The sequence below is a fragment of the Bradyrhizobium sp. Ghvi genome (assembly GCF_900115265.1).
In the GTDB taxonomy this organism is placed as follows: Bacteria; Pseudomonadota; Alphaproteobacteria; order Rhizobiales; family Xanthobacteraceae; genus Bradyrhizobium.
This window is the reverse complement of the sequence record NZ_FOVU01000020.1, coordinates 1-57,474: the sequence shown is the minus strand read 5'-3', so window position 1 is coordinate 57,474 and position 57,474 is coordinate 1. Positions and strand designations below refer to the sequence as shown.

46 protein-coding genes, 4 pseudogenes and 1 riboswitch are annotated in these 57,474 nt (G+C 58.1%); of the genes and pseudogenes, 34 read left to right on the top strand and 16 right to left on the bottom strand.

From position 1 onward, the window contains the following. The 4 genes and pseudogenes from groL to BM374_RS38240 form a co-directional block, all read right to left on the bottom strand. On the bottom strand, positions 1 to 1,233 hold a 1,233-nt coding region (gene groL / locus BM374_RS35640; RefSeq protein ID WP_092303381.1), incomplete at its 3' end, for a chaperonin GroEL. An 83-nt stretch (positions 1,234 to 1,316) separates the two neighbouring features. Next, positions 1,317 to 1,631 (bottom strand): co-chaperone GroES, encoded by a 315-nt coding sequence (locus BM374_RS35635; protein ID WP_092303379.1) that lies wholly within the window; start codon positions 1,629 to 1,631, stop codon positions 1,317 to 1,319. A 99-nt stretch (positions 1,632 to 1,730) separates the two neighbouring features. Further along, positions 1,731 to 1,835 (bottom strand): annotated as a pseudogene (locus BM374_RS39700) (co-chaperone GroES); the annotation flags it as partial. A 227-nt stretch (positions 1,836 to 2,062) separates the two neighbouring features. Next, the gene (locus tag BM374_RS38240; RefSeq protein ID WP_143270328.1) at positions 2,063 to 2,467 is read right to left on the bottom strand and encodes a hypothetical protein; all 405 of its coding nucleotides are present in this window, start codon (positions 2,465 to 2,467) and stop codon (positions 2,063 to 2,065) included. Between the two features lie 226 nt (positions 2,468 to 2,693). Between BM374_RS38240 and BM374_RS35625 the strand changes: the two genes are divergently transcribed. Beyond that, positions 2,694 to 3,353, top strand: coding sequence for an FkbM family methyltransferase (locus BM374_RS35625; protein ID WP_092303377.1), 660 nt, complete (start codon positions 2,694 to 2,696; stop codon positions 3,351 to 3,353). A gap of 373 nt (positions 3,354 to 3,726) precedes the next feature. On the opposite strand, the pseudogene BM374_RS40190 reads toward BM374_RS35625, so the two are convergent. After that, positions 3,727 to 4,079, bottom strand: a pseudogene (locus BM374_RS40190) (hypothetical protein). Between the two features lie 26 nt (positions 4,080 to 4,105). Continuing rightward, positions 4,106 to 4,567 carry a MarR family winged helix-turn-helix transcriptional regulator gene (locus BM374_RS35615; RefSeq protein ID WP_092303375.1) on the bottom strand — a complete coding sequence of 154 codons (462 nt, stop codon included), beginning with the start codon at positions 4,565 to 4,567 and terminating at the stop codon, positions 4,106 to 4,108. Between the two features lie 96 nt (positions 4,568 to 4,663). Here BM374_RS35615 and BM374_RS35610 point away from each other — a divergent pair, with 96 nt between their 5' ends. From BM374_RS35610 to BM374_RS39075, 8 genes and pseudogenes are all read left to right on the top strand, one after another. Next, positions 4,664 to 5,032: an antibiotic biosynthesis monooxygenase family protein gene (locus tag BM374_RS35610; protein WP_092303373.1), complete on the top strand. Its 369-nt coding sequence runs from the start codon at positions 4,664 to 4,666 to the stop codon at positions 5,030 to 5,032. Between the two features lie 33 nt (positions 5,033 to 5,065). Continuing rightward, positions 5,066 to 5,602, top strand: coding sequence for a cytochrome b (locus BM374_RS35605; RefSeq protein WP_092303371.1), 537 nt, complete (start codon positions 5,066 to 5,068; stop codon positions 5,600 to 5,602). Between the two features lie 214 nt (positions 5,603 to 5,816). Beyond that, complete coding sequence (locus tag BM374_RS35600; protein WP_143270327.1) at positions 5,817 to 6,113, top strand: MBL fold metallo-hydrolase; 297 nt, start codon at positions 5,817 to 5,819, stop codon at positions 6,111 to 6,113. A 154-nt stretch (positions 6,114 to 6,267) separates the two neighbouring features. Further along, positions 6,268 to 6,453 (top strand): annotated as a pseudogene (locus BM374_RS35595) (IS5/IS1182 family transposase); the annotation flags it as partial. 1,785 nt (positions 6,454 to 8,238) lie between these two features. Further along, positions 8,239 to 8,982, top strand: a complete 744-nt coding sequence (locus tag BM374_RS35590; RefSeq protein ID WP_244552822.1) for a thermonuclease family protein — start codon at positions 8,239 to 8,241, stop codon at positions 8,980 to 8,982. A 427-nt stretch (positions 8,983 to 9,409) separates the two neighbouring features. Beyond that, a complete protein-coding gene (locus BM374_RS39080; RefSeq protein WP_177248771.1) occupies positions 9,410 to 9,586 on the top strand; it encodes a hypothetical protein in 177 nt (58 codons plus the stop codon). A gap of 149 nt (positions 9,587 to 9,735) precedes the next feature. Continuing rightward, entirely contained in the window at positions 9,736 to 10,902 is a 1,167-nt protein-coding gene (locus BM374_RS35585) for an acyl-CoA dehydrogenase family protein (RefSeq protein WP_092303367.1), read from the top strand. Positions 10,903 to 12,022: 1,120 nt separating this feature from the next. Beyond that, complete coding sequence (locus tag BM374_RS39075) at positions 12,023 to 12,187, top strand: hypothetical protein (RefSeq protein WP_177248770.1); 165 nt, start codon at positions 12,023 to 12,025, stop codon at positions 12,185 to 12,187. Positions 12,188 to 12,216: 29 nt separating this feature from the next. Here BM374_RS39075 and BM374_RS35580 read toward each other — a convergent pair whose 3' ends face one another. Further along, the gene (locus BM374_RS35580) at positions 12,217 to 12,828 is read right to left on the bottom strand and encodes a nodulate formation efficiency C protein (protein WP_244552821.1); all 612 of its coding nucleotides are present in this window, start codon (positions 12,826 to 12,828) and stop codon (positions 12,217 to 12,219) included. 640 nt (positions 12,829 to 13,468) lie between these two features. Then, positions 13,469 to 13,671, top strand: a riboswitch (cobalamin riboswitch). Positions 13,672 to 13,774: 103 nt separating this feature from the next. Here BM374_RS35580 and metE point away from each other — a divergent pair. Continuing rightward, positions 13,775 to 16,120: a 5-methyltetrahydropteroyltriglutamate--homocysteine S-methyltransferase gene (gene metE, locus BM374_RS35575; protein WP_092303365.1), complete on the top strand. Its 2,346-nt coding sequence runs from the start codon at positions 13,775 to 13,777 to the stop codon at positions 16,118 to 16,120. Between the two features lie 662 nt (positions 16,121 to 16,782). Here metE and BM374_RS35570 read toward each other — a convergent pair. Then, positions 16,783 to 17,382 carry a hemerythrin domain-containing protein gene (locus BM374_RS35570; protein WP_092303364.1) on the bottom strand — a complete coding sequence of 200 codons (600 nt, stop codon included), beginning with the start codon at positions 17,380 to 17,382 and terminating at the stop codon, positions 16,783 to 16,785. Between the two features lie 887 nt (positions 17,383 to 18,269). Further along, on the bottom strand, positions 18,270 to 18,875 hold the full coding sequence (fixJ, locus tag BM374_RS35560) for a response regulator FixJ (protein WP_092303360.1): 606 nt from the start codon (positions 18,873 to 18,875) through the stop codon (positions 18,270 to 18,272). A 624-nt stretch (positions 18,876 to 19,499) separates the two neighbouring features. Between fixJ and BM374_RS39070 the strand changes: the two genes are divergently transcribed. From BM374_RS39070 to BM374_RS35530, 5 genes are all read left to right on the top strand, one after another. Next, the gene (locus tag BM374_RS39070) at positions 19,500 to 19,682 is read left to right on the top strand and encodes a hypothetical protein (RefSeq protein WP_177248769.1); all 183 of its coding nucleotides are present in this window, start codon (positions 19,500 to 19,502) and stop codon (positions 19,680 to 19,682) included. A gap of 1,930 nt (positions 19,683 to 21,612) precedes the next feature. Further along, positions 21,613 to 21,921: a hypothetical protein gene (locus tag BM374_RS35550; protein WP_244552820.1), complete on the top strand. Its 309-nt coding sequence runs from the start codon at positions 21,613 to 21,615 to the stop codon at positions 21,919 to 21,921. A 1,121-nt stretch (positions 21,922 to 23,042) separates the two neighbouring features. Continuing rightward, positions 23,043 to 23,354, top strand: a complete 312-nt coding sequence (locus tag BM374_RS35540) for a hypothetical protein (RefSeq protein ID WP_177248768.1) — start codon at positions 23,043 to 23,045, stop codon at positions 23,352 to 23,354. Between the two features lie 130 nt (positions 23,355 to 23,484). After that, positions 23,485 to 23,568: a cold shock domain-containing protein gene (locus BM374_RS40385; protein WP_092303356.1), complete on the top strand. Its 84-nt coding sequence runs from the start codon at positions 23,485 to 23,487 to the stop codon at positions 23,566 to 23,568. A gap of 721 nt (positions 23,569 to 24,289) precedes the next feature. After that, the gene (locus BM374_RS35530; protein WP_092303354.1) at positions 24,290 to 24,475 is read left to right on the top strand and encodes a hypothetical protein; all 186 of its coding nucleotides are present in this window, start codon (positions 24,290 to 24,292) and stop codon (positions 24,473 to 24,475) included. A gap of 691 nt (positions 24,476 to 25,166) precedes the next feature. Here the strand turns inward: BM374_RS35530 and BM374_RS35525 are convergent. Next, complete coding sequence (locus tag BM374_RS35525; RefSeq protein ID WP_092303352.1) at positions 25,167 to 25,478, bottom strand: hypothetical protein; 312 nt, start codon at positions 25,476 to 25,478, stop codon at positions 25,167 to 25,169. Between the two features lie 977 nt (positions 25,479 to 26,455). On the opposite strand from BM374_RS35525, the gene noeE reads away from it, so the two are divergent. From noeE to BM374_RS35465, 9 genes are all read left to right on the top strand, one after another. Then, positions 26,456 to 27,628, top strand: coding sequence for a nodulation protein NoeE (gene noeE / locus BM374_RS35520; RefSeq protein WP_283807107.1), 1,173 nt, complete (start codon positions 26,456 to 26,458; stop codon positions 27,626 to 27,628). A gap of 105 nt (positions 27,629 to 27,733) precedes the next feature. Further along, positions 27,734 to 28,777, top strand: a complete 1,044-nt coding sequence (cysD, locus tag BM374_RS35515; RefSeq protein ID WP_283807106.1) for a sulfate adenylyltransferase subunit CysD — start codon at positions 27,734 to 27,736, stop codon at positions 28,775 to 28,777. Continuing rightward, complete coding sequence (cysN, locus tag BM374_RS35510; RefSeq protein ID WP_092303346.1) at positions 28,777 to 30,660, top strand: sulfate adenylyltransferase subunit CysN; 1,884 nt, start codon at positions 28,777 to 28,779, stop codon at positions 30,658 to 30,660. The genes cysD and cysN overlap by 1 nt, the downstream gene beginning before the upstream one ends. A gap of 2,398 nt (positions 30,661 to 33,058) precedes the next feature. Further along, the gene (locus BM374_RS39240) at positions 33,059 to 35,470 is read left to right on the top strand and encodes a 2-aminoethylphosphonate--pyruvate transaminase (RefSeq protein ID WP_244552819.1); all 2,412 of its coding nucleotides are present in this window, start codon (positions 33,059 to 33,061) and stop codon (positions 35,468 to 35,470) included. Positions 35,471 to 35,499: 29 nt separating this feature from the next. Next, the gene (gene rtxC / locus BM374_RS35485) at positions 35,500 to 36,558 is read left to right on the top strand and encodes a dhydrorhizobitoxine desaturase (RefSeq protein ID WP_092303340.1); all 1,059 of its coding nucleotides are present in this window, start codon (positions 35,500 to 35,502) and stop codon (positions 36,556 to 36,558) included. Next, positions 36,555 to 37,373: a gamma-glutamyl-gamma-aminobutyrate hydrolase family protein gene (locus tag BM374_RS35480; protein ID WP_092303338.1), complete on the top strand. Its 819-nt coding sequence runs from the start codon at positions 36,555 to 36,557 to the stop codon at positions 37,371 to 37,373. The genes rtxC and BM374_RS35480 overlap by 4 nt, the downstream gene beginning before the upstream one ends. 129 nt (positions 37,374 to 37,502) lie before the next feature. Beyond that, positions 37,503 to 38,405, top strand: coding sequence for an EamA family transporter (locus BM374_RS35475; RefSeq protein WP_092303336.1), 903 nt, complete (start codon positions 37,503 to 37,505; stop codon positions 38,403 to 38,405). Then, positions 38,402 to 39,697: an ATP-grasp domain-containing protein gene (locus BM374_RS35470; protein WP_092303334.1), complete on the top strand. Its 1,296-nt coding sequence runs from the start codon at positions 38,402 to 38,404 to the stop codon at positions 39,695 to 39,697. The genes BM374_RS35475 and BM374_RS35470 overlap by 4 nt, the downstream gene beginning before the upstream one ends. After that, positions 39,687 to 41,024, top strand: a complete 1,338-nt coding sequence (locus tag BM374_RS35465; RefSeq protein ID WP_092303332.1) for a glutamine synthetase family protein — start codon at positions 39,687 to 39,689, stop codon at positions 41,022 to 41,024. The genes BM374_RS35470 and BM374_RS35465 overlap by 11 nt, the downstream gene beginning before the upstream one ends. 717 nt (positions 41,025 to 41,741) lie before the next feature. Here the strand turns inward: BM374_RS35465 and BM374_RS35460 are convergent. Then, a complete protein-coding gene (locus BM374_RS35460) occupies positions 41,742 to 42,647 on the bottom strand; it encodes a S1/P1 nuclease (RefSeq protein WP_177248767.1) in 906 nt (301 codons plus the stop codon). 1,181 nt (positions 42,648 to 43,828) lie between these two features. Here BM374_RS35460 and BM374_RS39050 point away from each other — a divergent pair. Continuing rightward, the gene (locus BM374_RS39050; protein WP_177248766.1) at positions 43,829 to 44,332 is read left to right on the top strand and encodes a hypothetical protein; all 504 of its coding nucleotides are present in this window, start codon (positions 43,829 to 43,831) and stop codon (positions 44,330 to 44,332) included. Between the two features lie 96 nt (positions 44,333 to 44,428). Here BM374_RS39050 and BM374_RS35450 read toward each other — a convergent pair whose 3' ends face one another. The 4 genes from BM374_RS35450 to BM374_RS35435 form a co-directional block, all read right to left on the bottom strand. Further along, positions 44,429 to 45,025 carry an anthranilate synthase component II gene (locus BM374_RS35450; RefSeq protein ID WP_177248765.1) on the bottom strand — a complete coding sequence of 199 codons (597 nt, stop codon included), beginning with the start codon at positions 45,023 to 45,025 and terminating at the stop codon, positions 44,429 to 44,431. A gap of 10 nt (positions 45,026 to 45,035) precedes the next feature. Beyond that, positions 45,036 to 46,415, bottom strand: a complete 1,380-nt coding sequence (pabB, locus tag BM374_RS35445) for an aminodeoxychorismate synthase component I (protein ID WP_177248772.1) — start codon at positions 46,413 to 46,415, stop codon at positions 45,036 to 45,038. A 95-nt stretch (positions 46,416 to 46,510) separates the two neighbouring features. Continuing rightward, positions 46,511 to 46,825, bottom strand: coding sequence for a Dabb family protein (locus BM374_RS35440; RefSeq protein ID WP_092303327.1), 315 nt, complete (start codon positions 46,823 to 46,825; stop codon positions 46,511 to 46,513). A 135-nt stretch (positions 46,826 to 46,960) separates the two neighbouring features. Then, positions 46,961 to 47,596 (bottom strand): GntR family transcriptional regulator, encoded by a 636-nt coding sequence (locus tag BM374_RS35435; RefSeq protein ID WP_092303325.1) that lies wholly within the window; start codon positions 47,594 to 47,596, stop codon positions 46,961 to 46,963. Positions 47,597 to 47,710: 114 nt separating this feature from the next. On the opposite strand from BM374_RS35435, the gene bioB reads away from it, so the two are divergent. From bioB to panC, 7 genes are all read left to right on the top strand, one after another. Further along, complete coding sequence (gene bioB, locus BM374_RS35430) at positions 47,711 to 48,754, top strand: biotin synthase BioB (protein ID WP_092303323.1); 1,044 nt, start codon at positions 47,711 to 47,713, stop codon at positions 48,752 to 48,754. Next, positions 48,745 to 49,098 carry an aspartate 1-decarboxylase gene (panD, locus tag BM374_RS35425; RefSeq protein WP_092303321.1) on the top strand — a complete coding sequence of 118 codons (354 nt, stop codon included), beginning with the start codon at positions 48,745 to 48,747 and terminating at the stop codon, positions 49,096 to 49,098. The genes bioB and panD overlap by 10 nt, the downstream gene beginning before the upstream one ends. 77 nt (positions 49,099 to 49,175) lie before the next feature. After that, positions 49,176 to 50,327, top strand: a complete 1,152-nt coding sequence (locus BM374_RS35420; protein ID WP_092303319.1) for an 8-amino-7-oxononanoate synthase — start codon at positions 49,176 to 49,178, stop codon at positions 50,325 to 50,327. Further along, on the top strand, positions 50,327 to 50,962 hold the full coding sequence (gene bioD, locus BM374_RS35415; protein WP_092303317.1) for a dethiobiotin synthase: 636 nt from the start codon (positions 50,327 to 50,329) through the stop codon (positions 50,960 to 50,962). The genes BM374_RS35420 and bioD overlap by 1 nt, the downstream gene beginning before the upstream one ends. After that, a complete protein-coding gene (locus BM374_RS35410) occupies positions 50,959 to 52,224 on the top strand; it encodes an adenosylmethionine--8-amino-7-oxononanoate transaminase (RefSeq protein ID WP_092303315.1) in 1,266 nt (421 codons plus the stop codon). Before bioD ends, BM374_RS35410 begins: the two co-directional genes overlap by 4 nt. Positions 52,225 to 53,493: 1,269 nt before the next feature. Further along, on the top strand, positions 53,494 to 54,366 hold the full coding sequence (gene panB / locus BM374_RS35400; RefSeq protein ID WP_092303311.1) for a 3-methyl-2-oxobutanoate hydroxymethyltransferase: 873 nt from the start codon (positions 53,494 to 53,496) through the stop codon (positions 54,364 to 54,366). A 13-nt stretch (positions 54,367 to 54,379) separates the two neighbouring features. After that, the gene (gene panC / locus BM374_RS35395) at positions 54,380 to 55,234 is read left to right on the top strand and encodes a pantoate--beta-alanine ligase (RefSeq protein WP_092303309.1); all 855 of its coding nucleotides are present in this window, start codon (positions 54,380 to 54,382) and stop codon (positions 55,232 to 55,234) included. A gap of 120 nt (positions 55,235 to 55,354) precedes the next feature. Here the strand turns inward: panC and BM374_RS35390 are convergent, their stop codons facing one another. Continuing rightward, the gene (locus BM374_RS35390; RefSeq protein WP_092303307.1) at positions 55,355 to 55,558 is read right to left on the bottom strand and encodes a hypothetical protein; all 204 of its coding nucleotides are present in this window, start codon (positions 55,556 to 55,558) and stop codon (positions 55,355 to 55,357) included. 1,151 nt (positions 55,559 to 56,709) lie between these two features. Here BM374_RS35390 and BM374_RS39045 point away from each other — a divergent pair. After that, positions 56,710 to 56,910 (top strand): hypothetical protein, encoded by a 201-nt coding sequence (locus tag BM374_RS39045; protein ID WP_177248764.1) that lies wholly within the window; start codon positions 56,710 to 56,712, stop codon positions 56,908 to 56,910. A gap of 410 nt (positions 56,911 to 57,320) precedes the next feature. Further along, positions 57,321 to 57,474: pseudogene (locus BM374_RS35380) on the top strand (IS21 family transposase); the annotation flags it as partial.

The window sequence follows — 57,474 nt, the reverse complement described above, 5'->3', positions numbered from 1 at the left end:
GATGCCTTCTTCCACAGCCGCGCGGGTCGCGTGCATCGCGTCATCAACGCGATCCTTGCGCTCCTTCACCTCGACCTCGGTCGCGCCGCCGACGCGGATCACCGCGACGCCGCCGGCGAGCTTGGCGAGACGCTCCTGGAGCTTCTCACGGTCGTAGTCCGAGGTGGTTTCCTCGATCTGCGCCTTGATCTGGGCCACGCGCGCCTCGATGTCGGCCTTCTTGCCGGCGCCGTTGACGATCGTGGTGTTCTCCTTGTCGATCATCACCTTCTTGGCGCGACCGAGCATGTTGAGCGTGACGTTCTCGAGCTTGATGCCGAGATCTTCCGAGATCGCCTGGCCGCCGGTCAGGATCGCGATGTCCTGCAGCATGGCCTTGCGGCGATCGCCGAAGCCCGGAGCCTTGACGGCCGCGACCTTCAGGCCGCCGCGCAGACGGTTCACGACCAGGGTCGCGAGCGCTTCGCCTTCGACGTCCTCGGCGACGATGACCAGCGGCTTGCCGGTCTGCACCACGGCCTCGAGCAGCGGCAGCAGCTCGTTCAGCGAGGAGAGCTTCTTCTCGTTGATGAGGATGTAGGCGTCGTCCATCTCGACGCGCATCTTGTCGGCGTTGGTGACGAAGTAGGGCGAGATGTAGCCACGGTCGAACTGCATGCCCTCGACGACGTCGAGTTCGGTCTCGAGCGACTTGGCTTCCTCGACGGTGATGACACCCTCGTTGCCGACCTTCTTCATGGCGTCGGCGAGGAACTTGCCGATCTCGTGGTCGCCGTTGGCCGAGATGGTGCCGACCTGGGCGATCTCGTCGTTCGAGGTGACCTTCTTGGAGTTCTTCTGCAGGTCCGCAACCACGGCCTCGACCGCGAGGTCGATACCGCGCTTCAGGTCCATCGGATTCATACCGGCCGCAACCGACTTGGCGCCTTCGCGGACAATCGCGGCGGCCAGGACGGTCGCGGTGGTGGTGCCGTCGCCTGCAGCGTCCGCCGCCTTCGAAGCTACTTCGCGTACCATCTGGGCGCCCATGTTCTCGAACTTGTCGTCGAGTTCGATGTCCTTGGCTACGGCAACGCCGTCCTTGGTAATGCGGGGAGCGCCGAACGACTTGTCGAGAACGACGTTGCGGCCCTTGGGACCGAGCGTGACCTGCACGGCATTGGCGAGGATGTCGACGCCGCGCAGCATGCGGTCCCGCGCGTCTACTCCGAACTTGACTTCCTTGGCTGTCATAAACAATTCCCTCAGTTCTTGTTCTCCCATCTTCGGCGCGCCCGAGCGGGCGCTCGTCAGGGGGAAGCTGTGCGAGCGCTGGATTAGGCGGCTTTCCTCTTGGAAAACACATCGGTGAGAACGCCCATGATGTCACTCTCCTTCATGATCAAGAGCTCCTGGCCGTCGATCTTGACTTCGGTGCCCGACCATTTGCCGAACAGCACGCGGTCGCCGACCTCGACGTCGATCGGGATCAGCTTGCCGGCTTCGTCGCGGCCGCCCGGGCCAACAGCGACGATCTCGCCCTGCGAGGGCTTTTCCCTGGCTGTGTCGGGAATGATAATGCCACCAGCGGTCTTCTCATCGGCGTCGACGCGCTTGACCACGACGCGGTCGTGAAGCGGACGGAAATTCATGCAAAGCTCCTGAGCGTTTGAACGAGTTAAAGATAGTCACATTGTGACAAGCCAAATGATAGCAAGGGTCAGGCCAAAAATGAGCTGAACAATCCATGCCTGCAGCTTTTGCTTGGCTGTGTCGGGAATGATAACGCCGCAAGCGGTCTTCTCATGGGCGTCGATACGCTTGCCAACGCGGTCGTGAAGCGGACGGAATTTCATGCAGAACTCCTGAATTCAAGCTTGAGATAGTCACATTGTGACAAGCCAAATTTAGCAAGAGTCAGGCCAAAATGAGCTAAACCATCGAGGCGCGCAGTTCTGCTGAATCGTAGCTTGGCCTGGCGTGTCTTTGTCTGAAAGCAAACGCCCGAGGTACGCAGCGCGCCAAGCTGTTGTAAAAATGACATTGCGCTTCGTCGAAGCACGCGGATTGAGCCCAGGGTTCCTCAATATTGCAAGGGGGTCGTTGCACCGATCGAAGCGCCGCGCTTTTCAACTGCGACGGCCGGGTGCAGCACCTGACTGCTTCGTCTGACGGCAGCATCTAGCAGCTGACGCTGGCGAACCGTGCGGTGCACAAACACGCCTTGATGAGCAGCGCTCAAGCGCAGTCGCAACAATATGCCAACATCTGGAAAGCCGCAAATTGCGTCAGCGAAATCTGAGGTGCTGACCGTTGACGGCAGGACACATTTGGCCCAGCTGTGATGGAGCTGATTGCCTATTGCTGCGGACGAGAGATCACTTTTGCCCGTGCACGCTCCACTGAGAATAACGGATACACGACATTCGAGCGAAGCCGATCGTTCGGCCATCCCGAAAAATGAACCGCGGGCAACGATCTGGCTCACACAGGCGCCTCTGCCAACGCTAAGTTGGAACTTGTATTGCGGGGCAGTCGCTGCACCTGTCTATCCGAGAGGTTTCCGTTTTGACATTGATGGCATCCAAATAGCCGCCATGGATCAGGGCGACCGAGCAGCATATGAACCATATACGTTGATATACGTTGTGCCGGCGCCTCTGGCGTGTGATTGCGGCGTCGAAGGTTCGAAACTCACGCGATCCCCGGGCCAAATGGAAAAAGCACCTGTGTCCTCAGAAGTACACCTGCACATCGTCTCACTTCTTCAGAAGCCGAATCCCGTCATCCTGGATATCGGCTGCAATGACGGGACCGATACGCAGCAATTTCTCAATTTCTGCCCGCATGCTCAGCTCTACTGTTTTGAGCCGGATCCCAGAGCGATCGCGCGCTTCAAGAAGAAGCTGGGCTCATCCCTCAACAAGGTGAAGCTGTTTGAAATCGCCATCAGTGATCGAAACGGGATGATCGACTTCCATCCAAGCAATGCAGATGGTGATGCGAAGGAATGGGACCTCTCCGGCTCAATACGCCGCCCGAAGAATCATCTTACGGAGTATGATTGGGTTCGGTTCGATCGCCCCGTCCCTGTTGAAACGCGGCGGCTAGACGATTGGTGCAGCGAAGCGGAGCTGAACACGGTCGATTTCATCTGGATGGATGTCCAGGGAGCCGAAGCCGATGTTATCGCCGGCGGCATGCAGACCTTAAGCAACACGCGCTTCCTCTACACGGAATATAGCGACCGCGAGCTCTACGAAGGGCAGTTGTCGCTGCAAGCCATTCTTGACCTGTTGCCATCATTCGAAGTGGCGGCCCACTATCCACGCACTGTGGAGGGTGATGTACTGCTCAAAAATACCCGCTTCTAGTGGCTCCCCTTATCGAGCGCCTCATTCATCGCTGCAAGACCTGACCAGCGCGGTCTGTGCCACCCAAAAAAGCTGCACAACTAGTGATGATTAGGTGAGGGGATATTGGTAGCCGAACGGGCACTCCGGTTTCCAACCGCCATTCCAGACCAATGCATCACGTCGGCGTTGGCCTCGCGCCGGATCGGATCAAGATTGTCATCGCAACCGGAGTTACTTGCCTGCTAATTTGCCTCATGTGAAGCTGATCACCGAACTGCGAGCATGCTCTGCCGGTGCGGCTGCGGCACGATGACGAAGACAGGCGAGGACGTCAGTAGACGCCTCAACATAATCCCGCGCAATGCCCGGAAGTTTCTCCCGGCCGCGCTGATCACCCGCAATTCCAGATCGGTCCGATCGGCGTCCGCGTCCAACACGGCCCGAAACTGCCGCCGTTGTGGCGGCCGCCGCCGAAGCCGGGGGACCGAAATTGTGCCACTCGCCATCCCAGCCGTAGTACTGAGGAACCGGGTATACCGGCGCCGGTCGACGCGCGAGAGCCGGCCCATTGCGTCCTTCTGCTTGTAGAGGGGGCTGCTCTTGCTCAGCGGCTGGCGAATAGACGGGCAGGAAGCCGTAACCTTGCCAGACAGGCTTAGGCCGCTTTTGAATTGGCGCAGCGTTCGCGACGACCGGCAGCATCGACAGGATCATAGTAGCAGTTAAGCACATAAAGCGAGGCATGGATCGACAATAGCGGTCGGTTCGCATCAATCTTCGTGGGGTTCGAGCTTCTTCCGTAGTGCCGTGACGACACGATGAACGGTCTGCAGGTCCTTGACCGAAAGCCCTTCCGAAAGGCCGGTGACCCACGGTGCCTGCAAAGCCATGGCGGCATTGAAAGCGCGCCGTCCTTTGTCAGTCAGGACAACAAGTTGCGCCCTCCGATGATGCGGATTGGCCTCGAAGGTGAGAAGGCCTTCCGCATGTAGGTCATTGACGATCCGCTGCACGTTTTGGCGATTGGCGCCGAGGTCGCGGGCGAGCCACGCGACTGGCTGCGGGCGTTCTGCGTGCACAATGGCGCCGAGGATCTGCCAGCGCGCGCTCGTGAGGCCGAGCTGAGCCACTAGACGGTCGCCTGCGGTCAAGAGCTGGCTGTTCAGTCGGAACAGATCGAGCATGAGGTTGGTCAGGGCATCGCCGGCTGGCGTTCGTTGGGATTTCAGCATCTGTCACCATAAACGTCGTTGACACCATAATGTCAAATCAGTAGTCTAGGTATCGTACCACAATGACATCATGCAACCAACTCATTGGAGGACTTCATGACAACGTTCCGTCCCCTGGATCCCGCCTTTCCAATCGAACGCCAAATCGGTATCGATGCCAGCCCCGTCGTCCTGGTGAATGTCTTCACGCTCGAAAAGGCCGACGATCAAAGCTTTCTCCAAACCTGGCAGAACGATGCTGCCTTCATGAAGCGGCAGCCCGGCTTCATCTCCACCCAGCTTCACCGCGCGATCGGCGACAGCCCGACCTATTTGAACTACGCCGTCTGGGAATCGACCGCGCACTTCCGGGCTGCGTTCACGCATCCCGAGTTCAGAGCCAAGATCGCGGCATATCCCTCGTCCGCCGTTGCTTCTCCGCACCTATTCCAGAAGGTCGCGGTCCCCGGCATCTGCGTCGCGTAGCTCATCCGCAACCGATTCAGAAGAAGACCGGCAATGGGACTGAAGAGCACCCCTGAACGCCACGGGGCCATGATCGTAACGATGCATTGGCTGACCGCACTGCTGATGATCGTTCTCATTGCCACAGGATTCCGCGCAGCCAACACGGTCGATCCAGCAGCGAAGGCGGCGATTCTACGAGTTCACGTCCCGATCGCAATCGCGGTTCTTGCGCTGATGCTTCTTCGAGTTGGCTGGTGGTGGGGCGTCGATCGCAAGCCCCATCCGGTCGCTGGATCACCACGGTGGCAGGAACGCACAGCTCGCGCGATACATCTTCTCTTGTACGCGGTCATCTTCGGAATGATTGCGAGCGGTATCGGGATGATGGCGCTTAGCGGCGCAGCGCCAATGGTCTTTGGCGGAGACGGCGCCCTGCTGCCCGACTTCTGGAAGTATCCGCCCCGAGTGCCGCACGGCTTCGGAGCACGGCTTCTGCTTGCCTTGGTCGCGCTTCATGCCGGGGCCGCTCTCTATCACCAGTTCGTTCGCCGTGATCATCTTCTCCGGCGTATGTGGTTCAGCAGATGATCGATGAGGCAAAGGGCACCAAGCTGGTGCTGTTGGGCACTGCCGTGGGCCCAGTGCCCGGCCGCACGCGCGTAATGCTGAGCAACGGAGCAGCGTATGTGCTTGATTGCGGCATGGAGGTTACCAATCAGTTTGCCCGCAGCGGGATTCCCGTTTAACGCGCTGAAAACTGCGCGGCTCGATGCCGTGGCGAAGATGGCGGAGGGCGCCCGACGTGCTGGTTCACGAAACGATGTACGTGCCGGCCATGGAGGCGTTCGTCAGAGCACAGGTCACCGCGGACCTGCCGGTGAAGTTCGACTCGTTCATGGCGCACATGAAGGCGAGCCACACAGCATCCGAAGATGTCGGGCGCATCGCACAGGAAGCTGGCGTAAAGACACTCGAGCTGTCGCACCTCACTCCGGCCATTGACAGCATCGACGATGAGACCTGGCGTGCCCCAATGGCGAAGCACTTCAACGGCGAGATCATCGTCGGCAAAGCTCTAACGGTTGTGAGGCGGGCATAGGCGGCTTGTCGCCTTTGGGGCAAACTCGACCAAACTCAATGTGAGCATAACAAGTCTGCTGCCAGGCGGATAGCGTCCAGATCCCTAGGGCGGAAGCTCACATTGAGCCCGCGCTTCGAACAAACTCCCAAAGTGGCGCCCGAACCATGCGCTACGAACTCACCGACAAAGAGTAAGTCCTTACCTGTATCGTGCTCGCAATCGAGTTGAGCAGTTCTTAAACAGGATCAAGCAATGTCGGCGGGTAGCGACGCGCTACGACAAACTTGCCGCCAATTACCTCGCGTTTGTCCAACTCGCGTCAATCAGGCTATCGCTCGGCACTGAGTCCACGTCCTAGCTGATCACACCCTGCCTTACCAGAAAGCATGCATATCCCTGGCGGTCTCCCAGCTGCACGACGCCAAAGGTCGAAGCCGTAGCAGTACGGGAGAATCCCGACGCGAGAGCTTGCCGCGCTGATGGCGCGGCGGACCTAGCGCTGATCTCGGCCAGGATGTGCGCTGCGTCCGGGCACGTGTTCTCTATTCTCGACAGGCATCATCACGCGCACGGATCCACGAAATCGTCGAGCGGATACAGAGCGTTAGGATGATGCGTACGGTTCTGTCCATGACTCATGCCGGCAGCTGGATCAGGCGCTCCCGAGCAGAGTTGCGGCTGCGATGCAGGTAGCCCGCTGCATCGATGCCACGAGGTCGCCACCGAGGGCAGCACGATCGAGTGCTGCGAGGAAACCTATAAGAGGGCAATGGGGCAGTGTTAGCGGGCCGGCATACCCGCTCGGCCCTTTTCCGAGTGCCCTGGCGAGGAGCCGCGGAGCCGGTGGCGAGACATCGCGGCCCGACTGAGTAGGCGCTAGATTTCCTCGCGCGCATTCGTCTGCGCGTCCTAGATCCGGATTTGAAGCATGGGAAAACGCTTCTTTAGTTCTGCTCCACCTGCCTTGGCGCCGTCTCCAGTTGCGAATTCGGCTCTGGGGCGGCCATCCACTTCAAGCGCGTAAGAAGCGACAGGCAATTCCCGGGGGGCTGCAACCATTTCATTTCTCATTGTGTAGTGAGATCGTTGAGAATGATTTATAGCTTCAGTCGGCTAAACCGCACCACAGCGACCTGTCCGAGTGCCGCGATGGGAAACCATCTTTGGCTTGCCGCCTCGCACCGAATGGCAGCAGGAGTGCTCGCGATCGTCCGAACACGCGGGCGGCTTACCCCTCGCCCCGTGCGTATACGACGAAGCCACCGAGGTGCCGCTCCGAATTTGCCTGGCGCAAACGCGCGCACTCATGCGGGGTTTGCTCGGTAACTCTCCGGATGTGATCGCGGTGAAGCGTATTAGGAGAGAGCGGCAGCCGGCTGGATCATGACAAACGGGTTCCTCTACGAACGCAGTGGCGGCACCACGAACGATTATGGTGCAACGCACACGTACGAAAAGCCACAATGAGGTTGGCATCAACGACCATCCCGCCCGGCTCTCCGAAAGAGGGCTCCGGGTCTTGCGCGGTTTGCGGAAACGATGCCGGTTCAGTTACGCAGCGAGCGTTGAGCTGAACTCTGTGGCGCCTTTGTCCAGATCTCAGAGGAAGCGAGACCGGATTTCTTTCGAACACAATCTTTTCCTGACAAGAATTCACCGCGAAATGTCATCGTCCTCGCTGAAACGGCCGACAGCCTTCTGTCTGCCGATGCATGTTGGCACAAAGGATAGCCAGGTTGCTCCTCCACGCCGGACTTTCCACTCGACCCAAGATTCACAGGCCTCTTTTGTTCTTCAAGCGCGTGAGAAACAGCGCTCCGAGGTTCGGCTTTCTCCCGCATACCAGGTTCGCGGTCGCACTATGGGGCTTTCTCCTCAGTTCGAGAGGGTGCAGCGCGCGCCCAGAGAGAGACCGGCGAGGCCCGAATGATACCCCGACATGCGCAGGAAGAAAGCGCGTGAAGCTCACGCAACGTCAGGTCGTAGCTTGGAAACCACGGCCACGCTTTCGTAGAGTAAACGTCGAAAGATGTCGGTCTAATAGCGGACATAATGCGTTTAAGCAGCAAATGTGGCGGCGCGCCGGATCGTCCGTGAAGAGGATCAAGAGCGAAAGGTTATTGTCGGGATGAAACACCGCGTAATGTTGGTCGCATTGTTTGCTGTCATGACATCTCCGGTGTGCGCGGCGAAGCTCAGCGGCCCTCTGCGCATCCTGGACGGCAATACGATTGAGATCGAGCAGACCAAGATTCGGCTCTTAGGCATCGAAGCTCCTGAGACCGATCAGATTTGCCTCGACGCCAACGGCCGGAAATGGACTTGCGGCGTAGCTGCTCGCGACGAGCTTATCAAGCATTCGAACGGACGAACGTGGGATTGTCATACCACAGGCGTCGATGAGTATGCGAGGTCACGCGGCAGTTGCTTCATCGAAGGCGAGGACGTGAACGCCTGGATGGTACGCTCGGGCTGGGCACTCTCGTCGGGTCCGTACGTCATCTATGAGGTTGTGGCGAGCAAAACCTGTGCGGGGCTGTGGTCGGGGGCGTTCATCGCGCCGTGGGACTGGCGTCGCCGCAATAGGGCGACGATCATCATCGGCGCGAGCTCGGTTTCCGTCGATGCTCAGGAACTCCTGCTCGGATCCACCCTGCTATCGGACCCGCCCTCGTCCGAGTGTGTGATAAAAGGCACCGTCGGCCGCAATGGCGAGCGCATTTATCACCTCCCCGGCCAACTCAGTTACGAACAAATCGACATGAGCAAGCCCGGCGAACGCTGGCTCTGCAGCGAAGCGGAAGCCGAGGCCACCGGACTGTGGGTGTGTTGGTTAGAGGCGGACGTCAGAGGGACGGAGTTCAACAAATGTGACGGCGGCGTTTAGGCGCTGCCATTGCACGATCAAGTCGCTTTCCTAGATGCTGCAAGAGTGCCGCCGTTGCGTACAACGGTACGTGCGCTATTGGTAATGTCAGGAGATCGGACCGGGCTGAACCTCCACCGGCAAGCCGAGCCCAACTGGTCCGCGGTCGAGCTCCAATGCAGTCGTTCTCCTCCGTGTCCGGTTGGTGACCTCTTGTGCCTGGAACCAGACAGGGGAGGCGCGATCATCCTGCTCGCGTGCGCACGCCGAACGTGATCACGTTTCGATTAAAGGCACGGCCGGCAGACCATGTTTGGTGGCACGTCGATGCTGGGGAGACTGAAAAGAGCCGCAGGCTTGGGGCGCCTCGCGGTCGCCAAGTCAGGAATTCGCAACGTGGCTCGATCCGGCCAGGCCCAATTGTGACAAATCGTCCGTTGGAGACGACATGAGAAAACAAGCGATGCCGTCAACCGTCGGAGACATAATGCAGCAGAGGCGGATCGATCTCGCCGCCGCATATCGGCTGCTTTGCCGCTTCAGCCTCAAAGATAGCATTGACAGCCATGTCTCCGTGAGCCTTGCCGGCCCTCAAGATCTTTCAGCCAGTATGTTGGGGCGCTAACCGCCCGCAATCGCGTCATAGTACAATATCAGCTGCGACAGTTTCGACGATCCCTCCCGTCTCATTATCAAGCCGGCCGGCTTCGCCATGCGCGCAATCCAAATCAATGAAGCGCGGCGTGGGTCGGCTCAACACACCGGGGACAGCTTATGAACGCTCCACCAGAGAAGATCACTGCAGATACCGACGCTACGGCTGCGACCTGGGATAATCTGTCGCCGCTACTGGTCGATATCCGCGCGCGTCGAAACGAGTTCGCCCGCGCGCAGAAGATTCCCGACGAGATTATCGAGGGCTTCAAGCGCGTTGGCGTTTATCGAGCTTTGGTCGCCAGGCGATTCGGCGGCGACGAGCGGACGCCAGCCGATTTCTGTCGCCTGATCGAGCGCATTTCCGAGGCCGACGGCTCCGCCGGTTGGGTCGCCAGCTTCGGCGACGGGGCTCGCTACCTCGCTGCCCTTCCGGACGACACGCTTCGCAAGGTATACGCGAATGGACCTGACGTGGTGTTGGCAGGTGCGCTTTTCCCGCTCCAGCCCGCTAGACGAAGTACCGACGGATTCGTCGTGAACGGCGTGTGGCCATTCGCCAGCGGCTCACCGGGCGCGGATCTGATAGGCGTCGGCATCACTGTGGAAGACGATCCGACCGGTGGCCTTGCTCGAGTAGCCGTGATGCCGGCTGAAAAGGTGACAATCCGTCCCAATTGGGACGTCATCGGCCTGCAAGGCACCGGCAGCCACGACGTCGTTGTCAATGACGTCATTGTGCCGGAGGAATGGACCTTGATCCGCGGCGGTCCGCCGACACTCGACGGTCCGGTCTATCGTTATCCGTCCGTGGCTTTCGCTGCACAGGCGCATGCGATTGTCGGCATCGGTATTGCGCGCTCCGCGCTAGACCAGGTAATCGCTTTCGCCGGAAGCCGCGCCTCAATCACTGGAGCACCCCTGATGGCAGAGCGTGGCTATGTCCAACTGGAAATGGCCAAAGCCGAAGCCTTGCTGCGTTCCGCGCGTTCCTTCTTCTATGAGGCCACCGAGGGGCTGTGGAAGGAAGCGCTCAAAGGTGCGGTAAACCCGAGCACGGCGATGCTAATGCGACTCGCCGCGACGAACGCCGCGCGGCAGAGCGCTGAGGTCTGTAGGATTGCGAGCGGCCTTGCTGGAAGTGCGTCGCTTTATACCACCAGCAATCTGGCGCGCGCCATGTGCGACAGCTTCGTGGTCGCCCAGCACGCAGCTTTAAACGAGGGGACGCTTCAAAGCGCCGGCCGACTCCTGCTCGGAAGTGAAGCACAGCCGGGATTTCCGTGAACTGGGTCTCTACGTTCTGCACTCCCCTCAGCAACGGATTGCCGGACCTGCGGTATGACTGTCTCCAGCACAAGACCTCGCCGCCTGCTGGCCTTGTTTAGAGGACAGGAGAAGAGACCTCGCAGTTCGGCGTCTCGCAAGAACACCACCTCATGTCCTTGGCGAATCTCGTCCTCGTCGCACACATAACGAGCGCTCTCATAGCTCTCCACGCCCCTGCCTGCCCCATTGACTATCGTCATGTGATCTCCGGTACAGTTCACGAGGTTATCGCTCTCCGCTTCTGCTGCGATGCTATCCCGTGCGGGCCCAAATCTTCGCCGAGCGCTTCGCCGCAGGTGAATTGCCTTGACCAGCGAAAAACGGCTCCATCGTGATCTTCTGGACCAGCCGGTGCCTTTCAAGAACAGAAGGCGACACGCACGCCGACAGCTGGCAGATCCCTCAGCTGCCTGTAGGAGGTCGGCGGGTCGGCTCAAAGACGTTGACTCGCACGTGGCGTCAGATTGTAGCATTTCGAAATAGCTGACGGAGATGCCGGGCAACTCGGACCGGCCGCTGTCTGCTGCCCTCGGTGAGGCGATGATACCAATGCGGTCGATGGTGTGCACAGCAGACGGCGGAGCAGGTGGGGCTCGCGCGAAGAATCCGATTACTCGCATGCGAACAACAACGGATTCCGTCCGAGCCTCCGGGAATTCTGGGTTTCTGCGCTCTGGGGCCGGCACGCTGACGCCGTTCGAACGTCCGCGGATCGTCTCTGTTCGACGCTTCTCATTTAATCTGCATGACTTTCACGATCTCAGGACAAGGGAGAATAAAACCTTCAATGTTTATGCGAGTCAGTCGTGAGCCGTATGCCATCAATGTCGTCTCATAAAGAAGAAGCAACGCCAGATTTCTTCGATCATTGATCATTACGCAATTGGAATTTGCGGTGAACGTTTCTCCGCAAATAACCGCCGGCAGTCCTCCCTCTGTCGGCGTCTGACTTGGCCCGGCCATCGAAAAGAGGCCGGGCTTTTTTTGCGACAAGCGACTGACAGCTCGGAGTGTTCTGGCCCGCCCTGTCTCATGATCTGCGAAGGTAGGAAGACAGGGCAAACGTATAGTTTGTCACATGCTGAAGCCGATCGATCCGATGCTGGCGCCCGAGCTGCCCTGGCTGCTCGCCTCCATGGGCTACGGGGGCGGCATGCTCACCCAGTCAGCCGCGCGATGCGCGGCGAGCACGCCGGATCGGCTTGGGCCCGCGGCGTCGCGAAGTCCGGTCCTTGAAGCGTAGTATGTGAGCTGGTTCCCTCGCAGCCTCTCTTACTCTTCCCGTTTCTTTGACTCCATGCGAGCGAACCAGGCGTCGGCAGGAAAGGCCGCGATACGCTTGGCAAAGGGGGATTGCGGCTCCCAATCTTGCCCCTCGCTCTTCTCGAAAGTGATCACCCCGTTGTGCGTAAAAAGAAGAGGCCCTGGGATATTACAGTTCACCAAAAGCAAAACGCGCCACAGATCACCTTTCTCGGTCGGCTTGTCCTTCTGCTTCGGCACGTAGTCCACTCCAACAGGCTCAACAATGGTACAGCGGCCCTGCCGCAGAAGATCGCCAAGCCGGCCCTGCGTTGTCGTCACGAAGTTGAAGTTGCTCGGATCATGCAGAAAGCGAACATTTGCGTCCCTTTCATCCTCCTTGACTTCAGTAGCGATCAATGAGAGCGCCAGGGCTTGCCAACCCAATTCCATCGGCTTTGCATAGGTCGACGCAAGTTGAAACGTGCCGTCGAGCGCGATTTTCCAGGCGATGACGTTCTGTTCGTCCAGTGTATCATCCGGGTGCCTGGTCCATAAAATGAAAACATAGTCGCTTTGGTCAAGTTCAGCGACGCCCCACATTCGAGGGACAAAAAGTGCCACCCTCGAAACGTTGGACATAAGTTGTTCTATCGTCTCACCGTCTTGCGCTCGCCACGTTGACTTGAATCTTTTGATATGGGGGCTCTCGATGGCCCGAATACTGTTGCTCGTCGCAGCCAGCGCGGCCATACAGATCAGGGATCGGCCGAGACAGAACAATAACGCGCGTCTTCCAGACACTTTCCTCATAACTGCCGGCCTATTTGGTTTGATCCACACGTCATTCCAAAACGGGCAACCTTGAACCTGCTATTCGCGAGCGCAAGAAGTTAGCGACGACGCGACCGATGGTGTCCCGTGCGAGCGGGCGCTCCCCTCTATGTCACGCGCCGCTAACTTCGCTGCCGGCGACAGCCTCAAGTTGCTGTGCTGGGTATGCCCAGCAGGAGGACTGGGCATGCCGACGACCTGCATTCCTCGTGCCAGGTAATAGACCGCAATTCGCACCGCTTTTTCTCCTCTTTGTCGGCTTCCCGACTTGCGAACGTCTCGATGTTTACCTCCGTGCGGGCCGGCGGCGGCTGCGATGGTCATTACACTGACTGGAGAGCCTTCCTCCATCGACTCAACGATAATGATGCACGGTCATTCGCGCAGCGGATGTCTCAGCACCAGCTTGAGACATAATCTGAGAGGTTGACGGAAGACTTGCCTTGCCGATAATCGAAGTCGTCGAGGTTCTCCGGTTCGCACTTGATCCGGAGCTAAGAGGGAAGCCGGTGAAGATGCCGGCGCTGCCCCCGCAACTGTGAGCGGCGAGCCGCTGTCCAACGATGCCACTGAGGCCCGCGCGGCTTCGGGAAGGCCGGACAGCAGCGATGACCCGCGAGCCAGGAGACCTGCCCCGACAATATAATCGTCCACGGGCGGGGTGTCCCGGTGGTGCGCCAAGCAGCCGTCGTACCGTACGACGTCCCCTGCCTGCGTCCGCCATGGCCTTTGCCTCCAACATGGGGTTAACGCTATGTCTCTTCTTTCCCTTCCGGTTGCCACGCTCGGAACGCCACGCATCGGTCCACGGCGTGAGCTCAAACTCGCTCTAGAAAGCTACTGGGCTGGAAAAATGAGCGAGCAGCAGTTGCTCGAAGATGCAGCCGGCCTGCGTGCCGCCAACTGGGCTCGTCAGAAGTCTATCGGTATCACCGTCATTCCATCGAACGATTTTTCGCTGTATGATCAGGTGCTCGACACGAGTGTCATGGTTGGCGCAATCCCGGATATCTACGCAGCGCAAGCCGAAACCGTCTCGCTCAAGACGTACTTCGCGATGGCGCGCGGTTCACAATCCAACGACCCCGATGTGAGTTGTGGTCATGGACCGCGCGGATCCGGCGCACCGGCGCAGGAGATGACCAAGTGGTTCGATACCAATTACCATTACATGGTCCCGGAGTTTCACAGCGGACAGACTTTCAGATTATGCTCTCGCAAGCCGATCGAGGAGTATGAGGAAGCCAAGGCCCTTGGCTTCCGGACCCGACCTGTCCTGATCGGGCCGGTTACATTCCTAAAGCTCGGCAAGAGTCCCGATCCTGCGTTCCAGCCACTCTCACTCCTGGATGAACTGTTACCGGTCTATATCGAGGTTCTGCAGGAATTGGCCCAACGTGGGGCTAATTGGGTTCAGTTCGACGAGCCCTGCTTGGTTCTTGATCTGGATGAGGGGACGCGTAGATCTTTGCGGCACGCCTATGACCGGCTCGCCAAGGAGGGGCCGGCCATCAAGATTATGGTTGCCAGCTATTTCGGCGACCTCGGCGACAATCTGCACACCGCCTTGAGCCTGCCAGTTGCCGGACTGCACCTCGATCTGGTTCGAGCGCCACAATTACTGGACCAGATCATCGAGGGCGGGCGAAGTGATCTCGTCATGTCGCTCGGTGTCGTCGACGGCCGGAATGTATGGCGGTCGAATTTGTCGTCGCTGCGCCAGTGGCTCGAACCCGCGATTGCGAAGCTTGGCAAGGATCGTGTACAGATTGCCCCATCCTGCTCGCTGCTTCATGTGCCGGTCGATGTTGAGCTCGAGATCGGGCTCGCTCCGGACGTCAAGAGCTGGCTTGCTTTTGCGGTTCAGAAGATGCGGGAGCTCGCGATCCTAGCGCCGGCGCTCGCAGGCGACCAGAATGCTGCGCTAGCTCTTGCCGAGTCGGAATGTACCGCGACTGACCGCCGGACTTCGCCGAAAATCCGTGATGCCAATGTCGCTGTCCGGATGAAAGCGATCGATCAGAGCATGCGTCGCCGTGCGAGCCCATTTGCCCGTCGTGCCGAGATCCAAAGCAATCGTTTCGGACTACCGCCTTTTCCTACCACGACGATTGGATCGTTTCCGCAGACCACAGACGTCCGGAATGCTCGCGCGGCGCGTGCGCGAGGCGCGATGAGCGACGAGCAGTACGACAGGTTCCTGAAGGAGGAGACTGCGCGCGCCGTACGTTGGCAGGAGGACATTGGCCTTGACGTCCTCGTGCACGGCGAGTTCGAGCGCAATGACATGGTGCAGTACTTCGGAGAGCAGCTCGCCGGCTTCGCATTTACCAGGAACGGATGGGTGCAGTCCTATGGCTCGCGTTGCGTCCGGCCACCCATCCTCTTTGGCGATGTAGTGCGGTCGAAGCCCATCACCGTAGACTGGTGGCGCTACGCGCAATTACTAACGAAGAAACCGATGAAGGCGATTTTGACCGGACCGGTGACGATCTTGAACTGGTCCTTTGTTAGGGATGATATTCCCAGAAGGGAAGTCTGCCGCCAGATTGCGCTCGCCATCCGAGACGAAGTCCGTGATCTCGAGAACGCTGGTGCGACCATAATCCAGATCGACGAGGCTGCACTGCGCGAAGGATTGCCGTTGCGTCGATCGGAGTGGACGGCTTATCTCGATTGGGCGGTGGATTGCTTCCGCATCTGCTCATCGGGCGTCGCCGATCAAACGCAAATTCATACACATATGTGCTACTCGGATTTCAACGACATCATAGCTGCGATCGCCGCAATGGACGCGGATGTCATCTCGATCGAGACGTCGCGCTCGAAAATGGAACTGCTTGACGCGTTCAGGAACTACGAATATCCAAATCAGATCGGGCCGGGCGTGTACGACATACACTCTCCACGCGTTCCGGAGACGGGCGAAATGAAGGAGCTGATGGCGTTGGCTCGGACACGGCTGCAGGATTCGCAGCTTTGGGTCAATCCGGACTGCGGCTTGAAGACGCGTAAATGGGAGGAGGTTCGGCCGGCGCTAGCGAACATGGTGGCTGCCGCCCGCGAACTGCGTGCTGCATTCGATCAGCGAGGCCGTTGATCAGGCTTGGATCTCTTCTCAACAAAGCTGATCCCCTCGCGGGCGTTTGCGCTCTCAATAATCGAGACAATTGAGGGAGTCTGGGAAAGACAAAAAATGCCCGGCACCGCTTAGCGGGCCGGGCGAAAGTCTGGGAGGAGCGACGCTGACGCATCGCACGCACGGCGAAGGGAGGACCGCCGCCGGTTCGATCACGGCGAAAGACATTGGCCGAAAATCTAAGCCCAGTTAAAGCACAAGGTCAGCGTAGCTCAATTATGCCGTGGTTTGCGACCCTATAGCCTGAGGTTTAGAAATCTACACCAAGATTTGTCACCCGTGAGCACGTCGGCAAGGCTCGCGACAGCAACGAGGGGCAATCATGCGGGCCAGTCACCGCAAGGAGGGCTAACCGCAAATTCGGTGCGCTCCTTGCCTGGAACTGCTGATGCTCGATCAGCGCTAGGTTACGAAGAAAAGCGACTCCATGGATCTCGCAATCGTAACCAATGCACGAATTGGGTGCTATTGATTTGAACCTGCTTAAAGCAGCCCTTGGTCCACCGGTTCCACCCCATACTCCGGTTTCGGCTTGGGCCGTCTACGAACGGACCAGCCAGAAGATGTCCCGAGCTTGAAGGTGGCTCGTTGTCGGGATCAATACGGCCCGTCTCAGCGCCGTGTCAGGGGCTGCCGGCGGGCGCGGTCGAAAGCACGACCGAGCTCCGTTCGGCCTCAGCTTCTTGCTCCAATTGCAGAATATGCGCTCTTAGCGCATCGGAAGTCGCTGCCGCTGTCTCGCCGAACAGCGGATCTCCATCATTAGTAAGGACCGAAGCGATTTCGGTCCAATCCTGAGCCGAGAGAGCCTTCAGGGCGGCGGGAAAGAAGTCTTGTTCTTCCCACATCATGTGGTGCCGCTCGCGTACTATAAAGTCGCTTATGATATTTCCGACGTCTTGCCGAAAGAGCTCACGGTCCGCGAGGATGGCGTCAATAGCTTGCGCGAAGTGGTGCAAACGCTCGACGACTTCTTGGTGTTCAACCGCGAGATCGCCGACGCTGGAAGCGGCATCCGGATCGCGAGCCTTGAGCTTCGAAAAAATCAAGTCTTCCTGCGGATGATGGTACAACTCGGGGTAAACCTCGAAATAGCTGATAATTGCGCGAATGACCTCATAGTCGGGGCGGATTCCTCTCTCAAAAATCTCCAATTCGCGTTGAAGAGCAACCAGAAGGACATCAATGTTGCGATGCTCTCGAAGCAAAAGATCGATGATCATTGCGGTGCTCCTGGAGGCGCAATGTAGCCTGAAAGCGTTTTTGCTGTTGCAAGATCGCCCAGTTATCTCGCGAACGTTAAGTGGACGCAGAATGGCTGCTCCTGGCGAACTGGAAAATTTGGATGTTTTCCCTAGGTAGAAGCCCCTAGGTATTTACACGTAAGTCCCCTGAGGACGGCGTATTGAATGGCGGCGGCGCGGTCCCTTGGTGGCGCAACAATGATCAGAATTCTGCATGCTGGCTTGGTCGGCCCCCGTTCGTGGAAACAGCCGTGAGCGCACCGCCGCACCCGTGAAGAGCTACAGGCAGACGTTGTGGTCCACCACCACTTTCGGCTCGCCGCAGGCGTCTTGTTCGGGCACCTTGACGCTAATCCTCATCGAGATCGGCCGGCCGCGGAGGTGAGTAGGCGGAATTGAGGCATCGTGATCGATGTAAGCCGGCTGGCGTCGTCGACGCGCTTCAGGATCATCCGATCCGTGCGCATTTGGCCGCCCACCCGGATCAGTACTTCGCTCGTGTGGCATATTGACCTGGCGCCAGGGCCTGCCTTGCCGCTCTCCACCGTCAAGATGCGTATTCGTGCAGAAATTGAGCCGTTAACGCTCGCTCGCTCGGGAAGCTCCGGTGGAGGATGGACCAATATATTTCCGAACTATGCGGTTCTTTCGAGGGCCCGACCTGCTGTCCATCGGCGCACAACTTTGCACCGACGCAAATGATCTGCTTCATATGCCGCGGTGATTCCGAGAAACCAGCAGCGCGTATCGGATCGGCAGCTATCCCATGATCCGCTCGGTGCGGTGCGAACGAAAGCCCTCCGTTCGTCATCTGGACTTCGCAGCTTGAATGCTTGGATAAGCCATTCGCGCGAATTGCGCTGCTGCTAGAGTCCAGCGGTAATGGCGATGCGCATCAACTCGGACATGCTGCGGACATTTGTCTTGGCCATGAGGTTTGCACGGTAAACCTCAACTGTCCGGGGACTGATACCGAGATCATGGGCGATCACCTTGTTAATCTTGCCGGCTAATAGTCCCTGCAGGACGTCACGCTCGCGCGACGAGAGGCTAGCGAGGCGGGCTTCCGCCTGCAGTTTCGCTGCGTCATCGGCTGGCTTTGCTGGCCGCGCATCCAAAGCACTATTGATCGCGCGCAATAGCACCTCCTCGTCGAACGGCTTCTCGATGAAGTCGACCGCACCCGCTTTCATCGCTTCGACTGCGAGCGATACGTCGCCATGACCAGTTATCAAGATCAAAGGGCAGTCGACGTTATCGGACTTCACCTTTCTGACCAGTTCAAGACCGCTCATACCCGGCATACAGATATCTGACACGATGCAGTCAACCGGACCGCGCGCGACGTCGTTGAGAAACGCGGTCGCCGTCTCATAGGTTGCAACGTAGAAACCGTTCACATCAAGAAGAAACGCGAGAGAGTCTCGCATAGCGGCGTCATCGTCGATCACAAGAATGCGTCGCCCAATCATGTCTCTTTACTACGCTCCCCAAATCGCGCGGTGAACGGAAACGTCGCGCCGCTGCCCAGATTGACTTCCGCGACGATGCGGCCACCATGTGACTCGATCATCGTCCGGCAGATTGATTGCCCCACACCCATGTCATGCTGCCGTGAAAAAGGGGCAGGCTGTCAGCGATATCGGCGCTGACGCGAGGCTATTTATCGGCAATGGTAGACGTGTCGACCTTGGCAATTTCGCGGCGCGGCATTGCGTCTCACGTACAGGGCGATCCGCCGGATCTGAATCTTGTCCACGATGATTGGATCGCGGTCCGGGCAGATCATCACCTATACGCGCTGCTGCTTCAGGTCGACTAGGGCAAGAGCGACAGCCACAGGTTCTTCAACGAGCGTGAGCGGAATCTTTACTGTGTGCTCGCCGGTGGCAACCAATTCCCGCAGGCGCCTGATGATACCGTTGGCGCGCAGAGCCTGTTCGGCGGTGTGTTCGAGTGCACACCAATGCGGTTGGCGTGCGGCTGTCGGGCGCCAGAGCCTTTATGTCCCGCATGTACTGTATAATTGCGTGGAGCGGCCGGTTGACCTCGTCTGCAAAAGACGATGCCATCTGCGACACGTGCACGAGTTCAGATTGAAACTCTTGGAACCGCCGTTCCTGCGCCGGCCGTTCGGTCAGGTTTGGGATGAAGCCGGTGAAGAACCGTTCGGTGCGCACTTTGGCTTGTGCGACGGAGGGAGAGCCGTCGCTCGGTTCGCCGACCACGATACGGCCGATGCCGATGATGTGCTCCTCGCCGTTGGGCAGATAACGTGAGATATAGCGCTCGTGCTCGGAGAGCTAGAGCTGTGGCATCATGCTCGTTACATTCATTCCGACTACATCGTCCGGAGGCCAACCAACTAAACGGACAGGCGGGGCGCAGACGAGCAAATGGTGCCCTTCTTGCCAATCACGATCATGGCTTCCGGCACGCTACTCCAGGGCCAACCGCAGATGGGCTAACCTATAGGGCGCCTGCTCTGTTTGCCGCAGAAGCCGATTGCCAATACAGCCAGGGAGAGAACCAACTCGTGCAAATTCCTGGATTTCGATCATGTAGGCGGATCAATGATGAGGCCTCTGACAACAACAGGCCAGGCTGAAATGAGGCAAAGCAGGGAGTGAAGTTCCCCGGCACGTAGCCGCGGCGAAAGTGCAAGAACGACAAGAGGAGGTAGAGTGGACGTGCGGTCCTGAACGTGAATTTCGCGCCAGGCATAGAACGAGAGCTAGCGCGGCGGCCGCCTCGTCAGCGCCAGAGGCGTACAGACCTGGCCGGACATGTTTCGTGGCGGCCCACATTGTTTCCCAGGGAGGTCACCGGAGGCAGAGCCCGCGTCAACAGCCTCCAGGGTGGGCCGCGCTATCTGGGCCAGGTGCGCCAGTGCGTCGGTTGCACGGCTACGTGTTCTCCCGTCTTTGCCTTGATCCATCCGCCAAAGATCCGCCGGCAAGGAAAGACCACCCGGTGAATGGTGTTTCCCTCGATCACCGCAATCTCCAGATCTCGGTCAAACGGCGGCGTTCTTTCGAGCCGCTCCCAGATTAGATCGCCATGACATCTTGGACGGGCTTCATCGCTGCCGGCTGACAAATTCAGGCAACCTCCTTAATACTACGGACGAGACACGGGCCGCGCGAACAGGCTCGCCGAATATTGGCCAGGCGCGGCGTGGTCTCGATCGTGTTGGCCGCAGCGAGGGGTTCTATCAACCGCGCCGCCTTTCAACCTATCGCGCCGGCTCATCATTGGCCCGTCAGTCGAAACATGCCCCTCCGAAACAGATCCCGGGTTCGGTCGAAGCGATCTCGAGCAGCTCAAGAACCTCGGCGCTTGGTGAGACCTTGGACTGAAGCCCACTTTTATCAGTACTCAGTCGCCGCAGTATTGATGCAGGTCAAAAAGAGATTATGCGCGTCCGGACGGCCGAGTTTGAGCGGCCGCTGTGAGTCGGACGAGTCCGGCACTGCCAGGCGAGATGTCCCAACTTGCGTGATCCGCCAGGACCGCGAGTTCGTCCGCAACATAACAGCGTGCAGTCGGATTGGTTCGAGGCGCACCGCTCGTGAATGAGCCACGACAGCATTTGTCCTCAATGATCCGATAGCCGGCAAGTAGATGGTGCATTGCACGCTTTCCGCGCATGTTGGTAGATTTGCTGGCGCTACTCCTAGTCCAGGCTTGCCGCGGAAGTCCTGAACCTTAAACTTATCGGAACGCTGGCAGCGGCAGGCCTGATCATGGCGCTGCCACGGCGGCAGGGTGGACAGTCAGGCGCGAGAAACGGGCGTTGGCCTCATTGGTTCACGATCGCGTGCGCCTAGGTCTTGCTATTGCTTGCTCCGGCCGGCGGTGCGCGTCAGAAAGTCTGCCCGAGCGGCGCAATGAGCCGGCATTTGCAGCAATGCCTCATGAGACCATCAGGTGTCCGGCGTATCGTTGCCGCGTCGCCAGCCTCCATGTTGACCGCGGGAGGATCGATAGGTTGAATGCCGGCATATCCGTCGTGAGTCTCAATCGTCTTTTTTGACAATCCTCACTCACAGCGGCCCAACGTTGTCGGTCGAGGGCATGTGCAGACCAAAAGCCGTTGTCCTTCGGCTCAAAACAGAGTGGGATCCGCCAAGCTGGTCAAAAAGAGGTCGCGTGGCCTGCGGGACAAGAGGAGCGCTCGGGCCGCGTGCTGGAGAAGCAGACAACCTCATGGGCATGCTGCTTGAGGCAGATCAAATACTCTTGTGGCGCGAATGGCAGAATGGTCGATCAGCAAACCCGCAAGAAGATGGTGCTATGCCTTCATTTAACGTTCGGTTCATTAAGACCGTTTGTGACGATACCGGCGAGGAACATCGTGCCTGTCAAGCAGCGTTCAAGGTCGATGCCGCCTCTCCGAGTGCTGCTGCACAGCAGGCGGAGATTGATTTCTGCAAGGAAAAAAATGTCCGCGATTGGACAGTATTCGCCGATGTGATAGAGCTTCGGACCGCGCCTGCATTGCCGGCGGCACCATGACATGGGTGAAGCAGTTTTTATGTCTGTGTTTGCTGGTTCAACGGTCGGCCGAACTAGTTGACCCGATCAAATTCGTCTCGGTGATCATAGCGCAAGTTGGACCGAGGAGCGTACCAGCTTTATGACTGGCGTATCTCAACGTTCCAGGTATGAACGCGATATCTGTGTTCCACGATAGCGGGCAGTAAGTTGGGACGTGAAAGCGTTCATGTCCGGCGTCGCGTCGCGCCCGTGACGGTCCTCACCTACATCGGAACGAGAGCTCCCGAGTATGACTTGCATGCAATCAAGGCGAAACTCAGAACAAAAGAAGGTTGCCACGAGAGACAATGCTCAATCGAAGCCGTCCAAGTCCTAAAAGTTCGTCGCATCGCAGATTTGGACTCTGTCTCGTTCACCTGTACAAAAGACAATTCGGTTCACCGGCTCGTCATCAAAGCGCCAACCACGCACGCCCCGCCGTTGCTTGCAAGGCTTATGGCTCTGCTGAGAACGAGGCGCCGACAAGAAGATCTATCAGCGAAAATAGGCCGTGCGGAGCTTCTGTGTTCTTCGCGACGTGGGGCGCGTGAAGGAGAAGGGGCATTGCGCCATGCACGCTCAAGTGCAGGGGATCCGCAGAAAACTCGGCAGAATCTTTAAACGCGACTGTTGCTCCGATGTCACCAAATGTATGAACCGGCGATCTAGGCTCGTGTCAAAGAGGGACGACATGTTCGATATCTATTTGAACGGAAGACGCGACCTTTTGGTCGTCCCGAAAGGCCTTGCGATCCCAGCCGGAATGGACGGTAATTGGAAACGAAAGAAGCGGGCGGTGCGTTCAGTGAGCGATGTCATTCGCCAAGATGTGCAACAGCGCGGTTACCACCGACGTAGTTTGATCTTGGACCGCTCGAAGGCGCCATTTGAGACCTCGTCAGGCGCGTAGCCAACAGGGCTATCTCCGCTGACCATTCTTCCCATGCCGTCGGGAACCTTATTAAGCGTCGACGGCAGGTGGGTCTCCTAGTTCATTAGGCTTGCGGACCAAGGTTTCTTTTGAAAGGCGGCGCACGGTGCTGCGGCTTACCTCAGGATAAGTATTATAGAGCTTTTCCTTGAGTCGATGGCGTGCGCGCGTGAGTTTCCAGCTGTCCATACTGAAGATACTTGCCGGCCAGCCGCGCGGGCGGGCGAGCATCGAGGCCGTTAAACAGCATTTGTCTATCTATTACAGGAGCGGCCCAGAGTGGCCGGCCCGTATGAAGCGCATTGCGAGCCGCGCGCCCCAACTCAATATTTTCGGCCAAAGGCTGATCGAGCGAGAGGCTGGCTGCTGGATTATCACCGACCTCGGCAGGAAGGCTCTTGAGACGCTCGAACAGCTAGATCGGGGTGCTATGCAGGGCCTCTTTGAGCGGGAGATCGCGCAAGAGCCCGACGATGAGTAGTCGCTGGTCCTCGCAGCTGCGAACGATTGCGCGCAGAAAGCGGTCCCCGGCAAGCGATTGAGCCCGCGCAAGGGCCATTGGGGTGGGCCAACTCCGATTAGATCGTGCAAGTTCAGTTTGAGGATAATACTTGCGCGCAACCAAAGGATATGGGTTCATCCAATCTCAGGATGGAGGAGCTGACGTCTTCGTGTACATCAGCATGCTCGATTAGGCCGGCTACAACAAAGTCGAGGATGGCGCCCAGGTCGGTTATGAGATGAAGTCCGCTCGTTCAGGAAAAATGAGTGCCTTTTTCACCAAACGTCTCATCGCGAGATTGGGCATGAGTGATCTTGAGATTGTGGAGGCCATCAATTGCGCGGGCTGCATGGGGAAGCTCGAGCGCAATCTGCAGGGCATTGCGAATCGAACGTCGGTGCTCGGGAATCTCCACCAATAACTGGCTCGCTCGGCTCTAGGACCGCCAATGCGCCGCGGTCTCTCTACAGATTGGATACTTTACACCGAAAGCGAATTGGAGAAGAGCGCGATCAAAGCTGATGCGTCGCCAGCGATGTTCACGTGCGACCATCGTAAGAGACCGCCACGATGTCGCACAGGGGCTCGATTGTAATTGCTCTCAGCACAATACAAACACGCTCCGCGCTCGCAGCTGTTCGGGTTCATCGCGATTGACTTTGCTGATTCCAGAATATGTTGCTCTACGTCCTTAGTCGAATCTAAAGGCGTGGCGGGTGTATTCAATTATAACGAAGCCTCTCAAGACCCCATTTGTACGAACTGCAATTCCACAGCTCCACTGTCGAGACGCCTTTCCCAAAGTATAAACGAGCTTATACCCTTTCGCGAGTTCCGATACGTGCCGTTTTTTTAAGGTCGTCCCTCCGAAAAAACTATGCTACAAGCCGCTCCTCTCAGAAGGAGCATTTATCGTGAAGCAAGCAACCAAGAAACGCGTTAAGCGGCGCGAGTGGACGAAGGCAGATATCAAAGAGCTCAAAGTTCATTCGAAGGCCCGGACCCCGGTCATAAAGATAGCGAAAATGACCAAGCGCAGCGTCGGTGCGCTACGCCAGAAGGCCTTAAATCTCGGAATCGGACTCGGACATCAGCGGTAATTTTGAGCAACGCTGGCTAATGGCGCAGTAGGGCGGCTCGCGGGCCGACCTCTGTCGCCATAGAGATTTTGTCGCATATTAGCTTTGCCAATCCGCGCTGAGGAGTTTTTCACGCACGTGCTGGATGGCTTTCAATGTCGCGGAATGCGCTCCATCGTCTCCCGTCTTAATGAAGTGTCTTGGAAGGGCGTCTCGACGCCCGCTTGCGATGTATGTCGCGTGTGAAGACGTAGCTTAGCCATAGCCCAGTCTCGAAAGATAAAACCCCGAACACTTGGTTGGGGGCCGCATGCGACGGAGCCACAATGCCCGGCCCTAGGCGCGTTAGCGTTCGAAGCTGAGCAGTCTCGGCCAAAATCCCCTAGCCGCCGGATCGAGCGTCAGTTCGGGCAGCAGCTTCTTCAGCTTCGGCGGGGCAGCCTCGGCCGTGATGGGTCGAACACATCGGCTGATTGTTAAAGTTTGGGCGTAAGTGGGCCTCGCCGAACCTGTTGGTTAGCTCGAGCACCGAGGCGATATGGCGCGCTCAGCAGCAACTGAAAAAGCGCTCTGTTAGCTTGATAGATGGCGGCGGAGCGGTTACGTCCTGAACCCGTCATCACCTGCGCGCCCTCAGCGTTGTGCACGGACCACAACCACCTTCGACCGCGGTGCTTCAACACATACTCGAAGGAAGGGAGACCGGACATGGTTAATAGCGAGCTCCATTTCCGTCGGTCGTGCGTTTGGTCTTCTGAATGCCAGAGCGGGCCCTCTCCAGTCGATGCCTCACAGTAGCAGGCTTGGTAATGAACTCGCTTGATCGGTCAACGCCGCTTTCATCAAAAGCGAGCTCATCCTGCACTGCTGCTCGTGGCGCCAAAGTCGCGAGATGTTTGCGCGTCTTGGCCGTCAGCGACATCTGCCCGATCCGGGCGTCGCGTGCGGAGGACTTATGCCGGCGAAGGCCGTTCAGCTCTACCAGGTTTGAGTGGATTGTCAGGACGGAAAGTTCGACCTGCATCAATAGTGACACCAGATGGACTTGTCCGAGCGGGACGCCGCCATCAGGATCGTCCTCCGTGGCCCAGTCATGCCCAGCACGTTTAATTTCTCTTCGAGACAATCGATCTGATCTCGCACATGAACGGCAGCACAATCTCGTCTCCGTCGGTAGAGAATGCGACCAAGCGCCTTGCTGATCAGGTAAATCCGGCGGTATCTTAGGTCAGGTTGCATGTTTTACAAGCCTCCTCTGGCGCCGACTAGGCTAGGGGTAACGCTGCAAGATCAACTAACTCAAATACTTGGTGCCGTTCGAACGCAGAAGCGAAAAACAGGCTGGCCGATTGCTATGGCTCAGCCTTGACCGACCGACGGCAGCATCCACGCGAAACTTACGTAGGCGCCACTGGATGGATACGCGCAGACACGACGCTGCTTTCTGTCAAATGAGATGACCGCGATATGGTCTGCTTCTTTGCCGCACTCGGCGAGCTGTCCGCTTTTTCGCCGAACTTGGTGTATGCCGAACATCAGCGAGGTAGATGACGCCTTCACGTCTTGAATGCGCCAGCTACAGGCAGCTTGTGACTTCACGTAACAGCCTGCCATGAGCTGCGGGTGGTCTTCGGCAAACGTCCGTATAGTTCTATCCAACCTTCCCATATTCGCGACCAATCTTCGTGCGATTGAGATGGCGCTTGACTTCCTCTCAACTGTCGAACAATCGAGGAGGCGATTGCAGGTATCCTTCTGTGATGCCGCCCGATTGACAGGATCGAAGGGCATTCACATCAATGAGTGGTAGACAAAATTGCCGTTTTGGCGCTTTGCACGTAAGCGGCTGCCCTCATGTGCTGCCGCTGCTGGTTTTGCTCAATCGAGCGGGCGCCGACAGGATTCGCTTTTCAAGCATGAGGTTCTAGGATGAGCGGACGTTTTGGCCCTTCGCCTGCGGTGTGCTTTCTGCTGGGTCTTCCACGATCCGGGACGACACTCTTGGCGCACTTGCTCCAGCACCATCCAGACATTCTGGCTCCACCTGAACCCTGGTTGATGCTGGGCCTTGAAGCATTTGGCAGGGTGGATCAGCGCCACCCGGCGGGCAGCTCCCTGATTGAGGCCGCGACCTCCGAATTCCTGGCGCGGATAGATCGCACGATCGTCAGCCGCGCTTTTGCCGATGCAGCATACGATCAGTATCTGGCAGAAGCGGGCAAGCGCATCATCATTGACAAGACTCCACGGTATTGGTCGGCGCTTGAGTTTCTTGAATGTGTGTATCCAGAATCGCCTCACATCCTTCTGATGCGTAATCCCTATGCCATTGCCGCTTCGCTGAAATCGACGTGGGGCATCCCACTTCGGGCAGAAAGCTCGCATTCGGTCAGCATATCCAGTCTCACTGATCTCATGCTCCGTCTGCCCGACGGCATCATATCTTCACTTGCCGATTTGGTTCTGGGTCTTCCCAAGCTCGCGGCCCACCGCGCTCGCCCGCAGACACAGTTCGTGCAATACGAACTGCTCGTGGCGCATCCGGACGAGGAAATTCGGCGTCTGTTGACGGGGCTCGGCTGTGATCCGGCGGCCGTTGCATCGGCGGGGATGGGACAAGCAGATTACCTTCGATCCAGCAGCTTCGGAGATCGAAAAATCCTGGAACGAAACGCGGTCGACCAAAGCTCTGTCAACGCATGGCAATCTCAATTGAGCGTTGAAGAGATGCAAACCGTGACTGATCTGGTGGGCACCGAGCTCTTGCTAGAACTTGGATATGAGCAGGAACTGCTGCATGCACGGCAAGCCGGCGTCCTCGATGGGGGGCGGGAGGTTACCGAACTTTATCGTGAGATATTCCGAACCTGGTGGGATTTGCGGAGTAACAAGACCGGAGCAACATCTGGTCCATCTCACACTGGAGAGCCGCTTCAGAAAATCCGCTCCGCGTGCGACGTCTCCAACTTGCGACAGGCGAACGGACCATTGGTCGCCAAAGTTGAGGAGAATTTGCGCCTGGCCCCTTCGGCGGTGGCGAAGTTGCAACAGGAGCTACTGTCGTCAGAAGCTGATCGAGCTGCGGGGCTGGATGCCATTCGTAACCGGGACGCGGCTATCGAAATGTTACGAAGCGAGGTCGCGCGGCTCGAGCAGATCCTCAATATCCCCTAGGGTAATCTGAATGCCTGCGATCAAGACACGCTGGCTGATTTAGCCAAGATCCTTCGCCCGCACGAGCAGGTCTCCCGACCAGATGTGACGGAGCGGCGGAATGCGATGCCGCGTCTGCAAGTCTGCTGTCCAGGGGCTTGGCCTCGTTGGACGAGCCGTGCTTGGCCGGCCGCTTCCGCCGATATTTCCCACTCTGGGCCTAGCCATAGAGCGGCGAAGAACAGAGATACTGCATCAAAAAGAAGATACATGCTGCCGAAACATTTGCGCCGTCTCGAAGCTGAAACGATTGAAATCATGCGTGATGTGGTCGCCGAGTTCAAAAGGCCGGTCATGCTTTACTCGATCGGAAAAGACTCGAGCGTGATGCTGCACATTGCGATCAAGGCGTTCTATCCGGCAAAATTGCCTTTCCCCCTGCTTCACGTGGATACGACCTGGAAGTTCCGCGAGATGATCAGCTTCCGCGACGCCACAGCCAGGCGGCTAGGCCTCGACTTGATCGTCCATGTCAACGAGGAGGGCATCGCGCGCGGGATCAACCCAATCGATTCCGGCTCCGCGCTCCACACCCAGGTGATGAAGACCGACGCGCTGAAGCAGGCGCTCGACATCCACGGATTTGATGCCGCCTTTGGCGGAGCCAGGCGCGACGAGGAAAAGAGTCGCGCAAAAGAACGAATACTGTCCTTCCGATCGGCTGGGCACGTGTGGGACCCCCGTAACCAGCGGCCGGAGCTCTGGACCCTGTTCAACACACGGATCCGCCAGGGCGAAACCATGCGCGTGTTTGCGCTGTCAAACTGGACCGAGCTCGATGTGTGGGAATACATCATGCTCGAGAAGATACCGGTCGTCCCGCTCTACTTCGCAAAACAAAGACCGATAGTGCGTCGAAATGGCGCGACGATCATGATCGATGACCAGCGATTGCCGCTCAACTGCGGCGAGACGCCGGAAATGCGGATGATCCGCTTTCGCACGCTTGGATGTTATCCTTTGAGCGGGGCTATTGAATCCGATGCGACCACCATAGAAGACGTCGTCGCAGAAATGCAGACTGCGACTGTGTCGGAGCGCCAGGGACGCCTAATTGATGGCGATGAAGCCGCTTCAATGGAGAAAAAGAAGCGGGAAGGCTACTTTTGATGCTTACAAAGCCGACAACGGAACTGGTCCCGCCCAGGACAAAGGATCAGCTGCGATTCATCACATGTGGCTCGGTGGACGACGGCAAATCGACGCTGATTGGGCGATTGCTGCACGACAGCAAGATGATCTACCACGATCAGATCGCGGTGCTGGAACGCGATAGCATCAAGCACGGTACCACCGGGAACGAGATCGATTTCGCGCTGCTCGTGGACGGGCTGGAGGCCGAACGGGAGCAGGGCATCACGATCGACGTTGCCTACCGCTTCTTCACGACGCCGCGGCGCTCCTTCATGGTGGCCGACACTCCCGGTCACGAGCAGTATACCCGCAATATGGCTACGGGCGCCTCGCATGCTCAGCTCGCCATCATCCTAATCGATGCTCGCAGAGGCGTGATGGTTCAGACCCGCCGCCACTCCCTTATCTGTTCGCTGCTCGGTATTCGTGATGTCGTTCTGGCAGTGAACAAGATCGATCTTGTCGCATATAGCAAGGAGTGCTTCGAACGCATCGCCCGTGATTATCTGGCCTTTGCCACGGGTCTCGGCTTCACCTCGATCGTTCCGATCCCGATCTCGGCGCGCTACGGCGACAATGTCGTGGACCGCTCCGGTCATACCAACTGGTATCGTGGTCCCTGTCTGCTCGAGCACTTGGAGAGCATCGATATCCAGTCCGGCACCGGAAGCCAGGTTTTCCGCTTTCCGGTCCAATGGGTGAGCCGGCCCAACCCGGACTTTCGGGGCTATGCCGGGTCGGTGGCTTCCGGGAGGATCTCGGCAGGAGACGAGATCGTTGTCGCCGCATCGGGACGGACCACGCGCGTCAAGCGGATCGTGACCCACGATGGCGACCTCGTCCGCGCCGAAGCCGGCGATGCGGTTACCATTACGCTGGAAGACGAAATCGATATCGGGCGTGGCGACATCTTGTCGCGACCGGACGATCGACCAAAGGTCGCCGACCAGTTCTCCGCCTATGTGATCTGGATGGACGAGGAGCCGCGCGCTCCCGGACGCAATTACGTCCTGCGGATTGGATCGCAGACGATTGCCGGCAGCGTTACCTCAATTAGGCATCGGATCGACGTCAACACTTGTGAGCATGTGGCCGCCGGGATGCTTTCCCTCAACGAGATCGCCTTCTGTGATGTTGCGACCGCAATGCCCGCAGTATTCGATCCTTACGACGTCAACCGAAAGACCGGATCATTTATCTTCATCGATCGTTACACGAATCGTACGGTCGGGGCCGGCATGATTGCCTTTCCACTAAGGCGGGCCACCAATATTGCTAGGCAAGCGCTATCCGTGAACAGGAGTGAGCGCGCAGCGCTCAAGGATCAGAAGCCTTGCGTCATCTGGTTCACTGGCCTGTCTGGCGCGGGAAAGTCGACGATTGCCAACCTCGTCGATCAAAAACTGTTTGCGATGTCCCGGCATACGATGCTGCTGGATGGCGACAACCTCCGGCACGGACTAAACGCGGACCTCGGCTTCTCGGAGGCGGACCGCGTGGAGAACATCCGGCGTGTCGGTGAAGTTGCCAAGTTGATGGCGGACAGCGGCTTGATCGTGATCTGCTCGTTGATCTCGCCCTCTAGAGCCGAACGGGACAGGGTGCGCAGCCTGGTTGGCAAGGACGATTTCATAGAAGTCTTTGTCGATACGCCGATCGAGGAATGTGCGCGGCGAGACCCCAAAGGCCTGTATTCAAAGGTAAAATCTGGCAAGATAAAGAGCTTCACCGGGGTCGAGTCGTGCTACGAAGCACCAACAACACCGGAGGTTCATCTCAGGACTATGGAGCAGACCTTAGAGCAGTCAGCGGAAGCGGTAGTGGATGTCTTGATGGCGCGCTCAATCCTTCACGGTTAGAGTCCCTCGCATCCCGCGATCGATTGGCACAATATCTGCTGGCCCGGCCAAGGCGATTCGGCTCAGGCGGACCTGCGACGAACTTTTGGCTCTAAAGGAACAAAATGGTCGCACCCACTCGTCCACTGCCCGCTTCCGGTTACGTGCTCGAAGTGGATGGCCAATTCAAAACCGAGTACGCGAGAAGAGATGGAGCACTGGCAGGAGCGGGAGCTCAAGAAGCGCAGTTCCATGCTCCAGATCAGAATCTACGACGCGATGCCGAAGGCCAGAGCGGAAGCCCGGCTTCCAAAGGTTGAGTTTCTCGCTTAGCGCTCCTTGCTGCGCGTGCGACCAGCATAACGCCGACCTCCTGTTAGAGCCGAGCCAGGCAGCGTCCCGGCCGGCGTCGATCTCTCGCGCAGTATGAAGGCCTGACCTCGGTTTTCCAGGCCTCGCCGGATCCGGCAAGCGGGCGCTTGCGCCCCAATATACTGAGCAATCCGAGCTTGTGGTCGGCCGCGACTCGCTCCTGTCGCGGCCAGGCCTGCTTTCGGGGAAGCTTCCTTCTTTTGGCCAGCCGCTCGTCGGCGGACATCGCCAGCCTACGCCCCGAGCAACGCAGTCGCGAACCCCGGCCACGATGCGCTGCGGACCTGCCCCGCGCTTCGGATTCTGCTCCGTTCGGCATGCCCTCGTCCACCGCCATGAAGGCGGGGATGGGCGCTGCCGAAGCGTGCTCATCCATGGCAAGCGATAAGGACAATCTCTTGATGATGAGCTCTGGTCAACCGTCAACGTGTTCGACCGAACGGTAGACCGGGTCGAACGCGAGCTCGCCATTAACGAGCAGGCGCTGCAGAGAAGCGCGCCAGCAGAACGGTTCGGAGGTGCGGTCCGTCGAACCAGAGCGCCTCAGTCAGAGGTACTTGCACTCATTAAGTGCCGAGAGGCGGATGCAACTCCGGCTCACGTTGAGCGTATGCTTTGGATCAGCCTTAACCGCGGCACGCTCACCACCGTGATGATTGATCCGAGAGACGTTCTCGCTGCGAAGCGGATTGCAGAAGAGATGCTGCCAGCCTAGCGATCGCTTTCAGAGCGAGGCACGTGCCACTCATCAGGAGTCGGCTCGACGTTAGCTTAGCAAAGCAGGACGACATCTCCTGCTTCATAGCGATTCAGGGAAAGGTGTCGAACTGACCGTTGCTAAACGGCCAGGGACCTGAGGCCGCTCAATTGCCCGCAAGCCAGATTCGACAGTAGCCTGCCAAGGCGGCTCGATCCAAGCGCAAGACATGATGCCGAGAGTCATGTCCCAGTCACGGTTGCTCGCCTTGTTTACGCTGGGATACAGCTCTCGATCTGGTCCATCGGGTCGTCGATCTGACGAAAATATCAGGTGCTTCGTGAGGGCCAAGTGTTTGGCGCGAGATAGACGTGAGTACCGCGCGAATTGCAGATCAACTCGATACGGATACTGCCAAGAAGCAGCTCATTCCTGAATCGCTCCGGACGAGGCGTACTCTTCCCGGCCTCCAGCATCCAGGAGGATCTCCCCGGGAAGCTCGCGGGGCCATGACCCGAAGGTCTCGCGATCGCAGGCCGAATGCCGAGGATCCTGATGTCGAACTTTCAAGGTATTCTGGCTCGCTGTGAATCTCCGCACTCTGCTGCCTACGTCGGCTTGCCGTCGCCAGATGGGAGTACGTCAGGAAAAATTCACGCAAGAAAATCCCCGAGAGGGTTGAAACGCCCCTAACGTCAAGTTGTACGATCTGGAAATGGACAACGACGGTCATCTGCGGCCGAAACCCTCCAACGAGCGATCCGAGTGCGAATGCATCTAGTCTCAAGCTCACGCATCAAACTCCCGCTGGCAACGACGATCATCAAGTGTGCGATGCCCTGATCTGAATCTGGGCGCGAATTCCGGCTGCATCCCGTCCTAACGTCAAGTTTGCCTGAAAGGCGCAGGTTCACCGCGGAAGTCGGTCGATCAAGCTGCCGCCTTCCAACGCAAGAAGGCGGCCGGCCTCAAGCCGCGCCAGGGGGAGCCGGATGAGATCGTGAGGTGGCGCCACTTGCGCCGGAGCGCACGTTCCCGGCGCGAGTTCCTAGGAGGTGTGAATGGCATCTATGAAGAGTTCTGTGAGAGATCGTTCTGCATCTGCGATGAGAGATGAAGCTGGCCATACAGCAGGCGTTTCGGACGCCGACCGGAAATGCGCCTGCGATCCATGGCGCGCGGCCTGAAGTTGTTGAATCGAGGAAATCGACCCTCACACAGGGGCTTCCTGGTGGGCTGGGCGTGCTCCCGATCCATTGACGACTACACTTGAGGAGGAATGGTTTGACAAGACAGCGCTCTTTGCTGACGCCTGGTCCATTATCGTTATCACTGGCGGTCAGGAGCCAGATGCAGCTTGATCTCGCATCGCGAGATTGCGAGTTCAAGGAAGTGACCGCCAGCATGAGGCGGCTGATGCTCAGCTTGCTGGGAAATGCTGAGGACTATTCGGTAGTTCCTATTCAGGGAGGCGGCTCCTTCGCAATGGAAGCCGCTCTCTCTTCATTTGTGTCCCAAGCCGACAGGCCGCTCGTTTGCATAAACGGCATCTATGGCGAGCGCATTTTGCGAATCTTGCGGCTGTGGGGCGTCGAAGCACTGAAGCTTGTCAAGCGAGCGACCGATCCTTTGAATGCTCAAGAAATCGGGGAGTATCTGAGCCGAAATCCTGGCGTTACGCACCTGTGTTTCGTGCATTGCGAGACGACAACCGGAATCGTCAATCCGCTGGACGCAATCGTGGAGGAGGCGAGGCGACGTGGCGTAAAGACCGTGGTCGATGCGATGAGTTCTTTTGGCGCCCTTAATATCGACCTGCGCCAGAGTAGAGCTGACGTCCTGGTCACCTCGAGCAACAAGTGCATAGAAGGGCCGCCGGGAGTAGCGTTTGTCATCGCGTCTCGCGAGCTTCTGGAGAATCCGGTTCAAGAACGGCGGTCGTTTGTGCTCGACGTGAGAGATCAATGGCTCTCGCTCGTGCGCACCGGTGAGTGGCGATCGACCCCTCCCACCCACATCGTTCAGGCAACGGCCAAGGCCTTGGAGATTCTGCACGAGGAGGGCATCGATGCCAGGCGCAGCAGGTATGAGAAGATCAGGGACGAGCTCGTCAAAGAACTCGAAGGAGTAGTGTCGCCGCTGCTGTCCACGGAGTTGCAGTCGCCGGTCTGCGTCGCGTTCAGTGCGCCGTCTGGAATCGTGGACCAGGCAGGATTCGAAGGGCTGTACCGCCACTTGGCGGCCCACAACCTCTACGTCTATGCGAAGCTGCATCTTCCGACGCGGAGTTTCCGCATCGGTTGCATGGGAGAAATTCAATCCAGCTGGATCGTGCAGTTGGGCTGCGCCTTTCGTACATATTTCCGGACCGGCCAGGTTCGGTCAGCGGCGCCAATGTCGATCCAAGAGGCATGCGGGGCTCGCGTAAAGATGCCGGCTCGAGCGGCTGGCGACCAGCAGTTGCCGTTTTCCGCCGAAACTGCGGTTCTGCATGCGGGCTATCGACGCGATGCAGTGACGAAAGCCGTCGCAGTGCCGATTTACCAGAACACGGCTTATGAACTTGATGGCGATCTAAACCACATTGCTGACGTCTACAACGTCAAGGCCGATGGGTTCACCTACACGAGGATCATCAATCCGACGACCCGCGCGCTGGAAAGGCGCTACGCCGCCGTCGATATGGGAAGCGACTCGCTCGCCGTCGCGTCCGGTCAAGCGGCGACGTTCCTGGCTATCGTCAACCTGTCAAGTGGCGAGGTGGGGGACAATGTCGTCGCCTCTCCGTACCTGTATGGCAACACCTGGAATCTGCTCCACAACACACTAAAGCGTCTTGGGATCAGCGTGAGGACAGCAGATCCTCGAAGGCCCGAGACGTTCGAGCGTGCCATTGATGATCGCACGATATGCCTGTTCGGAGAGGTGATTTCGAATCCCTGTCTGATTCCGCTCCCCGTCAAACAGCTGGCCGAGATCGGCCGAAAGTACGGCGTGCCTTTGGTCGTGGACAATACGACAACGCCACTGGTATGCCGGCCGTCTGATCTAGGCGCTGCGATTACAACGTACTCCGCAACGAAATATATATGTGGCCATGGCACGACGCTTGGCGGATTGATCGTTGACAACGGCGAGTTTAGCTACCGGGGAGTCTCTCGCTTTCCCTTGTTCAACCGTCCCGACGATGCGCATGGCGGAATTGTCTGGCATAGCGCGGTCCGCGATGTCGACGATCTTGGAAAGAGCGAGTTTCTCCTCAAGGCTCGCATGACTTGGTTACGCGATACCGGTGCGGCCATCGCCCCGTTTGCGAGCTTTCAACTTATTCAGGGGCTTGAAACGCTGCCGCTTCGCATGAAGCAGCACTGCGCGAATGCAAGGATCGTGGCCGACGTCCTCAAGGAGCATCCTAAGGTGCGCCGGGTCTTCTACCCAGGGCTCTTCGAAGGCGCGGATCGGGAAGTGGTCGAACAGACACTCAATGCTGCGTACGGACACGGAGCGATGGTCATGTTCGAAGTGGAGGACGAACAAGCCGGGCGCAAGTTCATCCAGAACGTCGACTTGATGTATCACGTTTCAAATGTAGGCGATGCCCGCACGCTCGTGACCCATCCTGTCTCGACGACCCACACCACCGTCCCGCGGGAAAAGCGCGAAGCCGCCGGCATATTTGGCGGCTCGATCCGGCTTTGCGTCGGCATCGAAGATGTCGACGACATCGTGCGCGATCTGAACAAGGCGCTTTCCGCAATCTGACAACTTAAGGCGATCAGGAAGAGGTTCTCATGAATCAGGCAGACGCTTGGAAACTGAGGTCATCACGCTATGAGGCCGTTCAATTCAGCCGAGAGATCAACAGGCAGCTCTCCGAGCTGAGGCCGGACAACATAACGGGAGTCGCTTACATCGCCAAAGATTACGCTGTCATCACAGCGTGCACGCTCGCGACTGTATCGATCTCATGGTGGCTATACCCGCTGGCCGTCGTTCTAATTGGGGCCTATCAGCGCGGGTTGACAACCATTGCTCATGATGCGGCTCACCGCACGCTCGCGAAGAACACGACCTGGAACTACGTCCTCGGCATTCTGTTCGCTTCCTATCCCTTGTTCCAGCGCCACTGGGCCTACCGGATCTCGCACGTCTATTTGCATCATCCCTATCTCGGGGATCCGGACAAAGATCCCGACCTGAAGTTCTTCCTGGCCAGCGGCGTTTACGACGTGCAACCTCCGGAACGGTACGCTTTCAACATGATCTGGAAGCCGATCTTCGGCGGTGCGACAGTGGCGTATCTGAAGTATCTTTGGACCAATCGGTTTTCGATCACAGAAACCGAGGATCAGAGCCGCTCAGGCATACTTGTCGACAAGTTGGGCTTCTATCTCTTCTGGATCAGCATCTTGGGCGGGTCATATGCTGTTGGACTGCTCCACATCGTCGTCCTGTTTTGGATCGTGCCCTATCTCACCACGTTTCAGGTCCTCGGCTGGTTTGTTGAGCTCGCCGAGCACTCACCCATGTGCGAAACCGAGACGCAGAACGTTTATCTCACCAGGAATCGGAAAGGAAATTTCCTGGAGCGAGCCATCCTCGGACAGAATCTGGATGAGTATCACCTTGAGCACCACCTTTCGCCGGGTATCCCGTTTTGGCTGTTGCGCAAAGCTCAGAAAATCCGAATGCAGGATCCGAACTACGCCAAGGTTGCCGCGACGTGGGGCGGGCTCTTTGTCAAGGGACCTCAAGGTCAACCTAGCGTCATAACTCAGTTGAAAGAGCGAAATCGACGCTTGTATGAGCAGTCCGTTGCCGACGTTCGCACGCGAGGGCAGGTGGCGTGACGTTGCTTGCGCCAGAGAGCGGCCGAGCCGTGGTCGGCATCACTTCGAACCGTCTTTTGGTCGACGATGTGCATCGCGACTGGTTGCGGCGCAAGTACGTGCAGGCACTCCATCGTCATGCGGGAGTGGCTTGCGTCATATTGCCGACGGTTGACGCGGAAGATGCGAGGGAGGAGGTCGGCCCGGCAATCATGCGCCGGCTCGACGGCCTGGTGTTGACAGGTGATGAATCGAACATCGACCCCGCCGTCGTTAGAGCGCCTGCGTCATTGACGGAGGCTGATCGGCAGGACGTTGAGGCCGGGATCCTTGACCGTCCGCGGGACAGGCTCTCTGCAGTAACTATACAGAGCGCCATCGGGCTCGGAATGCCTATTCTGGGCATCTGCCGTGGGCTTCAGGAGCTCAACGTCTATTTCGGCGGCACACTCCGCTCATCGCTTGCGGAGTGGAGCCCGGAAAGTGGCGCGATGCATGCCGAGAAGCCAGATCGTCCAAGAGACCGTCAGTACGACGCCGCGCACAGCGTCACGATATGTTCCGATGGCGCGCTCTTTCCAATCGTGCGGGCGATCGAAGCGCAAGTCAACTCGCTGCACAATCAAGGCATCGATGCGCTTGCCCCGGGGCTGAGGCCGGAGGCGTGGGCTCCCGACGGTTTGGTCGAGGCGGCTTCGGTCGTTGACGCCCCGACGTTGCAAATCGGTGTGCAATGGCACCCCGAATGGCACGTCTCAACCGATCTCCTCAGCAAGCAACTGTTCAAGGCATTTGGAGAGGCGTGTGTTGAGTACTGCCGAACTAAGAAGAACTAGAGGCGGATTGTGACATTTCAAACCAAACGTGGTCCGTACAGGCCGGGAAGAGAGTCCCTCGAAGCCGATGCTCGCGCCTCGCCCTGCGAAGGCAGTACGCCTCCTCGCGGGAACAGGAAGGGTGAGCGCTTGACGAATCGCTTCGCTCTAGGAGTTTTCTTTGTGGCGCTTTATGTCGTCGTAAGCGCGGCAGGCGAGGTTTATGCGGCATCGTATTTTCAGCAAGCGGATGTGTTCGTCGCGCTCCTGCTGTCCTTCGCTGTCGTTTGTCTGATGTTCAATCTCATGCCTCGCCACGAGGGAGGCGAGGCGACGGCGGCGAAATGGTCGCTCCTGGTCTTCGTCGCGCTCAACATCGTCACAGCGATCAGCTGGATCGGCCTATTTATCGGACTGAAATACGCTGAGCCTGCAATCGTCGTGGCCTTCATGGTGGCGCTGGGGCCAACCGCAACAGTGTGGTTAAACGCACTGATTAGGCGCCAGGGTGCCCCTCCAGCATCCGATATTGTCGTGAGCGTTACAATCGCAACGATCGGGAGTTACATGATTTGGATCTCGGTCAGCGGCAACGCGGGCCTGGAGTGGGGGGCTGGATCGTCCTTTGGCATCGTCTTGGCGATCGTGGCCGGCCTATCACTGGCCCTTACAAATATACTCGTCAAACTGCTGTTCGACCGTGGATTTTCTGGCCGCCAAGTGCTGGCGCATCGCTTCTACGGAACGCTTCTCTTGCTGCTGGGCCTCGTCGACCATTCATCTATCGTGCGTGAGATCTCGCAGCATTGGTTTGCGATCGCAGCAATTGGGCTGTCGACGATCATTATTCCTTTGCTCTTGATCCAGCAGGGCATTCGCCGCGTGGAGCCCTTCACCGTCAACATGGTCCTGTCCACCGCCCCTATCATCACCTTCCTGTTCCAGTACTTCGATTCTCGCATCGTGCCTTCGCCACATACGTTCATTGGAAATGTTCTCATTACGGCTGTCGCTGTCGGCAAGATCTACTTGCAGTATCGGAGATCCGCATGAAAGAACGGAATTGTGTAATCGTAGACGCATACTCTACCGGCCGATACCTTCCGGAAGAATTCAAGCGCTATGGAATTGGAACGGTGCATGTGATGTCGGCTGCACAGATTCCGCCCATATTCCAGTCGCATTTCAATGCGGACCTGTATGATGAAGTCATTCGCCCGAGCGAGCGCATGGGCTTTGACGAAACCGTTGAATATCATCTTCAGGCTCTCCACGGGAGGGAGTTGGAGTTCGTAATCGCGGGCTGCGAGACCGGAGTTGAGCTCGCCGATTCTTTGTCGGAGCGGCTTGGCTTGGCATCAAATGGGACTGCGCTATCCGCTGCTCGGCGTGACAAAGCGCGATTGTCCTGCGCGCTGACCTGCGCAGGTGTGCGATCGATCAGGCAGGTCGTATCCAACAGTGCTGTAGAGGTCGCGAACTGGAAGAGTGAAGCGAAGTTCGATCAGATCGTGATCAAGCCTCTGAACAGTACAGGTACCGAAGATGTATTTTTTTGCTCGACAGAAGCTGATATTCAGCGAGCTCTAAGCACAATTGTCGGGAAGACGAACCGTGTCGGAGCGTTGAACCGTTTTGCCCTTGGGCAAGAAAAAATAAACGGCCAGCAATACACCGTAAATGCCGTCTCGATTGACGGGGAAGCCTTCGTTACGGAGGCCTGGACCTATGACACGGTTCCTATTGAGGGGGCATCATCGGTCTGTTCACTTGAGAGATTGTTGGACGGCAGCGAACCAATCGTTCAGGAGCTGTCCGACTATTTGGTGCGTGCGTTGCAAGCACTCCAGATCGTCGATGGACCGGCTCATGCTGAGATCATCGTCGATGATCGGGGACCGGTTCTGGTGGACTTCGGAGCGAGGCTTCAAGGAACCATGTCGGCAAAAGCACGAACGATGGCGTTGGGGCACAACCATATGAGCCTGACGGCCTGGCGCTACGCAGATCCCAAGGGCTTTGGTGAATATATGAGGCTCAGAGGGCCGTATAAGCGGCAGGCTCACGCACTTTGCGTCTCGCTGATCTCAGATATAGGCGGTGTCGTTGTCGGTTACCCAGGACTCGAAACAATCCGCAAGCTCCCGAGCTTCGCGGATGCCATTGCCTTCGTTCCGATTGGGCAAGAGCTGGTTCCCACGATCGACTTGGCGTCGACACCAGGCATCGTCTATCTCGCGAATAGCGATTTGACTCAGCTTGAGGATGACTATCGCAAGTTGCGGGCAATGCGGATGGACCAGGTGTTCGATTTAGTGACGCAGGATCGCGCTAATGCCAAGTGATGCCAGGTTGACCGGAGCGAATCCAGCCCGCGCGGCGATAGTCGGCGTAAGCGATTTCGATGGCGTTCTGCGGGGCAAACACGTATTAGGTGAAGATCTCTCGGACGGAGATAAAGTTATCAAGTTCTCTGAAGCGGTGCTGGCGTGGGATTGTTCGGACCAAGTCATTCCGCCCAGTTTCACGCAAAAGCCGGTATCAGCGTTCGGAGATGCTGACCTGCGTATTCTGTCAGGCACCGGCCGTTCGGTGTCTCTTCTCGACGATCGATATCTTTACCTCGCGGAGTTCACGGGCGCACATGAGAACATCTGCCCCCGCGGTATTCTGCGTAAGGTGCTGAGAAGGGTTGCTGACCACGGATACGGCTGCATTGCCGGGTTCGAGTTTGAATTTATGCTGTTCAAGGAGAACGCAGACACGATTGAAGAAAAGCCGTTCGGGGAATGGGTTCCTTTAACGCGCGGCCCGTTCGGCTACTCGATTGCCCGCTCTGTCGCGCAACATGAACTGTTCGATGAGATCTTGGCGCTTTGTGAGAAGGCTAGAATACCTCTCAGCGGACTGCACTTTGAAACAGGACCTGGCGTGGTCGAAGCGTCGCTTCGTCATTGTGATGCGCTGGAAGCAGCCGATCGAGCAACGATATTCAAGTCGATGATAAAAGCCTGGGCGCAAACGCGAGGCATGATGGCTACATTCATGGCCAAGGTTTCCGAGACATGGCCCGGCCAGTCCGGCCATATTCACATCTCCATGTCCTCGGATAGTCAGAATGCGTTTTACGACAGTGATGCGTTCGGCAACATCTCGAAGCTTATGGGTCAATTCATCGCCGGACAACTAGAATACATGGATGAGTTCTGTGTGCTCGCTGCGCCTAACTTCAACAGCTACAAGAGATTGGTACCTGGCTGCTGGGCACCGATCTGTCCAAGCTGGGGAGTTGACAACCGCTCCTGCGCGGTTCGCGCCATTCCGGGAGAGCCATCTGCCCATCGCTTGGAGTATAGGCTGCCTGGCGCAGACGTGAACCCATATCTCGCGCTGGCCGGTGCGATTGGTTCCGGAATATTGGGGGTCGAGGCAGGGCCGGCGCTACCGTGTTCGATCGCCGGTGATGCAAGCGTGGAGATGTGTCGCCAGTCCGCGCGACTGCCTCAAAGCCTATCAGAGGCAACTTCTCGGTTTGCACAGTCTGCAGCCGCCACTGATGTCTTTGGAGGAAGGTTTGTTGAAGCGTTTTCTTGCTCGCGACGTTGGGAGTGGGAAGCCGTTCAACATCGGGTAACCGACTTTGAACGTCGGAGATACTTCGAGATCATTTAGCTTGAGCGCTTCGACAGTTCTGAACCGCATTCCTCTGGCCGCCGTCCGCGAGGCTATTGCGGCTCTCTGAGCCGCGGATCTTGGACGTCATGCAGAGCAAACGTGCGTCACTCGTTAAGTGAGGACCTTGGAACGCTGAGGAGGTCTGCTGTTACCTGCTCTGTGGCAGCAACCGCGATTGCTCCGCTGCGATGCTAGGTAATCCTAGCAACGAACAAAGCCATTTCCATTCGTATCAATGAAGGCGTGTTCGACGTGCTTCAGGAGGGTAAGGCAGGTGCATTTTGCTCAGAGGAGGAGCCGACGAGCCCGTGATGCGCGAGGCTGTAGCCGAGCCGCGGAGCCATGCAGGACGCGAGGCGCAGCATCCATGACGGCCGTGCGACCAGACGGTGGCTTAGCCGCCGCCGGCCACGACGAGGCTGGCGTAGGTCGATGCTGACTGGTACTCGGTGCGCGCGGCGCCTTGAGTTCCCGCCAGAAGAGGTCCCGATCACGTTGGCTCCATTAAGTTCACGAGAGAGCCAGATAAGCTGCGCCGTGCAGCAATATACGAAAAGGAATTGCCCTCAAGCCGCACGACGTGGTCGCGCAGAACCTTCCCAGGTTTATTGTGCGGGATGCCGGTGTACAGCGCCGAACACTGAACTTGTGAAAGCGTGGTTTTGAGAACTGTGGGAGGGTTTTGCTACGGCCGACCAAAGTTTGGCAGTTGATCTATGAACTGCCGAATGCATCTTCCAGAATAGCCCGAAGACGCGCGGCTCCTTTTAGCAGCTGGCGATCCAGCTCCGCTTTGATGGCCACAGCATAATCGTTGCTGATCTCTACAGGGTGGCCCGAATCGTTGTGTTCCAGCGTTCCTGCGGGCAGGAGCTGATAGGCCCTTATACCAAAGGCGTGCGTATCGGTGGCCCAAGCGACAACTCGTGCTTCATCATAGGGCGGGGCTTCCACTGTCGGCAGCGGATCGGCATCCAGCGCATCAGCATAACTCCCCCATGAATATGCCTGGAGATCGACCAGAGAGTCATCCCACATGCTGTGGAAGGTCGACGCGCGCGTATATGGCGTGCCGTCGGACCGCTTCGCGTGCAAAATGACATGAAGTTTGTTGCCGCCTTGATCGCCGTTGCGTTCGCTTGCGTGCAACGGCTGCTCCAGATCCCCAGCCAGATGAACAACGAGCTTCAGCGCGCGCAACCTGTCGTCTTTCGAGCGCGAATTGTCTTTGAGGATCGCAATCGCCGCCGGAAGACCTTGAACGATGCAGGTTCCCTGATTGTTTTCATTCTTGCAATCAAGAGTGACGTCATATGCCGGCCGTTCGATGTCGATGTCGACGAAATGCCAGCGATAGGTGTCCTTTCCTTCGGGCGTGAATTTATAGTCGTCCGCCCAGTTTGAGATTGCGGCCAGCGAAGTGTCACCGATTAGTTCCTTGAGCTTTTCCTGTGCGGCCGGACTTAAGTGCCGCTGCGACAGTTCCGCGACGACAGAATGACCTAGCTGTCCCCAGGCAAGGGCGGAAGATGTGCTGCCTACAACGGCGGCGGTGCAGATCGCGAGTATGAGTCTGAGCCGTGTCACTAGTTGCTTTCCGATATTGATGAAATGCTTCAAGTCATTGGCGGAAAGGGTCAGGTGCTTGGGTTATGGCACCTCGACCGCGGGCATGGACGCCGTCGGGCGAGGCACGAAGACATTCTGGTGCTGGTCACGTGCCGCCAACATGATCGTTAGAGCCGCGAGGAGGATCAGGAGAAGGCGCATGCAACAAGGATTACTCGAAACGATATATCGCCTTTATGAAACGGCTCACATTCCGCGCCTTTGGGGGAGGGGCAGCTCTGACGGGGCATCTGGCTCCACACAACGTATTGGCCTGCAAAAAGCTCACAAACGTTGATATTCGTTCGTTCTCGCCGGTAGCCGTCAAACGGCGGGTCGATCGCGCTCAAAAAATGCATTTTTTCTCCAGGACCGCAGGAATAGGGCGGCCATTTCGAGTAGTAATTTAGTGATTGGCTATTCACCGCGAAGGCAGCCGCCCCCTCGCTCCGCTTCCGGGCGCCGTGAAGGACGATCCATGCGCAATTATGACATTGTGTCCGGCAGCCTGTTGGCGCTGACAGCCGCTGGCCTTGCGCTGCTTTGCTCTAGCCTGCTTGCATTTGCTTTCATTTAGATCCCACGGTCAACGGTTGGCGCGCCAGGATCTCTGCGAGAGGTAGGGAGGCCGGGCGGTTGCAGATGATCTGCTTAGGCTTTCGTAGGAATCCGCTTCCTCCAGGTGCTCCATTTTCACACGTAGTGCCGGCCTTTCTCAACGGCCGACCTGATGTCCTGCTTGGGCTCCGTGCCCTTGCCGACTAAGAACGTGAGTCCCCCTCCATCGAAGATACAGTTAGTCTTATGATTGCGCTCGCATCACGCGCTTTTTGTGTGGATTGCGCAGTATTCTTGCGCCAGCTCAACGCAGGCGCGATAACTATCGATTATCGAACAATCAGGCACAGGAGCGCCGGAAGGCTCACCTAGCATTCCCCGACGCGCACAGCTGTCGGGGGAGGGCGGCCCTTGCAGGTATGAATGTGCTTCACGGGTAAACTCCGCTACGAACTTGTTTACCTCACCACCTGCAGCGCAATGCGTAGCTCGTAAACACCCCGATCCGATCAAGTGGGGACAACATTGCTGAAAACGATGCAGGTGGTGTTGCGGCGCGCGGCTGCCCTTGACCATCTTCTGCTGTCGCGGCAACGAGAACAACCAAAGCAGATCGAGATGATGAGAGCGGGGCTATGACGGGTCAATCCCAAGCATCGGAGTTGCCGCCGGTCTTGCAGAGACCGTCGAAAGGCTTTCGCTGGATCTTTGCTCTTCTAGCCGCATTGCTCGCTTTTTGCGCCGGAGGAGCCTATTTTTGGACCAATATCGAAACGTTTGTGCAGGCGCCGCCGGCGCATGAAGTCGAGTCTCCCCCACTCGGCCTGTCGCCTGAGGAAAGGGCCGTCCTTTTAGGGATCCAATCGGGGCAGCAGAAGACAGCCGATGAACTCGCCGAGCTCAATCGCAACGTCGATGCACAACAAGCCGATCTAAGGCGGATCTCGGATCAGTTCGCAGACCTGACCCGAAGAATCGAGGAGCTGCAGAATGCGCCGCCTGCTTCTCCTGCTGCTTCTCCACCACCCATGCGCACCACCAAGCCGGCCAAGAGAGACGTACGCCCGCCCAAACCGCAAGGTCCGGTTTCTCTGGGAGGCGCGCCGCTGACTGCGGAGCCGAGCACGAAACAGCGCTGATTGCCACAAAATGCCTCCCACGTGACGGTGCGCCTTCGAACGATGTAAGGACGCGGAAGCGAACGGTCCACCATCTTGATCGGCAGGTCGAGCCTCTCACTCCTCCGCTTGCCTTCGGAAATCCTCTGCGAGTCGCAAGAAGTTCATAAGCAGGACGTGCCCCTGTGAGGTAAGGATCGACTCCGGATGGAACTGGACGCCATAGGTGGGATGACAGGGGTGGGTAAGGGCCATGATCTCGCCTTCCTCCGAGCACGCTGTCACTACGAGGTTCTGCGCCCATGACTGATCAAGCTCGACGATAAGAGAATGGTAGCGCCCGACGCCAAGCGGGGTTGGCAGCCCCTTGAATAACCCTCGGCCGTCATGCGCAACGTATGAGCGCCGGCCGTGCATGGGCCGATGCGCACGCGCCACCCGTCCTCCGAAAACGCTCGCAATACACTGATGTCCAAGGCAGATGCCGAGAATTGGCACGCGTCCTGACAGTTCGCGGACCGCTGCTGTCGATATTCCTGCCTCAGTTGGGGTGCAGGGACCGGGCGATATGACCAGCGCGCGCGGCTTGAGACCAACGAGCTCGCTGATGCTGATAGCGTCGTTTCGGATCACTTCCGTTGCTTCACTCAGCTTGTGGAAATAGCGGGCAATGTTGAACACGAACGAATCGTAATTATCGATGATGACAATCAAAATGCACCTTCTAGTCAGAAGCGAATGCATCAAAGATTCGCTCTGCCTTGGCGAGCGTTTCCTCGTATTCGGCCTCCGGCTCCGATAGGGCCGTTATACCGCCGCCCGCATGAAACACAGCCACGTCGCCCTCGATCGTGACAGTGCGGATCGCAATATTTGTATCCATGTGCCCGTTGAAGCCGATGAAGCCGATCGCCCCGCAATACACCTCTCGCGCTATGCGCTCGATTTCCGTGATGATTTCCATCGACCGCAGCTTTGGCGCTCCCGTGATGGAGCCGCCGGGAAAGCAAGCACGGAGCAGGGTAACGGCGTCTTCGTTTCCGGTCAGTTCCCCCGTCACGATCGACACGAGATGGTGCACCGAGGCGTAGGACTCGAGATTGCACAGGCCCGGAACCTCGACCGAATGCGCAGTGCACACGCGTGACAGATCGTTTCGCAATAGGTCGACAATCATCGTGTTCTCGGCACGATCTTTTTCGGAAGCGAGGAGAGCTGCCGCACGGCGGTGATCTTCCTTCGAATCAGGCGAACGCGCGATCGTGCCCTTGATCGGTCGTGTCTCGACATGTCGCCCCTGAAGCTTCAGGAATCGTTCCGGCGAACTTGATGCGATGGTCAGCCTTCCCCATTGCAGCAGGGCCGCAAAAGGCGCCGGATTCAATAATCGCAGCTGGCAGTAGAAGGCGAGCGGATCAAACGAGGTCGACAGGCGGGCACTGAAACGCTGCGCAATATTCGTTTGGAATACGTCACCAGCCAGAATCAAGTCGATTACGCGTTGGACCGCCGCAATGTAGCCCTCGCGGCTGAAGTTCGAGCGCCATGCGCCCGCTTTGCCGGCATGACCATTCTCTGGCGCCTTTGGACCAGCAACCAGTGCTGCAAACTCGTCGGCTCGACGGCGCGCGCGTTCGCTCCGTCGCACGCGATCCTGCTCCGGCCATCCGGTCGAGACGATCCAGCATTTGTTATCCCGGTGGTCGAAGCTGATGACCACGTCATAGAAATGCAGGGTGGATTGGGGCAAACTCAGACCGGCAATTGCCGGCGCAGATAATCGCTCCAATGTCCTGTTCATCTCGTAGGCAAGGTAGCCCGCCGCTCCCCCCTGGAACGGCGGGAGATCGGGATGATGCTCTTGCGGGTACTTCGCGAGTAGCGTGCGAAGGACCTTCCATGGATCGGCCTTAAGAGTCAGTCCGTTCCAACCGCCTTGGCCGTTCGCGACCCTGTAGGTGCCGAACGGGTCGCACGTCAGATATGAGTAGCGCCCAAGCAGCTCGTGCCTTGCTGCACTGTCGAAAAACGTAAGATGCGACCGATGCGCGAGACGCCGCATCGCTGTGACAGGTTCAATCCACTGCAATTCGCGAACGTACATCGGGTTATCGGTCACCGGCGGCTGACCTCGCGAAAGTGCCGTTGCATCTGTTGCGCCGCCCGATGAGAACGACGCTTGTCGCGGCAGCACCTGGCTCATTCTGCCGGGAGGCGAAAAGTATCTGTTGATACATTGTAGTCGGCCGCGAACCGAAGCTCGCGGAGCGGTCGGACCCGTTTAATCGACTCCTGATAGAGATCGTGCGCTTTGTACGCTGCAAGCTCCGCCTCGCTGTCGAACTCACCATAGACCACGATGTCGATTTCCTTGCCGAGCTGATCGGTCTTGCGGTTGCGGGCAACCTCAAGGCGGCGCGCATGTGGTATCGTGGCGAGAAGCGAAAGACCTTCGATGATCTGATCGATATGCGCCTCGTCCTTGGCGCTAAAGAAGACGATGTGACGAATCATGGCTGTCCGTGGAGATGTCGTTAGCGGGTGGCATAACTATGTGGGAATAGAGCCCGTTGCAATGAACCTGGCGCTTGTCGCATGAGCCTCGCTTGCGATCGTCGGTGATCCGCAATGAAGCTTGCCAGATTTGTTTCAAGACGCCTGAAGGGCAAGGCGCTCAATGGTTTGAATGTGCCGCGTGAGCAGGTTACAGGCTTGATCGAGGTTGCGCGTTCGCAAGGCATGCAGAATCAGGCGATGATCTTGATTGGAGCGCGGTCGCCAGCCCACCGATCGCGCCATCGCGAACACCAGCCGAGAATTGGCAAGCTGCAGTCCATCGAGGCTCGCGAGCAGACGCGGCATTCCGCATGGCGCCACCAAGGCTTGGTGAAAGGCGCGATTGGCCATCTCAAACTCCTCGACCGTCTTTGCATTGTCTCCTTCGATCAAGGCGAGCTCGATCCGAGCCAAATGGGCTGTTGTGAGCCGTGGCCCCGAATGGCGCAATGCCACCACTTCCAGCGCGGCGCGCATTTCGGCAATCTCCTTCACTGACCGGGTATCGAGCGGGGCAACCCGAACACCGCGACGCGGCACAGCGACAACAAGATGTTGTGCCTGCAGCTGCCGAAAGGCCTCGCGCACCGGGACGTGGCTGGAATTGAATTCTCGTGCAACGTGATCCTGGCGAAGTGGCGCGCCTGGCTCTAGGACGCCGCTGATAATGCGCTCAGCGATTGAGTCCGCGATGCGTGCGACCGTCGTCATGTTCTCAGCAGCGATCATAGATTATCTACCGCAATTACCGGTGCATTTGCGAGGCAGCTCGATTAGCATCTCTTGGAGAGTGATGACTATAGATAATTCACGCGATTATCTACAATTGGACGGGGTGGGATTATGAATGTTGCTGCGGAAGTCAAACGCAAGGAAACAGGCGACGGGGCGGTTCGTAATCATTGGAACGTCGAAGAGGCTAAGGCGCTCTACGATCTTCCTTTTGCCGATCTGATGCTTCAGGCGCAGCTCGCTCATCGCAATAACTTCGATCCAAACCACCTCGAAACTGCGAGCCTGCTCAGCATCAAGACCGGCGGGTGTCCGGAAGACTGCGGCTACTGCTCGCAAAGCGCGCATTACGAGACCGGCCTGAAAGCCACCCGTCTGATGGATTGCACCGATGTGGTTGCTGCCGCGCGGCGAGCGAAGGATGCGGGCGCGACGCGCTTCTGCATGGCCGCGGCCTGGCGCACGCCAAAAGATCGCGATCTCGAGTCCGTCTGCGACATGGTCAACGCGGTCAAGGGACTTGGCATGGAAACGTGCGTCACGCTCGGCATGCTGACACCGAACCAAGCCGTGCGGCTCGCCGAGGCCGGCCTTGACTTCTACAATCACAACGTCGACACATCACCCGAGTTTTACAGCAAGATCATCACGACCCGCAGCCTGCAGGATCGCATCGATACGCTGGCGCATGCGCGCGATGCGGGCATCAAGCTCTGCTGCGGCGGGATTATCGGAATGGGCGAGCACGTCGAGGACCGCCTAGGTATGCTCGTGCTGCTCGCCAATCTCCCCAGCCATGCCGAAAGCGTGCCGATCAACCTCTGGAACAAGATCGAGGGCGTGCCGGTGGAAGACACCGCCGAGCCTCCCGATTCGATCGCGATGGTCCGGCTGGTGGCGACCGCGCGGATCATGATGTCGAGGAGTGTGGTTCGCTTGTCCGCCGGGCGACATTACATGAGCGATGAATTGCAGGCGCTTTGCTTCTTAGCCGGCGCAAATTCAATTTTCATCGGCGACGTGCTCTTGACTACCAAAAACCCAAAAGTTGATCGCGATGCGGATCTGCTGGCCCGGCTCGGCATCACGTCCGGGCTCGCCGGAGGGAAGCAGTGTGTTGCTCCTACGTCCGGCCAAGGTGAGAAATGCAAATAACTTTGATGAAGGGCACAATCCATCGCGCCTCCGTGACCGAAGCTGACCTGCACTATGAAGGCTCGATCTCGATAGATCGTACGCTCCTGGAGGCCGCGGGAATGGTGATCAACGAGCGCGTCGAAATCTACAATGTCGAAACAGGAACGCGCTTTGCCACCTACGTGGTCGAGGCGCCGCCGAGTTCTGGCACGATAAGCCTGAACGGTGCCGCCGCGCGACTGGCAATGCCCGGAGACAAGATCATTATCGTTGCATATGCCTCGTTCGACGAGGCCGAAGCAAAGATGTTCACGCCACGCGTTGTGCGGGTGGACCGAGACAATCGCATCCTGGCAAGTTGAACCTCAAGGGCCATCCTTCCTTCTTACACGGCAAACGGATCTTTTCCGTGAATTGATGCGATCGGCGGGAGTGATGAATGCGAGCAATCCAAGCAGCTAGACTTAGTCCGTACGTCGCAGCGTTGAACGCCTTGAACGAAGATAAACGGCTGCGCTGTCTCAAGCCGCGCGTTGGGATCGATTTCGCATCAAACGACTATCTGGCGCTCGGGAGCGCCCCGCGCATCAAAAGGGCGATGGTCGCCGCGCTCGAGGCGGGCACTCCGGTTGGAGCCGGCGGGTCGCGGCTTCTGCGCGGCAATTGCGAGGAGCATGAACGGCTCGAAACGGAAGCGGCTCAGTTCTTTGGCGCGGAAGCCGCGCTTTTCTTCGGAGGCGGCTACATCGCAAATTTTGCCCTCCTGACAACGCTGCCGCAGCGCGGCGATCTGATCGTTCTGGACTCGCTCGTGCACGCCAGTATTCACGAGGGGGCGCGAGCGGGCCGCGCAGATTGCCGAATTCACGCGCACAATGATCCCCAGTCCGTCGAAGACGCAATTCGCGACTGGCGAACCAAAGGTGGAGCGGGCCGCGTCTGGATTGTGGCCGAAAGTCTCTACAGTATGGATGGCGACTTCGCTCCAGTCGAAGAGCTGGTGGCAATCGCCGAGCGTCATGACGCATTTCTGATCGTGGATGAGGCTCATGCAACAGGTGCTTACGGGCATCAGGGACGAGGGCTCACGGCCCCTTATGGCAGGCGCGACAATCTCATCGTCGTTCATACCTGCGGCAAAGCGCTCGGTGCGGCGGGTGCACTTGTTACGACCTCCGGCATCCTGCGCGATTTCATGGTCAACCGCTGCCGTCCGTTTATTTTTGCCACCGCCCCATCCCCATTGATAGCCGTTGCCGTTCGAGAGGCACTAATCATTCTGCAGAACGAGCCGGAGCGGCAGCAGCGGCTGGCCAAACTCGTTGCGTTCGCGCATCGACAGATCACCTGCCTTGGTTTGCACACGCCCTCGACCTCTCAGATCGTGCCGTACATCGTGGGTGACAATGCTCGTGCAATGCGACTTGCGTCTGCTCTGCAGGCGCGCGGCTTCGATATCCGCGGAATTAGGCCGCCAACCGTTCCTGCAGGCACCGCCCGTTTGCGAATTTCGTTGACACTCAATGTTGGGGAAGCGGACGTGAGGGCAATGCTCGATGCACTGGTTGACGTGACGAGGGGCTCGTTTTGATGAATAAGCGGATCGTCGTGACTGGTACGGACACCGGGGTCGGCAAAACGGTATTTTCCGCAGGGCTCGCCGGCCTTCTCGGCGCGAATTACTGGAAACCGGTCCAGGCTGGACTCGAACCAGAGACCGACTCCGAGTGCGTCCGTCGCCTCGGCGGCCTCTCGTCCGATCGGATTTTGCCTGAGCTCTATCGACTTCGGACGCCTGCGTCGCCCCATTACTCCGCGGAGGTCGACGGCGTTCGCATAGACACAGAGATGCTTCGATTGCCGGATACCGGCGAGCGGCAGCTCGTGATCGAGGGCGCCGGCGGACTCATGGTGCCGCTGACAGCGCGCACGCTGTACATTGACATCTTCGAGCGTTGGCAGCTTCCCGTCGTGCTCTGCGCAAGGACGGGACTGGGCACAATCAATCACTCCCTGCTCTCCATAGAGGCTCTGCGGAAGCGTCAGATTCGAATGCTTGGAATTGCGTTCATTGGCGAAAGAAATGCCGAAACTGAAAGCGCCATTTGCGAGATCGGGAGGGTGCGTTGGCTGGGACGGCTCCCGTGGCTTGTTCCCCTCACGGAGGATAGCCTGCAGGCGGCTTTCAAAGGCTCCTTTGTTAGCAGTGACTTCCTGAATCTATGAAAATAGCCAAGAGGTCGCCGATCTGGCACCCGTTCACGCAGCATGCTCTACAGCGGGATATGACGAAGGTGCTGCGGGGAGAGGGGGCTTATCTCTATACCGAAGATGGCCGACGCCTTATCGATGCAATCTCCTCCTGGTGGGTCGTGACCCATGGCCATTGCCATCCATCCATCGTGAACGCGATCCGAGAGCAGGCAGGCAAGCTCAACCAGGTCATCTTCGCCGGATACACTCACGACCCGGCTGAGCAAGTCGCGACGGAACTATTGAAGGTCACCTCACCGGCGCTCGAGCATGTGTTCTTCTCCGATAGCGGGTCAACCAGCGTCGAAGTCGCACTGAAAATGGCGCTTGGCTACTGGTACAATACCGGAAGGCAGCGAACCCAAATTGTAGTGATGCAGCACTCGTACCATGGCGACACGATCGGCGCGATGTCGGTAGGTAGCCGAGGCGTCTTCAATGCGGCCTACGGAGCACTGATGTTCGAGGTGACCTCGATTCCGTTCCCGGCAAGAGATCGCGAGCAAATAGCGCTCGATGCGCTTGAAAGCGCATGTCGAAACGAACATCCTGCAGCGTTTATCGTGGAGCCCCTCATATTAGGTGCCGGTGGAATGCTGATGTATTCTACCTCGGTGCTAAGGGAGATGAAGCGGATCTGCGAAGCCTTCGACGTTCTGTTCATTGCCGACGAGGTCATGACGGGCTGGGGCCGGACGGGTAGCTTGTTTGCGTGTGAGCAGGCCGGTGTCACGCCCGATATTGCCTGCTATTCGAAAGGCCTCACGGCTGGGGCGCTGCCGCTCGCCGTCACACTCTGTCGTGCCGATATTTTCGATGCGCATTATTCTGAAGATCGCAGGCGCACGTTTTTTCATTCGAGCTCATATACAGCCAATCCAGTGGCCTGCGCGGCCGCGAAGGCCAATCTGGACCTATGGCAGGATCAGGAATATCGCGGCCGGGTGGCATCCTTGGCCAGGATGCAAGAACAGGCACTCGGGCCATTTTGCGCCGATTCACGGTTCGCAAACGCCCGACGCACAGGAACAGTCACAGCGCTTGAACTCAACACGAGCGATGCCGGCTATCTGGCGGACATCGGGCCGAAGCTTTTGGCTTTCTTCCAAGCGCGGAATCTGTTGTTACGCCCACTCGGTAACACGATCTACGTGATGCCGCCTTACTGCGTTACGGCGGCCGACCTTGAGGAAATCTATGCTGCTATCCGTGACGCCGCTGACTTGCTGATGTGAGAGGCATAAGAGTTGCAACGGGTCTGCAGTGACCGGGTCTGGCAAGGCGAAAGTGTCCGTATTGCTGCCGTTTGATAATCCAAGGAGGATGCAGAACGCACAGTTCGCAGGCTGATCGTGCTTTAAGCACCTGCTTTAATCGCTTCTGAGGCAACTGCCGCAGCAATCCTGCGGACGAGCTATGAGAGGCGCAGTATTTGGCCGAAATGTCGAGCAAATTGCGGTAATCACGATAGAGAATTCTATTATCCTGAGCAAATTCTCGACGAAGCATTCTGCAAAAATCAGTGCTCCGCGAGGCAGGCGCAATCAGAGTCAGGCTCTTGATGGTCGCAAGACTATTGAGACGGACCGCCGGGCGGCCCCACCTTTGGTGCCATCGTGGTGCTGCGGTGAGAGGGCAGTGGGCTTCCCAAGTGAATGTCTGATAGGAGGCGGGAATGCAGATTGGCTTCCGCAATTCACTCGACCATTCAGCCACGTGCTGCGCGATATGCGGGGGGAAGTTTGGGCTAATCCGCCATTACTGCTGGCGAACGGCCCTTTGCTCCAAGAAATGCGTCAACCGCTTCAAGGCGCGGCGGGAGGCCGATCAGAAATGGCTTCGATGGTTGCGAGCGGCTTAGGACGAAACCGAGCTGTGCGGGTACCGCCCTGGTCAGACTTGTTGCGAATTCGATTCGCCCCTCTCGAGCGCGTGGACAGCAATTGACAGAAACATCGGCGAAAATAATCGACTTCAGGGCTTTCAAGGCCCGCAGGCTGGCTCGGTCTGAGCGCCTTCGCGACGACATCTACTCGACCGCCACTCTCGCTGCGCTTACAGCGGCCTGTCACGTTTGGGCGTTGCTGGCCTGCCATCCATTTGCTTTGCTCGGTGCGCCAGCGCCGAAGCCGGAGCCTCACGAGCACCCCTAGGGTGCAGGCACGAAGATGTGACCTAAAGCCGAAGTCCCCCGCTGCGTGCATCTGCAGCGCGGCCCGGCTCGAGCCATCGCCATTTGGAGAGGCTGTAATCAGCCCAGAAACTGCTGACGGTGACCCGTCGCGAGCGCCACTCCTCGATGGCGGCCGCCCTCATGGTCGCTGAAACTGTACGGGGAGACGAGCCATCGGGTGGTGAAGTCGGGATGGGGAAGGTCTTGCCTCATGGTTGCGCGACCATTGGATTGTTTTGGCGTTGTTTGGGGTCTTCATTCTCCATACCATTGACAGGTTTCTGCTGCGTTCTCTAGGAAGCGGCGACGGTGTGCGGGAGCGGAATTCAATATGAGCCACAGTTCAGGGCAGCCTCTAGAGCGTGTCACGATTCCGGCACTGCAGCAGTGGAAGGATGAAGGACGCCGTGTCGTGATGACCACCGCCTACGATGCGGTTGCGGCGCGCATCGCGGATCCCATTGTCGATATCATCCTGGTCGGAGATAGCGTTGGTAACGTCTGCCTGGGATTCGACAACACGCTGCCCGTCAGCGTGGCCATGATGAATCATCACCTGGAGGCTGTTGCGCGCACGAGGCCTCATGCCCTGCTTGTCGCCGACATGCCCTTTCTGAGCTTTCATGTCGGTTCTGAGGACACGATTCGCAATGCAGGAGGTTTTCTGCAGCGTGGCGCCGATGCAGTAAAACTCGAGGGGGGTGCCAAACGCGTCGAGATGGTACGCGCCCTGGTCGATTGCGAAATTCCTGTGATGGGACATCTCGGTCTGACCCCGCAGAGCATCAACGTCATGGGTGGATTCAAGGTGCAGGGAAGGACAACCGATACCGCCTTGCGGCTGCTCGATGACGCGCACCGTCTGCAGGAAGCCGGCTGTTTCGCTCTGGTCCTGGAGGGGATTCCTGCCGAGCTCGCCGCGCGAGCGACAGAATTTCTCACGATACCCACCATCGGGATCGGAGCAGGACCCGATTGCTCGGGCCAAGTACTCGTGTTCCATGATGTCTTGGGGCTAATCGAAGGCCATCGCCCCAAATTCGTTCGTGCCTATACAAATGGATTCCAGCTGCTGCAGGACGCGATGTCGCGCTGGGCTGCCGATATCCGCAAAGGTGCATTCCCGGGCTCAGAGGAGTGCTATCGGCTTCCTGATCAGCTTCGCCATGCCATCGCCAACTGGGCGCCCTCCAATTCAACTTGAATCAAGGTAAGCAATGCAAGTGATTACGAAGGTCGCTGAGCTGCGTCGGGCCCTTGCAGACGTCCGCAAAGCCGATAAGCGCATCGGGTTCGTTCCGACGATGGGATACCTGCACGAGGGCCACCTGTCCCTCATCTCGGCTAGCCGTGGACACTGCGACGTCACTGTCGTAAGCATCTTCGTCAACCCCACTCAGTTCGGCCCAAGTGAGGATCTCAGCAGGTACCCTCGCGACTTCGCGCGCGATGAAGCCTTGTGCCGTAGTGCGGGGGTCTCCATCGTCTTCGCGCCAAGTGCAGAGGAGATCTACCCGGCTCAGTTTGAGACCTTTATCGAGCCGGGCGAACTCGCAAAACCGCTCTGCGGAGGTTTCAGGCCCGGACATTTTCGTGGTGTAGCGACTGTGGTCTGCAAGCTATTCAGCATGGTGCAGCCGGACGCCGCGTACTTTGGACAGAAGGATTTTCAGCAATGCGCTGTGATACGCCGCATGACGGTTGATCTGGATATTCCGATCGAGATTGTCACCGTGCCAACCGTGCGGGAGCCAGACGGGCTGGCAATGAGCAGTCGCAACCGTTATCTCAGCCCGGAAGAACGTGGTCGGAGCCTTGCGATCAGCCGTGGCTTGTTCGCCGCAGCGAAAAAGTTTGCCTCAGGGGAGCGGGAGGCGTCCATGCTGATTGCGCTTGCAAGAAAGCATTTGGAAAAAGTCGATCGACTCCAGTACCTTGAGCTTGTCGACGCTGAGACCCTCAGAAGTGCCGAGAGCCCTCTGCGCTCTCCGGCGGTGATCTGTGTCGCAGCGTACGTGGGCTCGACTCGGTTGATCGACAACGTAGTCCTGACCATCTCTCGAACACGCTGAACAACTGCCCCCACTCTCGAGGTCTTGATATGGGTTGATTGGCACTGCCGCTGACAAGTGGAGCGAGACAGGGTCGCTCCACGTACCGAGAGTAGCCAAATGCGAGTTCGCTTTCCGAATTTATGGCTTCGGCGGCTCGCTCAGACGCTCCGGGACTTTCAGACCGCTTTGCGCGCTTTCCACGACATGGCGCAAAGCAATTTCAGATAGTCGTACAACGAGCTGTTTGAGGTGCGCAATCTCCTGCTTGCAGCGCTCAAGCTCGTGCTGTTCGGCCCTGATCATAGAAGTTGTGCGACGTTGGCTGCTGCCGAGTTGATTCATGTAGCTCCCTTTCCGATTCACAGAAGAAAATCTGAACAGACCAGTCGCTTGTCTTCCCTGAACGAGGCGCCTCGGCGTCGGCTCGGAGCGTTTCACATGCAGCCCGCGGTGGGCAGGTTTGCTAGCTCACTCCCTGCAAAGGGCCCCCTAGCTCGTACGTGCGACGACACTTTCGGCTACGCCATCTCGCTCATGCCTCATGCTCAGTTGCCGTAATGGCTCTCAATGTGGCCGCGGCATATGCGGGCGGAGACTGTAACAAAATGGCAATATCGATTAATGCGACGAAACGCGCTCCCGCGCTCAAATCCTGCATTACCGAAGCGCCCCGGATGAATTTTCACACGACGTTTTCGCGTGTTCGTGCTGGGGTGCTTCAGCTACACCAGGCTTATATGTCCAAAACGCAAGTCGCTACTGAGATCACCCGCCTGCAAGCGGACATTCCCAAAGAAGGCTCCCTCAAAAGTCGTGTGCTGCCAATACGTGCTTATGGACCAATAGCCGCGCACCCATGATCATGAAATTACTTCACGACCAAGTTGCATAAAGCCGAAGATCGCCAAGAGCGGCTGGGGGCGGGCCTGGGTCACCGAGGATTGGCGCCGGATCTCGGGGCGATTTCATCGCTAGAAAAGGGCCGGCGCTGGTTTTCAACGCAAAGATATGCTTCACCGCAACAATTGACCGCGATCTCAATCTAAAGTGCAGGATACGAGGCGCTCGGGCTTGGTTGGACGCAGCAGGCTCGATAGGCGGCAAATCCTCTTGGCCGCAATTGAACCTGATGAGGTCGGCAACGAACTAGCACCGTCCGAACATTGGCCTGCCGGAGCAGGCCACCAATCCGGCGGCGCAATAGATGGCCGAGCATGCCCTTACGTAACCGCAGAGCATGATCGCAGGGCGTCACCATGGGCTCTGAGCTCTGCCAAGCTTGTCTGTTAAGCCGAGCGGCGTGAACGACAAAACAAGGCAGGTCGACCAAGCAAGCTGCTGCAATTGATCAGCTGTCGCAGAGATGCTGGGCATTGCACCCCCGTGAAAATCGGCTTACCCGCAGTCGCGAAGCTTCATACGATGTGATGTACTTGCGTTGTCGCCCAGCAAATGCCCATTATCTTTCTCGATGGGATGAGGGAGATCTCCCAATGCTGGACGGTGCCACGACCGCGCTCCTGCGCACGATCCTGGATGACGTTTGCGAGAACGTCTCACCGTATGACGCCGGCGTCCGCGCCTACGTTGCCTCCAAAATCCTGGAGGCCGCCACCAGAGGTGAGACGCGCCCCGATCTGCTTAAACAGATCGGTCAGGAAGCTCTTTCGAAAGCACCAACGATGTGGCGATAGATCTAGGACATGGCTTGTCATCGAGGTGAATTTCCAATTCACAGTGCTGAAGGGCCTGGCCTGGTATCCAGGTTCGCGCGCCGCCGCGTGGCGTGCGGCGTAGCGATCTGACCAGCTCGCAGAGGTGTATCGTGGTCGATGGCGGGCCAGCGTCACCCATGATGCGCGTTATTCGATGGAGCATTGTCATAGCGCATACTTTCGCGCGCAGACTGTCGCGCGGCGATCAGGATGGAAGGCAGCGTCAATCAAGGTGAGAGAGTTTCGCTGGGCTCGTGACGGAGGGAGGGCGTAGCCCGACCGGAGTTACGAGCCCAGCGTCGGCGCGATCCCGAGGAGGACCGCGCCGACTGGTGATCGCGGCCGGCGGGGTTATGCAAGTGGTTCTTCCGCCAAGAGGAATCACTCGCTTGCCCGGCCGACACATCACAGATCACCAGATGAGGCTCTACATGAAGTACCGTCAGACCGATAGCCCGCCAGTGGCGGCGGCCAAGGCGTCATTCAGTGCGTCGACCGCCTATCGGATCGAGAGAGATCCCCGATTTCCATCGCAAAGGAAGG

Excerpts from the sequence above, each read along its gene's own strand:
- BM374_RS35590 (WP_244552822.1), top strand. The coding sequence starts at position 8,239 with ATGTTGGTCGCATTGTTTGCTGTCATGACATCTCCGGTGTGCGCGGCG.
- BM374_RS39075 (WP_177248770.1), top strand. The coding sequence starts at position 12,023 with ATGCTGAAGCCGATCGATCCGATGCTGGCGCCCGAGCTGCCCTGGCTG.
- cysD (WP_283807106.1), top strand. The coding sequence starts at position 27,734 with ATGCCGCGTCTGCAAGTCTGCTGTCCAGGGGCTTGGCCTCGTTGGACG.
- BM374_RS35570 (WP_092303364.1), bottom strand. The coding sequence starts at position 17,382 with ATGATCATCGATCTTTTGCTTCGAGAGCATCGCAACATTGATGTCCTT.
- panB (WP_092303311.1), top strand. The coding sequence starts at position 53,494 with ATGAGCCACAGTTCAGGGCAGCCTCTAGAGCGTGTCACGATTCCGGCA.
- BM374_RS35635 (WP_092303379.1), bottom strand. The coding sequence starts at position 1,631 with ATGAATTTCCGTCCGCTTCACGACCGCGTCGTGGTCAAGCGCGTCGAC.
- fixJ (WP_092303360.1), bottom strand. The coding sequence starts at position 18,875 with ATGATTGGGCGACGCATTCTTGTGATCGACGATGACGCCGCTATGCGA.
- rtxC (WP_092303340.1), top strand. The coding sequence starts at position 35,500 with ATGAATCAGGCAGACGCTTGGAAACTGAGGTCATCACGCTATGAGGCC.
- BM374_RS39050 (WP_177248766.1), top strand. The coding sequence starts at position 43,829 with ATGACGGGTCAATCCCAAGCATCGGAGTTGCCGCCGGTCTTGCAGAGA.
- BM374_RS35390 (WP_092303307.1), bottom strand. The coding sequence starts at position 55,558 with ATGAATCAACTCGGCAGCAGCCAACGTCGCACAACTTCTATGATCAGG.
- metE (WP_092303365.1), top strand. The coding sequence starts at position 13,775 with ATGTCTCTTCTTTCCCTTCCGGTTGCCACGCTCGGAACGCCACGCATC.
- BM374_RS35435 (WP_092303325.1), bottom strand. The coding sequence starts at position 47,596 with ATGATCGCTGCTGAGAACATGACGACGGTCGCACGCATCGCGGACTCA.
- BM374_RS35580 (WP_244552821.1), bottom strand. The coding sequence starts at position 12,828 with ATGTCCAACGTTTCGAGGGTGGCACTTTTTGTCCCTCGAATGTGGGGC.
- BM374_RS39045 (WP_177248764.1), top strand. The coding sequence starts at position 56,710 with ATGCTGGACGGTGCCACGACCGCGCTCCTGCGCACGATCCTGGATGAC.
- BM374_RS35410 (WP_092303315.1), top strand. The coding sequence starts at position 50,959 with ATGAAAATAGCCAAGAGGTCGCCGATCTGGCACCCGTTCACGCAGCAT.
- BM374_RS35420 (WP_092303319.1), top strand. The coding sequence starts at position 49,176 with ATGCGAGCAATCCAAGCAGCTAGACTTAGTCCGTACGTCGCAGCGTTG.
- pabB (WP_177248772.1), bottom strand. The coding sequence starts at position 46,415 with ATGTACGTTCGCGAATTGCAGTGGATTGAACCTGTCACAGCGATGCGG.
- cysN (WP_092303346.1), top strand. The coding sequence starts at position 28,777 with ATGCTTACAAAGCCGACAACGGAACTGGTCCCGCCCAGGACAAAGGAT.
- BM374_RS35470 (WP_092303334.1), top strand. The coding sequence starts at position 38,402 with ATGAAAGAACGGAATTGTGTAATCGTAGACGCATACTCTACCGGCCGA.
- bioD (WP_092303317.1), top strand. The coding sequence starts at position 50,327 with ATGAATAAGCGGATCGTCGTGACTGGTACGGACACCGGGGTCGGCAAA.
- BM374_RS35440 (WP_092303327.1), bottom strand. The coding sequence starts at position 46,825 with ATGATTCGTCACATCGTCTTCTTTAGCGCCAAGGACGAGGCGCATATC.
- BM374_RS35605 (WP_092303371.1), top strand. The coding sequence starts at position 5,066 with ATGGGACTGAAGAGCACCCCTGAACGCCACGGGGCCATGATCGTAACG.
- BM374_RS39080 (WP_177248771.1), top strand. The coding sequence starts at position 9,410 with ATGAGAAAACAAGCGATGCCGTCAACCGTCGGAGACATAATGCAGCAG.
- BM374_RS35610 (WP_092303373.1), top strand. The coding sequence starts at position 4,664 with ATGACAACGTTCCGTCCCCTGGATCCCGCCTTTCCAATCGAACGCCAA.
- BM374_RS39240 (WP_244552819.1), top strand. The coding sequence starts at position 33,059 with ATGCAGCTTGATCTCGCATCGCGAGATTGCGAGTTCAAGGAAGTGACC.
- panC (WP_092303309.1), top strand. The coding sequence starts at position 54,380 with ATGCAAGTGATTACGAAGGTCGCTGAGCTGCGTCGGGCCCTTGCAGAC.
- BM374_RS35465 (WP_092303332.1), top strand. The coding sequence starts at position 39,687 with ATGCCAAGTGATGCCAGGTTGACCGGAGCGAATCCAGCCCGCGCGGCG.
- BM374_RS35585 (WP_092303367.1), top strand. The coding sequence starts at position 9,736 with ATGAACGCTCCACCAGAGAAGATCACTGCAGATACCGACGCTACGGCT.
- BM374_RS35525 (WP_092303352.1), bottom strand. The coding sequence starts at position 25,478 with ATGCAGGTCGAACTTTCCGTCCTGACAATCCACTCAAACCTGGTAGAG.
- BM374_RS35615 (WP_092303375.1), bottom strand. The coding sequence starts at position 4,567 with ATGCTGAAATCCCAACGAACGCCAGCCGGCGATGCCCTGACCAACCTC.
- panD (WP_092303321.1), top strand. The coding sequence starts at position 48,745 with ATGCAAATAACTTTGATGAAGGGCACAATCCATCGCGCCTCCGTGACC.
- BM374_RS35625 (WP_092303377.1), top strand. The coding sequence starts at position 2,694 with ATGGAAAAAGCACCTGTGTCCTCAGAAGTACACCTGCACATCGTCTCA.
- bioB (WP_092303323.1), top strand. The coding sequence starts at position 47,711 with ATGAATGTTGCTGCGGAAGTCAAACGCAAGGAAACAGGCGACGGGGCG.
- BM374_RS35550 (WP_244552820.1), top strand. The coding sequence starts at position 21,613 with ATGGGCATGCTGCTTGAGGCAGATCAAATACTCTTGTGGCGCGAATGG.